Here is a 57,671-nt window from a genome sequence, read left to right on the forward strand (position 1 = left end):
TATTTACCTCTGCAACTACCTTTTAGGCAGGTTGAAAAGCGGCGAAAGCCGCCTTTCAAGCCAACAGAAACGTAAAGGATGTCCCCGGTTTCGTTTGTAAAGGATGTATCCGTTTCTACACCGCGATGGCGAAGTATCAGTCAACATCGTTGGCGACTGATACACCGCCATCGCGGGCAAGCCCGCTCCCACAGGGAATGATGGTGATAGTTGACCCATATCAAGAGTCGATTCCCTGCGTAGCGGCACAATAATGGCACCTTGCCAAAACTGTTTCCGCTATCAGAGAAGACCTCCATGGGTGCCTGGCTTAGCAACATCTCGCTGAAATACAAATTCTGGGCGGTCAACGCCGTCGCCTTCGTCACCACCCTGATGCTCGTGCTGTACGCCGTGCAGCTTGAACAACAGGCTCGCAGCCACGCCTCCCAGGTGTCGGCCCAGGCCCAGGCGCGCTTGCTCGGCGCCTGGCCTGCCGGGCAACCGCTGCCGAAGGCCGATAACCTGCTGACGTTCAGTCACGGACAGGCACCGTTGCTCAACGGCCAACCGGTGCTTGAACTGACCGATAGCAACGGTTGGGTCGAGATCAATGCCATGCCGCTGTTCGGTGACAACCTGTTGATGGGGGCCGAAGTATTCACTCGCACCGACGGCCAGCAGGTTGCTGTGGTTGCGTACAACCCGAGCCTGGCCCAAGTGTTCGGCGAGCGATTCGGCAATTATGCCGTGGCGGTGGCGATCCTCATGCTGGCGGTGCTGGGTGCTTCGCAACTGTTGATCCGCTTCCTGCTCCGCCCGCTCAATACTTTGAAAGACGTGATGCTTCACGTCGAGAAAACCGGCGACCTCTCGGCCCGTGTCCCGCTGGCCTGCTCCGATGAAGTCGGGCAGATGGCCACCGCCTTCAACGCGATGCAGACCGGTTATCAACGGGTGGTGAACACCGTGGCCAGCACCGCCCGGCAACTGGATGTCGGCGCGGCGCGGCTGGCGTCGAGCATGAACGAGGTGCGCCACGGCATGCTCGGCCAGCAAAGCGAAACCGATCAGGCGGCCACAGCGATCAATGAGATGACCGCCACCGTCTACCACATCGCCCAACACGCTGGCGCCACCCGCGATCTTTCGCAAACCGCCGACACCCTGGCCGGCAGCGGGCAGGAAGTGGTCAGTCGGGTGCAAAAGTCGATTGCCGGGTTGTCCTCCGGCGTGCAGCAGACCGCCGAGATGATTCAGCGCCTGGCCGAAGACAGTCAGAAGATCAACGGCGTGGTCAGCGTGATTCACAGCATCGCCGAGCAGACCAATCTGCTGGCACTGAACGCAGCGATTGAAGCGGCCCGCGCGGGTGAAATGGGTCGTGGGTTTGCGGTGGTCGCCGATGAGGTGCGCAACCTGGCCAAGCGTGTACAAACGTCTACCGATGAGATCACGATCATGGTGTCCGCGTTGCAGGCCGGGACTCGGGATGCCGTGGACTTTATGCAAGAGAGCTCGATCAAGGCTGACGATTGCGTGCAGCAGGCGCAAGAGGCCGGCGCAGCGCTGGCGGAAATCACCAGCGCAGTGGCGCAGATGCGCGAAAGCAATACGCAGATCGCGGTGGCGGCCGAGCAGCAGAGCCATGTCGCGGAAGAGATGAATCGGGCGGTGGTGAGCATTCGCGACGTCACCGAGAATACCGTGCAGCAGACCGTGGATTCGGCGACCACCAGCAATGAGTTGGCGGCGTTGGCTGGGGAATTGAGCAAGGCCATCGGGCAGCTCAAGCTGTGACGGCCCCTTCGCGGGCAAGCCCGCTCCCACAGGATTAGCGCTGTTTCAAAATTTGCGCATTACCTGTGGGAGCGGGCTTGCCCGCGAAGGCGTCAGCCCGGTCGACATCAATATTGACCATGACCCCTATCGCGCCAATAGCCAACCTTGATTCGCCCCCCGCATTGTCCGCGCCTATTCTTCAATCATGTGTTCAACATGGATCGAGGATTAGCATCATGGGCAAACGTCACCCCAACCTTCCCGCCTGGCAATGGCGTGCCTACCCGAACAATCACCAGCACCCGACCAACCTGGTGTTGCACCTGATTGCCGTGCCGCTGTTCATCGTGGCGTTTCTGCTGATTGTTTCCGGGGTGTTTGGCCTGAGCTTTGCGAATATCGCCATCGGCGTCATCGGCCTGCTCGCGGCGCTGGGCCTGCAGCGCCACGGTCACAGCCTGGAGGCGCAAGCCTCCGAGCCGTTCAGTGATCGCAAAGATGCCGTGTCGCGCCTGCTGGTCGAGCAGTTCCTGACCTTCCCACGGTTTTTCCTGAGTGGTGGTTGGTGGCGCGCCTGGCGTGAGCGCCACCGTCGGCACTGATCAGGCGAAAATCGTCACCGTCTGCCGGCTCATGGCAATCAATCGACCGTCCGCGTCCCACAACTTCGCGGCCGCATGACCATAGCCGTCGGCAGCATGGTCGATGTCGACGAGGTATTTACACCAGTCCAGCGTACTCAGTTGCAGTAACGGCTGGACGAATTCGATGGTCCAGGTCAGCGTGCTGCCCATTGCCGGTTTGTTCAGGTGTGGCAACAGGGCCGGCGGCCACGCGTCCACCAGCGCCAGAATGTGCGATTCGCTGACGGCCTCCTCCTTCACATCCCCACGCAAGCGCACCCAACCGCCCATCTCTCGGGATTTGTTGCCAGTAAACGGCAGGCCGCCGACACTCCAGCGCATCGCCAGGTGGCGCATGAATTCCGGGGTTACGCCTTTGATGTAAGGCAGTTCCTGGCAGTCATCCCAGTGCTTCATCTCGGGGGCTGGCTCGGCGGTGACCGCCACTTCGGACGGACGCGAAGCACCGAAGCTGCCCTGGATCAATGTCACCACTTGGCCCTTCTGCACCGCCCGGCCCAGTACCTGGCTGACGGCCTTGCCTTCACGCAACACATCGACTTCAAAGCTGACCGGGACTTCGGGCTCGACCGGCCCGACAAAGGTGATCGCCAGCGAACGCACCGGCCGATCCGCCGGAACCTTCGCGCGCATGGCTTCGTATTGCAACGCGGCCACCAGGCCACCAAAACTGGCCCGCCCCTGCGCCCATTCGGCCGGGATAGACAGCTCCAGCGGCTGGCTGCGGACGGCGTCGAGCAGATCGGAAAAGCGCATGGGAACCTCAAAAGCAGGAAAAGAATGAAGGGATCTTAACCAGCCTGTAATGACAGCACAGTGCCTATTTCGGCCAAATTGACTGACAGAAGGGCCGCGTTCGGTTCGAACACTCATTCTCTATCCAACACAAAACCAATGTGGGAGCGGGCTTGCCCGCGAAGAGGCCTGTACATTCAACATTGATGTCGACTGTCAGACCGCTATCGCGGGCAAGCCCGCTCCCACAGGGATATGCGGTGTTCTCAGGATTTGAAGCAAGTGTCGCTGAGTTTGTCGAGGACGCGATCGGCGCGGGCTTCGGCCTTGGCCATGGTGGTTTTCCAGACCGCGACACAGGGCTGCAAATCCGCTTCCTCTTCGGCCCTGGCCAGCCATTGCCAGCTGTCATGCCAATCGCCCAAAGCGCCCTGGGCCGATTTGAGTCTGGGCAGCGCCGGCTTGGGTAAACGATCGAGTTCAGGGTAGGCCTCGATGCCATAACGCACTCGCTTGATTAACAAGCGCAAGCGATGACGATCATGGGCAGGGTCGTGCAAGGCCTCATCGAGTTTCTTCCATTGTTTGCCCAGGCGCTTTTCGATGCGTTTACGCAGTCCTTTGAGTAAACCCTGACGCTGGGAGGCGCGCAGAAAACGCGGAAAGGCGTCGAGGATCATCAGCAACTGCGCCAGCTCCGGACTCGCCGCTACCGCCGGGTACGCCTCAGCCATCTGCACCATGCGCCGGTGCGCCGCCTCGGGTTGACCGTGCTGGAGCAAGTACGCCGCCAGCACTTCACGATCGCGCAGCGGCGTGGTCAGGTCGCCGACCCGGGACGCCGCCACTTCCAGCTGTTCGACGCCCGGCAAGCCGCGCAAGGGCCGCAACAGACTGCGCATACGGCGAACCGTCGTACGCAAATCATGCAAGGCTTCAGGGTCGGTGCGGGCACTCAAGCGTGCCTGACAGGCCAGCAGACGAACTTCCAGGCCCAGGACATGAGCCACCAACCGATCAACCAAGGCAGTCATTGCTTGCTCCCTGAATCGAGTTTCCCCTATTCCCTACATCATGCCTCAACGGCCGGCGCGCGACTCACGAATATAGAAGCGTGCCTTCTCGGCTTTCTTGGTGCAGCCTTCGAAGCCTTCGAATTGCTGCTGGGTCTTGGCCGCAGTCAACAGCGACAGGGCCTTGGAGTAGCTGACGGTCCCGGCGAAACCCTCGGCCTTGGCCAGGTCCAGCTCATGCCACGCGGCATCGAGCCCGCTACCGCAGCTGTCACGATAAGCGGTTTTGCCGGCACAACCGGCAAGTGCCAGGGCAATCAATGGCACACAGATCCAGGCTTTCATCACTCACACCTCAAAAATAGGACAACAGTCGTGCAGGTAAGACGGTCCGCCACGTGAAAAGTGCCTTGGCCCCGACTCGGAAACTATAGCGCTCGCGAGAATACCCATCTGCCGCCATGGAGTGTCGAAAAAACGACGCCCTCCCCCCACCGAGCGACCTTAGCGATTGAAGCGCGCCCCTTGATGGGTGCATTGTTGAACCTTGTCAGACGAGGGCGATTCATGAAAAAGCGTGTCGCACTGGTACTGGGCTCTGGCGGGGCCCGGGGCTATGCCCATATCGGGGTCATTGAAGAGATCGAGCGGCGTGGCTACGACATTGCCTGCATTGCCGGTTGTTCCATGGGCGCGGTGGTCGGCGGGATCTACGCCGCCGGTAAACTCGATGATTATCGCGACTGGATCGAGAGCCTGGACTACCTCGACGTCCTGCGCCTGGTGGACGTCAGTTTTCGTCTGGGCGCGATTCGCGGGGAGAAGGTCTTCGGGCAGATCCGCAAGATCGTCGGCGAGATCAATATCGAAGACCTGCGCATCCCCTACACGGCGGTGGCCACCGACCTGACCAACCAGCAGGAAATCTGGTTCCAGGAAGGCTGCCTGCACCAGGCCATGCGCGCCTCGGCGGCGATCCCCAGCCTGTTTACCCCGGTGATGCAGGGCAATCGCATGCTGGTCGACGGCGGCATCCTCAACCCTTTACCGATCGTGCCCGTGGTGTCGAGTCACTGCGACCTGATCATCGCAGTCAACCTCAACTCCACCAACCAGCGTCACTATCAATTGCCAGTGATCCAGCGCCCGGCGGCGTTCAAGAGCCGCTTTGACAGCCTGATCAATTCGCTGGGTTCGAAATTGCCGTTCCGCCGTAAACAGGCGGAACAATTGCTACTGCTGGAAAAGGAAGCGTTGATGGCCGAGGCAGCCGACATCAACCCCTGGGTCGAATCCGCCGAACCCGAAGCCCAGCAACCGGCAGCCGCGCCTGAACGCGACGGCGCGCCGAAGTCCGCCACGGGTTCGTTCATCATCGACAACGTCGGGCCGGCATCTTTACTGGACTTGATCAACCAGAGTTTCGAGGTGATGCAGACGTCGTTGGCGCAGTACAAGATTGCCGGGTATCCGCCGGATATCCTGATCAACGTGCCGAAGCGGGTGTGCCGGTTTTTCGAGTTCTACAAGGCGCCGGAGCTGATCGCGCTGGGGCGGGAGATTGCGCGGGATACCTTGGATCGCTATGAAAATGAACGGGATTCCTGAAGGTCTCGGGTGAATTCGAGGGCCCCATCGCGGGCAAGCCTCGCTCCCACAGGATTAGTGTCGTTCATAAATGTTGTGATCACCTCAAAACCTGTGGGAGCCGGGCTTGCCCGCGATGGGGCCCGATCACTCACCACAAAACCTAAAGACCACCCTCACTCAACAACCGATACCCAACCCCCGCTTCAGTCACGATAAACCGCGGCTGGGTCGGATCATCCACCAGTTTCTGGCGCAAATGCCCAACCACAATCCGCAGATAATGACTGTCTTCGGTATGAGTCGGCCCCCAGATGTCCTTGAGCAGTTGCTGCTGGGTAATGACCCTTCCCGGATGCCGCGCCAGTTGCGCCAGCACCGCGTACTCCTTGCGGGTCAACGCGACTTCAGCGCCATCGAGCAGCACCCGGCGATAGGCCAGGTCCACCGTCAATGGCCCGAACGTCAGCGCCGCTTGCTGGGCTTCACCGGCCGGGGCCTGACGCAGCAACGCTCGTACCCGGGCGAGAAATTCCTGAATGCCGAACGGCTTGGTCACGTAGTCGTTGGCGCCGCCGTCCAGTGCTTCGACTTTCTGTCCTTCACTGGCACGCACCGAAAGCACCAGCACCGGCACCGTCGACCATTCGCGAAACTCGCGCAGCACTTGTTGGCCGTCCATGTCCGGCAGGCCAAGATCGAGCACCAGCAGGTCCGGTTTGTTCAGCGCGGCCTGCGCCAGGCCTTCGGTGCCGGTGCCGGCCTCCAGCACTTTGTAGCCCTGGGAAACGAGGCTGATGCGCAGGAACTTGCGGATCTGCGGTTCGTCGTCGATGACCAAAATGGTCGCGGTCTGGCTCATGAATTCACATCAACAAAATGAGTGGCAAGAGAGTAGCGCAAGTGCGTTCAGGCTTCACTTTCGGCTTTTAATTTTCAAAGGCCGGTTGTTCCTGCAACGGCAAGTGCAACGTGATGCAGGTGCCGCGCCCTTCGATGCCATCGGCAACGCTGATCCGCCCGCCATGGGCGCCGACCATGCCCTGACAAATCGCCAACCCCAACCCCGTGCCCTGCCCGCCACGATCACCGCGCGCGGCGGTGTAGAACATATCAAAAATCTTCGCCCGCTCCTCCTCCGGAATCCCCGGCCCTTCATCGCTCACCGAGAAAAACAGCTCAGTGTCATCAGCCCCGGCACGCAATTGCAGACGACCGTGAGTCGGTGAAAATCGCGCCGCGTTCTCCAGCACGTTGACCAGCGCCTGCTCAATCAGAGCGGCATGGACGTAAAGCAGCGGCAACTCGGGCGGCACTTCGGTGCTCACCTGCAACGGCGCCAGCACGGCGCGCAGGCGATTGAGCGAACTGCCGACAATGTCGGCCGGCGACACCCAGTCCCGCGCCAGCTTCAGGGCACCGTGACCGAGGCGGGTCATGTCCAGCAGGGTCTGAATGTAGCGATCGAGGCGCTCGGCTTCATCGCGCGTGCCCTCGAGCAGCTCACGACGATCCTCCCGCGGAATGGCTTCGCCGCGGGCCAACAGGCTGTCGATGCTGGCGCGCATGGACGTCAGCGGCGCGCGCAAATCGTGGGACACCGAAGCCAGCAAGGCGCTGCGCAGTTGCTCGGTTTCGCCGTGCAGCCGCGCTGCTTCAAGGTCTTCGGCCAATTGCGCGCGGGCCAGCGCCTGGGCCAGCGGCTGGCTCAACGCGGTCAGCAAACGGCGGCGCTGGCCGCTCAAGGTCTGACCCTCTTTGGCCCACCCGCCGCGCAACGCCAGCGGCCCGTCTTCCACCGACAACGGCCACCACCACCAGCGCCCGAACGGCAACGTGCCGGTGCCCGCGCCCGCCGGTTGATCGTGTTGCCAAGCCCAATCGGCGGCGGCGCGTTCGGCTTCGGAGAACTCCAGCGGGCCACCGGTTTCGACTTTCCAGCCGCCCTGATTATCGCGATTGAGCAGGCACAGTTGCAGATCGCTCCAGCCGTTGAGGTGCTGGGCGGCGGCGCTGACCACGGCCTGACGGTCAGTGGCGGCGGTGAGTTTGCGCGACAGGTCGAGCAGTTCGGGGGTTTCTTCCTGGGTGTCGCGCAACGCCTGCAATTGCCGCCGTTGCCGCGCCGCGAGGTTGCCGGTGAGGGCTGCCATCAGCAGGAAGAACAGCAAGGTCAGCACGTCTTCTTCACGCTGGATGCTGAAGGAGAAATTCGGCGGAATGAACAGAAAGTCATAGGTCAAAAACGACAGCGCCGCACAGGCCAGCGCCGGGCCGAGGCTGCTGCGCACCGCCACCAGCAACACGGCGGCGAGGAACACCAGCGAGATGTTCGGCAACGGCAAGACACTCGCCACCGCCCAGGCCAGCGCACTGGCGAGCACCGTCGCGACCAGCGCCAGTGCGTAGTCGAACCAGACCAACGAATGCGCCGCGCGTTGCCGTGGCGGTTGCTGTTCGTGGTCGCTGTCGATGACGTTGATTTCCAGCCCGCGCGCATTACGCAGCAAGCGTGACGCCAGTCCGCCACCAAACAATCGCCGACGCAAACGCTGCCGTGACTGACCGACCAACACCAGGCTGGCACGGCGTTCGGCGGCGTGCTGGATCAGGGTTTTCGCCACTTCGCCGGCCCGCAGCAACACCACTTCGCCGCCCAGACGCTCGGCCAGTTGCTGGGCACTTTGCAGGCGCAGGCGCGATTGCTCGTCGCGCACGCTGCCGTTGTCGACATGCACCAGGCTCCACGGCAGATGCCGACGCTGGGCGACGCGGCTGGCATGCCGCACCAGCCGCTCGGCCTGCGCATCGCCGTCGACACCGACCAGCAAGCGACCGCGCACGGCCGGCGCATCCTGGCCGAGCTGGCGATAACCCTGGGCCAAATCGTTATCGACCTGGGCTGCGGCGGTTTGCATCGCCAGTTCGCGCAGCGCGGTGAGGTTGGTCTGGGTGAAGAACGCGTCGATGGCCGCCCGCGCCTGCTCCGGCACGTAGACCTTGCCGTCACGCAGACGCTCAAGCAGTTCACGCGGTGGCAGGTCGACCAGCAGCAGTTCATAGGCCTCTTGCAGCACCCAGTCCGGCAGGGTTTCACGGACCTGCACGCCGGTGATGCCGCGCACTTGGTCGTTGAGGCTTTCCAGGTGCTGGACGTTGACCGTGGTGAAAACGTCGATGCCGGCGGAGAGCAGTTCCTGAATGTCTTGCCAGCGTTTGGCGTGACGGCTGCCGGGGGCGTTAGTGTGGGCCAGTTCGTCTACCAGCACCAGTTTCGGCTTGGCCGCGAGCAGGCCGTCGAGGTCCATTTCTTCGAGCATCACGCCACGGTATTCCGAGCGCACCAACGGTTGCTGCGGCAAGCCGCCGAGCAGCGCTTCGGTTTCGGCGCGGCCGTGGGTCTCGACCACACCGGCAATGATTTTCACGCCCTGGCGCAGTTGGGTGTGGGCCGCTTGCAGCATGGCGTAGGTCTTGCCGACACCGGGCGCCGCGCCGAGGAAAACCTTGAGCCGGCCACGGCCATCGCGGGGCAGGTCTGCTAACAGCGCGTCGGCGCGGCCGGAGTCACTCATGCTTGAAGCTCTCTTTTATTCAGGTCGTGATGAGGTGTCTGTTCTGCCGTCATCGCGGGCAAGCCCGCTCCCACAGTAGGCGGTGTCGGACACACAATGGTTGACCACCCTGGAACGCTGTGGGAGCGGGCTTGCCCGCGATTGGCGGCGCCACCGATCTACAGGTTTTCCAGCGCGATGTTCAGCGCCAGCACGTTCACCACCGGTGGCCCCACCAGCGGTTGCTCGATGTGCGCGTCCAGCAACTGCTGAAGCGTAGACACCGGCAGATTGCGCGCCGCCGCAACTCGCGCCAGTTGATAGGCAATCGCGGCCGGTGGCAAGTGTGGATCGAGGCCGCTGCCGGAGGTGGTCAGCATTGCCAACGGCACGGCCCCCTGACCTGGCACCAACAGTTTGTTGGCATCGTCGATCACCCGAGTGGCCAAGGCCGGGTTGCTGGGCGAGAGGTTGCTGGCGCTGCTCGACACGGTGGCGAAAGCGCCGGCCGATGGCCGTGGGTGGAACCAGGCGTCACCGACGAAATCCTGGGCAATCAGCGACGAGCCACGGACCTTGCCGTCAGCGTCGTGTACGAGGCTGCCATTGGCCTGGTCCGGGAAGGCGACTTGGGCCACACCGGTGACCACCAAGGGGTAGGCGACGCCGGTGATGAGGGTCATCAGCACTAACAGGCTCAGGGCCGGACGTATCATTGTGGACATTTCAAACTCCTCGAATTCGGATAAAGACCTGTAGGAGCGAGCTTGCTCGCGATGGACTTGAAAGCGCCGCGTTGTGTCAGAGAGGGCGCGTTATCGTTAACCACCATCGCGAGCAAGCTCGCTCCTACAGGGGGATTGGCTTACACCAGGTGCAACGCCGTCAGCAGCATGTCGATCGCCTTGATCCCCACGAACGGCACCACAATCCCGCCCAGCCCATCGATCAGCAGATTGCGTCGCAGCACCGCCGCCGCGCTCGCCGCTTGCACCCGAACGCCACGCAATGCCAACGGAATCAGCACCACAATGATCAACGCGTTGAACACGATCGCCGAGAGAATCGCGCTCTGCGGACTGTTCAGGTGCATAACGTTGAGCACGCCCAGTTGCGGGTAGATCGAGGCGAATAGCGCCGGCAGAATCGCGAAGTATTTGGCCACGTCGTTGGCGATGGAAAACGTCGTCAGCGCACCGCGAGTCACCAGCAATTCCTTGCCGATCTGCACCACGTCCAGCAGCTTGGTCGGGTCGCTGTCGAGGTCGACCATGTTCGCCGCCTCGCGCGCCGCTTGCGTGCCGTCGTTCATCGCCATGCCGACGTCGGCCTGGGCCAGAGCCGGGGCGTCGTTGGCGCCGTCGCCGCACATGGCGACCAGGCGACCGTCGTTCTGCTCGTGACGAATGCGCGCCAGTTTTTTCTCCGGCGTGGCTTCGGCCAGCACGTCATCAACGCCCGCCTCGGCAGCAATCGCCGCAGCGGTCAGCGGGTTGTCGCCGGTGACCATGACCGTGCGAATCCCCAGTTTGCGCAGCTCGGCGAAACGCTCGCGGATGCCAGGCTTGACCACGTCCTTGAGGTGGATCGCGCCGAGCAATTTACCGTCGACGCAGACCAGCAACGGTGTGCCGCCGCTCTGGGCAATCTTGTCGATTTCACGGGACAGAGAAGCGGCCAGATCAGCGCGTTTCAGGCCGACGAAACCCAGCAACGAATCCACCGCGCCCTTGCGATACACACGGCCCTGATAGTCGACACCGGACAAACGAGTCTCGGCGCTGAACGGCACGGCAGTCAGCAGCTCGGTGGCTGGCTCAGGTTGTGGGTGAATCCCGCGCAGGTATTCAACAAGGGACTTGCCTTCAGCCGTGTCATCCGCCAGCGAGGCGAACAATGCGCCCTCGGCCAGTTCCTTGGCAGTGACGCCAGGTGCCGCATGAACTGCGGTGCAACGACGGTTACCGAAGGTGATGGTGCCGGTCTTGTCCAGCAGCAGGACGTGTACGTCGCCTGCGGCTTCCACGGCGCGGCCGGATTTGGCGATCACATTCAGGCGCACCAGACGGGCCATCCCGGCGATACCGATGGCCGACAACAAGCCGCAGATGGTGGGCGGAATCAACGTGACCAATAACGCCACCAGGAACACCAGCGGCAGGCTGCCGTTGGCGAAGTGGGCGAACGGTTGCAGGGTGACGACCACCAGCAGGAAGATCAGCGTCAGACCGATCAGCAAGATGTCGAGCGCCACTTCGTTCGGGGTTTTCTGGCGTTTGGCGCCTTCAACCAGGGCGATCATACGGTCCAGTGTCGATTCGCCAGGGTTGGCGGTAATGCGCACCAGCAACCAGTCGGACACCAGGCGGGTGTTGCCGGTGACGGCCGAACGATCGCCGCCGGACTCACGAATCACCGGCGCGGATTCACCGGTAATCGCCGCTTCGTTGACCGCCGCGATGCCTTCGATCACTTCGCCGTCACCGGGGATCATTTCCCCGGCTTCAACGCGCACCACGTCACCCTTGCGCAGGCTGGTGGCGGGCACCACTTGAAAGACGCCGTTGCTGGTTTTGCGTCGGGCGCTCAAGCCTTCGCTGCCGGCCTTGAGGCTGTCGGCGCGGGCCTTGCCGCGACCTTCAGCCAGCGCTTCGGCGAAGTTGGCGAACAACACGGTGAACCACAGCCACAGGGCGATTTGCGCCGCGACGAAGGTCGGCACTGCGGTGTCGGGAATGAAGCACAGCACGGTGGTCAGGATCGCGGTCAGTTCGACCACCAGCATCACCGGCGCACGCTGCAATTGCCGTGGGTCGAGCTTGACGAAGGCTTGCACCAGCGCCGGCCGCCACAGGGCCGAGATCGCGGTTTTCGGTTGCTCCGGCGCCTTGACGGCGGCGGTTTTAGTAACGGGCATATTCATCATTGACTCCTTAGAAGCCCATGCTCAGGTGTTCAGCGATTGGGCCCAAAGCCAGGGTCGGCAGGAAGGTCAAACCACCCACCAGCAAAATGGTCACGGTCAGCAAGGTCACGAACAGCGGACCGTGGGTCGGGAAGCTGTTCTGGCCAATCGGTGCGGTCTTCTTCATCGCCAGGCTGCCGGCCAATGCCAGTACCGGGAGGATGTAACCAAAGCGCCCGATCAACATGCCCAAGCCCAGCATCAGGTTATGGAACGCGGTGTTGGCACCGAAGCCGCCGAACGCCGAGCCGTTGTTGGCACTGGCCGAGGTGTAGGCAGAGGGCAACTGGCTGAAACCGGGGGCGCCGGGGTTGCTCACCGCCGCTACCGGGCCGGGCAGGCTCGCGGCAATTGCGCCGAGCACCAGTACGCCGACCGGCATCACCAGCAAGGTCACCCCCAACAACTGCACTTCCTTGGCCTGCAATTTCTTGCCGAGGTCTTCCGGGGTGCGGCCGCTCATCAGGCCGGCGAGGAACACCGCGATCAACACGTTGAGCAACATGCCGTAGAGCCCGGCACCGACGCCGCCGAAGATCACTTCGCCGACCATCATGTTGACCAGCGCGACCATGCCGGTCAGCGGGTTGAGGCTGTCGTGCATGGCGTTGACCGAACCGTTGGACGCCGCCGTGGTAGTCACCGACCACAGCACAGTGGCGGTGGTGCCGAAACGCGCTTCCTTGCCTTCCAGCGGCGCGGTCTGTTCGACGGCGACGTTGTTCAGGGTCGGGTTCGGTTGGTATTCAGCCCACAGCGAGGTGGCGCCGCCGATCAGGAACAGCGCGAACATGCAGGCGACAATCGCGCGGCTCTGACGCAGGTCTTTCACGTAGTGGCCGAAGGTGAATACCAGCGCGACCGGGATCAGGATGATCGAAGCCATCTCGAACAGGTTGCTCCAGGCGGTCGGGGTCTCGAACGGGTGCGCCGAGTTGACGCCGAAGAAGCCACCACCGTTGGTGCCCAGTTGCTTGATCGCTATCTGGCTGGCGGCCGGGCCGAGCGGGATCACCTGATCGACGCCTTGCATGGTCACGGCATTCACGTACTGCGCGAAGGTTTGCGGCACGCCCTGCCAGACCAGGTACAGCGCCAGCAACAGGCACAGTGGCAGCAAGCCGTAGAGGGTCGCGCGGGTCATGTCGACCCAGAAGTTGCCAAGGGTCTTGGTCGATTTGCGACCGATACCGCGGCACAAAGCAACCAGCACGGCGAGGCCGGTGGCGGCGCTGACGAAGTTCTGCACGGTGAGGCCGACCATCTGACTGAGGTAGCTCAGCGATGCTTCACCGCTATAGGCCTGCCAGTTGGTGTTGGTCATGAAACTGATGGCGGTGTTGAACGCCAGCGTCCACTCCTGACCCGGCAGGTTTTGCGGGTTCAAAGGCAAGTGGTCCTGGAACAACAGGATCGCGAACAACAGCAGGAAGCCTGCGAGGTTGAAGGCGAGCAAGGCCAGGGTGTATTTCTGCCAGCTCTGTTCGACCTGCGGATCAACGCCGGCCACTCGATAACACCCGCGCTCCACCGGTCCGAGGATCGGTGTCAGCCAGGTGCGTTGCCCCTCCATGACCTTGTAGTAGAAACGCCCCAGAAACGGTGCCGGTATCAGCACCACGGCGAAGAAGGCCAGGATCAGCCAATAGTCATAACTGTGCATAGCCGCTCCTAGTTCCGGTCCGCGCGCAACAGCGCAACCAACAGATAAATGAACAGCCCCACTGCCAGCAGCAGTGACACCCCGTCCAGAACGCTCATGGAAGTTCTCCGTATTACGGCGTATTGCCGCGTGTGGAGTCATTGTCGTCAGGGAGGCTGTAAAGGAACGAGACCGAGGGTGTTGGCTGTGCATAAAGAAAGCGTAAAGAGTGGGTTTATGCTGGCGTTACAGCGGTGTCTCCGACAAGCTACAAAGCAGTAGCGCTACTTACAGGAAAAAGGCTGGCCAACATGCGTAACCCCGTTCAGCGGTACTCAAGCAACCTGCAATGGTGCCGTCGTGGCCAGGATGGCCGCGACCCCGGCGCCATCCACTCCCAGGAGCTGCTCGCATGATCAAAGGCATCGTTTTGGCGGGAGGCTCGGGCACACGCCTGCATCCGATCACGCTCGGGGTGTCCAAACAGCTGTTGCCGGTCTACGACAAACCGATGATTTACTATCCGATATCGGTCCTGATGCAGGCCGGCATCAAGGACATTCTGCTGATCTCTACTCCGCAGGATTTGCCTCAGTACCGCAATCTGCTAAGTGATGGCAGCCAGTTCGGGGTGAATTTCAGCTATGCCGAGCAGGCGTCCCCGGATGGCCTGGCCCAGGCTTTTCTGATTGGCGAGACGTTCATTGGCAATGATCCTGTGTGCCTGATTCTCGGCGATAACATCTTCCATGGTCAGCACTTTGACGAACAGTTGCAGAAAGCGGCAAAACGCTCGTCTGGCGCTACGGTGTTCGGCTACTGGGTCAAAGAACCCGAGCGCTTCGGCGTGATTGAATTCGACAGCGATGGCCGCACCCTGTCGATCGAAGAAAAGCCTGAAAAACCGAAATCCAGTTACGTCGTCACCGGCCTGTATTTCTACGACAACGATGTGGTCGAGATCGCCAAGGCGGTAAAGCCTTCGGCCCGTGGCGAACTGGAAATCACCGACGTCAACAACGCGTACCTCAAACGCGGCGATCTGCAGGTCGAGCGCTTCGGCCGCGGTTTCGCCTGGCTCGATACCGGCACCCACGACAGCTTGCTCGAAGCCTCCCAGTACGTGCAGACCATCGAACACCGCCAAGGCTTGAAAGTCGCCTGCCTTGAAGAGATCGCATATGAAAATGACTGGATCAACCGCGAACAACTGTTGGAGCGTGCCCGCTACTTCGGCAAGACCGGTTACGGCCAGTACCTCGCCAAGTTGGCCGGGGAAGAACAATGAACGGGATTGAAACCGGTAAAGCCAAAGTGGCTGACCTGTTCCCATGAGAATTCTCATCAGCGGCCAGCAGGGTCAGGTCTCACGTGAGTTGCAGCGTCGGCTGGGCGTTGTCGGCGAATTAATCGTACTGGGCCGTGATCAGCTTGATCTGATGCAGCCGGATCAGATTCGCCAACACGTACAAGACATCCGTCCCGATTTGATCATCAACGCCGCGGCCTATACCGCGGTCGATCTGGCTGAAAGCGAGCCGCGAACAGCGTTTGCCATTAACGCTGTGGCCCCAGGTATCTTTGCCGAGGAAGCGCTGGCACTCGGCATCCCGCTGATTCATTACTCCACCGATTATGTATTCGACGGTATGAAGGTCGGCCCCTACGACGAAGACGACACGCCAAACCCGCTCGGGGTTTACGGCAAGAGCAAACTGGCGGGTGAACGGGCCATCACTGATGTGCAAGGCAAACATCTTATCCTGCGTACCAGCTGGGTCTATTCGACCCATGGCCGCAATTTTCTGCTGACGATGCAACGCTTGCTGCAAGAGAAACCAGAGTTACGTGTTGTCGCCGATCAGATCGGGGCGCCTACCTGGGCAGGCACCATCGCCAACAGTACCCTGGCCCTGATCGAACGCTGGCATTCGAGTGATACCCTCACCTGGGGGACTTATCACCTGACCACTCAAGGCAAAACCTCCTGGTTTGGCTTCGCCCAGGCCATCGGCGAAGCGTTACGGCTACAGGGAAAGCCTTGCGCGAATCTGCTGCCTATCCCTTCCAGCGACTATCCAACCCCCGCCGCCCGACCACTCAATTCATGCCTGGATTGCAGTCGCCTGCAACGTGATTGGGGTGTCAGCCAACCGGACTGGCAAACCGCGCTTCGCGAGTGTCTCGCCGAACAAACCTGACCATAAACGGCGATTCCTTGTAGGAGCGCGGCTTGCCCGCGAAGACGGCAGAACAGTCACCCACGCCCCCAACTGGCGCACAAAAAGCGCACATCCAGCAGCGATCATCCCCGATACGACAGCTTTCAGCGCTTTACGACGCGCATTCCCAAAATGGCACGCCCGCTGCACACGCCCTCCCCCGAGCTTTCCAAACCGTTCAGGGAGCAAACGCATGAACACACAACTCAAACCCACGCTGGGTACGCTGCACCTGTGGGGCATTGCGGTCGGGCTGGTGATTTCCGGTGAATACTTCGGCTGGAGTTACGGCTGGGGCGTGGCCGGCACGCTCGGTTTTCTGGTGACGTCGTTTATGGTCGCCACGATGTACACCTGCTTCATCTTCAGTTTCACCGAGCTGACCACCGCGATTCCCCATGCCGGCGGTCCCTTTGCCTACAGCCGCCGCGCCTTTGGCGAGAAAGGCGGCTTGATCGCAGGTCTGGCGACCCTGATCGAATTCGTCTTCGCCCCACCAGCGATTGCACTGGCCATCGGTGCCTACCTGAACGTGCAGTTTCCAGCGCTCGACCCCAAACACGCAGCGGTCGGCGCGTACATCGTGTTCATGGGCCTGAACATCCTCGGGGTGAAACTGGCGGCGACCTTCGAACTGGTGGTCTGTGTGCTGGCGGTTGCCGAGTTGTTGGTATTCATGGGGGTGGTCGCCCCGGCGTTCAGCTTCAGCAACTTTGCCCTCAATGGCTGGGCCGGTTCCGACGTGTTCGGCGCGCCGGCGATTGCCGGGATGTTCGCGGCGATCCCGTTTGCCATCTGGTTCTTCCTGGCCATCGAAGGTGCAGCCATGGCGGCCGAAGAAGCCAAGGACCCGAAACGCACGATTCCCAAGGCCTACATCAGCGGCATCCTGACCCTGGTGGTGCTGGCGATGGGCGTGATGTTCTTTGCCGGTGGCGTCGGCGATTGGCGCACCCTGTCGAACATCAACGATCCGCTGCCGCAAGCCATGAAAACCGTGGTCGGCGAAAGCTCCGGCTGGTTGCACATGTTGGTGTGGATCGGTCTGTTCGGCCTGGTTGCGAGTTTCCACGGGATCATCCTCGGCTACTCGCGGCAGTTCTTCGCCCTCGCGCGGGCCGGTTACCTGCCGGCATCCCTGGCCAAACTGTCGCGCTTCCAGACGCCGCACCGGGCAATCATCGCCGGCGGAGTGATCGGCATCGCCGCCATCTACAGCGACGGCTTGATCAATCTGGGCGGGATGACGCTGACCGCGGCGATGATCACCATGGCGGTGTTCGGCGCGATCGTGATGTACATCATGAGCATGCTCAGCCTGTTCAAACTGCGTAAAACCGAACCGAACCTGGAACGCACCTTCCGCGCGCCGTGCTATCCGTTGGTGCCGCTGATTGCGCTGGTGCTGGCGGTGGTCTGCCTGGTAGCCATGGCCTGGTTCAACACGTTGATCGGGGTGATCTTCCTCGGTTTCATGGCCGTCGGTTTCGTGTACTTCATGCTGACCGCGCAATTGCGTGCCGATGCGCCGGCGGATGCGATGTTGACCGGGCTCTGACAATAACCGCGAGAGCACATCCCCTGTAGGAGCTGGCGAAGGCTGCGATCTTTTGATCTTTAACGATGCGACTTACGCCAAAGTCAAAAGATCGCAGCCTTCGGCAGCTCCTACAGGGAATGTGCGAGGCAGGGGGGCGTAACAGGCATAGAATGGAACCACTGCGAAATCCAATCGCTCAAAGTGGTATGCACGATCGATTGGCGAAACCCGCCAATCGGCCTGCCCTCAAGGAGAGCCTTATGCCCTGGTATGCCTGGTTGATTCTGGTCGTTGCAATCGGCTCGATCGTTGGCGGTTTGATGATGTTGCGTGACACCGCCACCAAGGTCGATCTGACCGAAGAGCAACGTAAACGCGTCGCCGAACGCAATGCGGAAATGGATGCCAAGGAAGCTCAGGACCGCTAAAACAACGCCGTTTGAACGGTGCCGAACGTCAATTTGTAGCAGCTGGCGAAGCCTGCGTTCGGCTGCGCAGCAGTCGTAAAGTCAGCGAATGCGGTGAATCAGGTAAACCGCGTTAACTGGATTTACGACTGCTGCGCAGCCGAACGCAGGCTTCGCCAGCTGCTACAGGTTGTGGGTGTTTCGAGGTCTTCTTGTCGTTATTCCCAATCCGCCTTGGCGATGTGCAAGCCATGCAGCCCTTTGTACGCTGCACGCTCAGGCTGGCTCCAGCCTTGGAGCAATGAATCCTCCAACCGATAAATCTCCACCCCGAGCGGTCGACACACGCTCAGCGGATCCTGCGCATCCGGCCCCCACATCGCCAGCGACAGATCGCCACCCGGGCAAGTGGACAGCGCGCACAACAAGTCGATCTCGGCAAAAAACTCCAGGTAGTCACCCTTCTGTGCCGGACAGGCTTTCATGAAGTACATATCGTCGTGGTTCAAGCCGGTGCACTGGAAAATGTTCAACACATCGTGCACGTCGAACTCGGTCAGGCCATGAGGCAACACTGCACGCGTCAGGTTCGAGTGACAGTGATGATGGAAATCTTCGCCGGTGAGCATTTTGTTCACATAGGGATCACAGCGCGTACCCAGCAAATCGTGCAACCGGCCGCCATGTTCGTCGATGCCGTAACCGGCCAGGCTGTCGTCGGTGATGGTCACCAGCGGCCGCAGAAAAGGCAGGTTCGACCACAGCCGGTCATGGGTGCTGACATGCGCGCCCTGTAGCTGCCGGGTCCGCGCCGCCCATAAGCGTTCGCGCGGATCGTTGGCGTTCCAGACGTTGAAATCGCCGACTTGCGGGCCAACAGGCGTCGTGACCCTGAACACATGTCCGGCCGGCACTTTCCAGGCGCGACCGGTGCGGATCGGAACCTCGAAGGATTCGATCAGCGTACGCCCGTCCTTGGTGTCGCGGATCCGCTCATAGAACGCTTTGTCCACCTGCAAGGCCGAGCCTTTGCTGACTTGATAGGCCGCCGGATAGTCTTTGTACATGGCACGAATCCTCGATCAGTGATGGGAAATCGGAGCAAGCAACTGCAACAGGAGTTGTTCGGAATCGTCGAGATACAGGCTCATGGCGTCTTCGGCCGCGGGTTTGTCGCCCTCGGCCAGCAAGTCGTGTATCTGCCGGTCGCGCGCAAGCCAGGGCGCCTGAAAGCTCGATTCGTCGGGCGCGCTGCAAAACACCAGGCGCAATTGCGCGACGACGTTGGTGAAGAACTCGTCGAACAGTGGGCTGCGCAGCAACCCGACGATGTGTTGATGAAATGCCAGGCTGTGGGTGCCGACGGCGCGCCAGTCTTCGCGCTCCCGGGCCAGCTCCGTGGCCTCCAGGGATTCAAGCATTCGGTCGGACTGATAGTCGCGCAGCGGCTGACTCGCGCTGATGGCCTGCAATTCAAGGGTGCGACGAACCTTGAATAGGTCCCGCACATCATCGACGCCCAGCCTGCGCACCATCACGCCTTTGTTGCGCACATAACGTGTCAGTCCTTCCTGCCCCAAACGATGCAGCGCTTCGCGAATAGTGTTGCGGGAGGCGTTGTAGGCAGACACCAGATCGTTTTCCACCAGCGCCATGCCGGGCAGCAAACGGCCGCCGATGATGTCAGCGCGCAACTCCAGTGTGATGTGGTCGGCCAGGGACAGTCCGCTGCTCATGCTTATTGCCTCGTGATTGTTCAACAATCGTTAGTCAACGAGTAATCACTATTCGTGCCACCTTACTGAATCGTTTACGACGGAGTTGGACGCATCTGCATGCTTTTTAGAAGTAGAAGTACAGTCACCATCTTACTTTCATTGGTTAAGATGGCGCATTGTTGCGGAGATTCGACATGCGTTACTCGCAGGACCATAAAGCCCAGACTCACGAACGCATTATCAAGGAAGCTTCAGCGCGTTTTCGCCGCGATGGCATTGGCGCGACGGGCCTGCAACCGCTGATGAAAGCACTGGGCTTGACGCACGGCGGCTTTTACTCGCATTTCAAATCCAAGGACGAACTGGTGGAAAAGGCCTTGCAAGCCGCCGGCGATGAAGTGGACGTGGTGTGTGCCGATCTGTTCGCCCAGGAACGTCCGCTCGAAGCGTTCATCGATACCTATTTGTCCGAATGGCACCAGACTTCACCGCATGAAGGTTGCCCATTGCTGACCATGTCATCGGAACTCGGTATGCGCGGGCAGCCGAGCCCGACCACTGACGTGGTGCTCAACGCACGGCTCGAACAGGTGCGAGGCACCCTTGAAGGCGAGGACGCCGCCGACCGCAGCATCGTCATCATGTCGACGCTGGTCGGGGCGTTGCTGCTATCGCGCAGTGTCGAGAATCCTGAGCTGGCTCAGCGGATTCTCGATGTCACTCGCGAGTATCTCAAACAACCCCGCGATTAACCCTCCCAGCGCTTGAACAGCACGCTGGCGTTCACCCCGCCAAACCCGAAGCCGTTGGATAACGCATACTCGATGGCCATCGGCCGCGCCTGACCGTGAACGATGTCCACGCCTTCGGCGGCAGGGTCCGGGTTATCGAAATTGAGGGTTGCCGGCACGATCTGGTCGCGAATGGCCAACAACGTAAAGATCGCCTCGATCCCGCCTGCTGCACCAAGCAAATGCCCGGTAGCCGACTTGGTCGACGTCACCGCAATCTTGTTATCTGCGCCGAACAACGCCTTGATCGCCGCCAGTTCGCCCAGATCCCCAACCGGGGTCGACGTGGCATGAGCATTAAGATGCTGCACCTGCGCCGGCGAAACACCCGCCTGCGCCAAGGCCTGCGACATCGCCCGCCGCGCCCCGCTGCCATCCTCGGGACCCGCCGTCAGGTGATAGGCATCAGCGCTGGTGCCGTAGCCGACCAGTTCCGCCAAGGGTTGAGCGCCGCGAGCCAAGGCATGCTCCAGGGATTCAATCACCAGAAGCCCGGCGCCTTCGCCCATGACAAAACCACCGCGGCCACTGTCGACCGGCCGTGAAGCCCGTTCCGGAGTTTCGTGGTACCCGCTGGACAAGGCCCGTGCTGCGGCAACCCCGGCGAGGCTGACGCGATCGATCGCCGCTTCTGCGCCGCCGCCCACTGCAATGGCCGCCTCACCACAACGAATCAGTCGCGCCGCGTCGCCAATCGCCTGCACGCCGGCCGCGCACGCCGTGACCGGCGCGCCCAATGGGCCTTTGAAACCGTGCTGGATCGACACATGACCCGCGGCGAGGTTGACCAGAAACGACGGAATAGTGAACGGTGACAAGCGTCGCGGCCCACGGCTGTCCGTGGTGCGCACCGCATCCGCAATCGCGCCGAAACCACCCACGCCAGAACCGATAATGGTTGCCGTGCGCTCTTGGGCATTGGCGTCCTGCGCCTGCCACCCGGCTTGCGCCAGCGCCTGCCGCGCCGCTTCCATGGCGAACATAATGAAACGGTCCATCCTCTTCTGCTCTTTGGGCGGCGGTGCCCGGTCCGGGTCAAAACCCGCCTCGGCATCGTCAGCCAGGGTTGGCACTGCGCCGCCGACTTTCGCCGGCAGATCGGCAACCACCTCGTCCGGCAAATTGCGCAACCCGGAACGTCCGGCCAACAGGCGCTCCCAAACGGCTTCGACACCGCTACCCAGCGGAGACACCAGGCCCATGCCCGTTACAACCACTCGACGATCACTCATACCGCAACTACCTCAAGCCGATTGATGACACCTCACTTGTAACGCGAGGCGGCCTTGCTTTTGGAAAGATTCGGCGCCATCACATGACGCGCCGCAACGAAAGCATCCCAGTCGGCGGCATCCGGCAACGAAGGAATGGTGACCAATTCCCCCTGGTCCAGACCGGCCAACGCCGCATCGACCATCTCCTCCGCTTCCATGACCATATCCGCCGGGATCTGGGTCGCATCGATACCGGAGCGTTCCCAGATTTCGGTGCGTGTTACGCCTGGCAACACCGCTTGGACCTTGACCCCTGTGCCATCCAGCTCAGCGTTCAACGATTGGGTCAGACTTAACACATAAGCCTTGCTCGCGGTGTACGTTGCATTGAAACGCTCAGGAAACAACGCCACCACCGAAGCGATATTGATGATCGTACCCCGACCGGCCTTGGCGAAGCTGGCAGCCGCTGCCGAAGCCAACCGCGTGACCGTAGTGACGTTCAGTTGAATCAAGCGTTCCAGCTGATCCATGTCGGCATTGGCCAGCAAACCATCCGCCGCGACACCGGCGTTGTTCAGCAACAGGCTGATACTCGAATCACTGCGAAGGCGCTGCTCAAGCTTGAGCACATCATCCTTTTGCGTCAGGTCCGCCTTGAGCACTTCCACCTGAACACCATGCTCGGCGCGCAACTTGGTCGCCGCCGCTTCCAGTCGCTGCTCGTCGCGAGCAACCAGCAACACATCAAAACCACGCGCCGCCAACCGCTCAGCATAGATTGCGCCAATACCGGAAGAAGCACCGGTGACGAGGGCTGTACCTTGGGACTGAGTAGACGTCATGACTGTGCTCCTGGAAGTGCTTGAAGGAAAGACAAGCGCCTGAATCTCAGGACGCTTTGGCGGATGCTTGTTTTATTATAGGCATAATCAAAGGCTCATATGATAGTCGTAATTTTTCTAGTGGCGACGGAAGGCACAACCTCGCAGCGTGCTCCAGAATGAAAAAAGGCCGGTCAATGACCGGCCCCTTGGCGTTGATCTACAAGCTTAGTTCACCTCTAGCTTCTCGCGATTCTTATCCAGAATGGCTTTACCGATCCCTTTCACTTCGAGCAGTTCGTCGAGGGACGCAAACGGCCCATTACTCTCACGATAGGCAACAATCGCCTTGGCTTTGGCCTCTCCCACACCCGACAACTCGCGCTGCAGGGTTGGCGCGTCGGCCTGATTCAGATCGACCTTGCCGGACTCTGTCTTGGGGGAAACTTCTTGCACGAGAGGGGCATTGCCAGTATCAGGCTTCGCTGCCGGTGCGGCGATTGCGCCGATAGAGGCGCTGGTGAGCAGGGCAAAAACCAGAGAGTAGAAATAGCCAGTACGCATAAATGACGCTCCATGAGATCAATTGAGAAAGCAGCTTTTCCGAAGCTGCCTCCCAAACTTAGGCGATGTATGGAGCCTGTCAAAAATGTGTCCGTTACAGGATGTGAAACAATCAGGGCTCTAGGCGACGTTGCTGGTAAATCCAGTCAACGATATCGCCGTCGGGGGTGTAGCCGCTGACGGTTTCGCGCAGCAGTTGACGGACGCGTGTGTAGTCATCCTGTTCAACAGCACTGAGCAGTTCTGTCAGCTTCACCTTGAGCATATCCCAAGGCAAGTGATCCTCATTGGCACTCATTATCATCGGGTGCTGGGTGGCGGCTACGTTGTCACCGATCAACAGTTCTTCGTAGAGCTTTTCACCAGGACGCAGACCCGTGAACTCAATGGAGATATCGCCTTGCTTGTTTTTTTCCGACCGAACACTCAAGCCGGACAGATGAATCATCTTTTCGGCAAGCTCGACAATTTTTACGGGTTCTCCCATGTCCAGCACAAATACATCACCGCCTTGCCCCATCGAACCTGCCTGAATCACCAACTGCGCCGCTTCAGGAATTGTCATGAAGTAACGAGTGATCTTTGGATGTGTGACAGTCAATGGTCCGCCGGATTTGATCTGCTTATGAAACAACGGAATGACCGAGCCGGACGAACCCAGGACATTACCGAAACGAACCATAGTGAAGCGTGTCTTGTTGACGCGGGAGACGTTGGTCGTGTCGCCAAACAACACCGGCGCCAACTCTCGACTGAGCGCCTGCAGCGTCAATTCGGCGAGTCTTTTAGTGCTGCCCATTACGTTTGTAGGCCGAACCGCCTTGTCTGTGGAGATCAACACAAAGTTGGCAACACCCGCTTTCAGCGCTGCCTGAGCGGTATTAAGAGTGCCAATAACATTATTGAGCACGCCTTCCGCTATATTGTGTTCAACCATTGGCACATGCTTATAGGCCGCGGCGTGATACACCGTGTCCACATGCCAGGTTTTCATGACATCCAGCAGTTTTTCCGGATTACGTACTGAACCCAGAATCGGCAAAATACGAACCGATAAGGACTCTCGGGCGATCCGCTGCTCAAGCTCGGAGAAGATACTGTAAAGATTGAACTCGCCATGTTCAAACAACAAAAGCGTGGTGGGATGCAACGCTAGAATCTGACGGCACAGTTCGGAGCCGATAGAACCACCAGCCCCCGTGACCAGCACTGACTTACCCTTGATGCAATGTTCAAGTAAATCACCCTGGGCCGGAACAGCATCACGCCCAAGCAGGTCAGCAATATCCACTTCCTGAATATCGTCGACTTTAACCCGGCCACTGGCCAGATCCATGAAGCCAGGGACGCTTCGAACATGGAGCGGAAAATCTTCCAGGAAACCTAGAATTTCCCGGCGACGGCCGCGAGTGGCAGAAGGGATTGCCAGCAAAATTTCCTGCGCGCCTGTCTCATCGATCATCTGTTGGATATGTTTGGGCTTGTAAACCTGCAGCCCGGAAATGACCCGATTGGCGATACTGCTGTCATCGTCTATAAAAGCAACTGGGCGCATGATCCGCCCCATGCGCAACGCAGCAACCAATTGGTTTCCTGCTGCACCAGCACCAAAAATTGCAACTTTTGGCAACCCGTCATCCCGGTTGGTGAAAGGCACATGCTGCGCCGCAGCAAACCAGTCACCCAGGAAGTACTGACGCATGGCCAGGCGCAGCCCACCTACCATGATCAAGCTTAACCACCAGTAATTGAAAATGATTGAACGGGGGACGACAAACTGGTGGTTGCTATACCAATACACTGCGACACCAAGAATCAGTGCCGACAAACTAACGGCTTTAATGATTGCGATCAGCGCGTCATTACCAAAGTAGCGCATCACCGCCCGGTACAGTCCAAAGCGCACAAATAAAGGAATGGCAATGGCCGGTGCTGTCAGGAATAACCAAAAATGCTGAGTGAGAGGATTGATCATTTCGTCCAGGCCTAGACGGACGACAAAGGACATCCACAACGCTACCCAGACCAGTACAATATCAGCGATTACTTGCAGGACGCGCTTGCGATGCCGAGGAAGGCTCAGCAAATATGTTCTTATCTTATCCATAACCCTCAATCACCTTTTGCAACATTTAAACAGCACGCGCTTGAATGTAATAGTTGTACTCGCTAATTTTTTTCCTGTTCCGTTGCCTGGAAATCTGAAAGCAAGAATCAGTAGTGGAATATAGGCCAGGATCACACGATTCATGCCCTAGAGACCGAGCCCCTCCCACAAAAATACCCGGGGCGGCCTAGGCTGCCTGAAGCGAAAATACGCCGGATATCATACCTAGAAAACCGCTTCCTGCGCCTCCCAAAACATGCCTATTCAACCAAGATCAAAGTGAATGCGAAATAGTTTGAGGGCGGTGACACGATGAGAAAGCTGAGCACAATGTGATCTTCGTGCGAGGGGAATATTCATCGGGCTGCGAGCATGAGGCTCGCGACAAGGGTCATCAGAAAGCACCCAGGGAAACGCACGCAAGCTGCAGGGGTGAGCAAATAACACCCCCGCGATTTGCAGATGGCCGAGAGCAAACGACCTTATGCTTTAAGTGCCTGGCGCATAACGCTTCCGATCACTTCACAGGTCTTGTCAATTTCAGCCTCGGTCAGCGTCGGGTGTACAAGGAACATCAGGCTCGTCTCACCCAATTCCTTCGCGACAGGCATTCGAGCCTCAGGTCGCCAGCCTGTATCGTCAAAAGCCTTCTCGAGGTACACCTCAGAGCAAGAACCAGAGAAACATGGAACACCAAGCGCTGCGATTTCGTTGAGGATGCGATCGCGACTCCAGTCAGTCTTCAACAACTGCGGCTCGACAAACACATAGCACTTATAAGCGGCGTGAGTGCAATGGGTAGGAACGACAGGAACACGCAGCCCCTTGAGCTCACGAGCGCATGACCAAATGCGTTCTGCAAAAGAGATACGTCGTGCTTGCCACTCGGGCATGCGACGCAACTGGATCCGGCCTATAACTGCCTGCATCTCAAGCATGCGCCAGTTCGTCCCGAAACTTTCATGCAACCAACGGAAACCTGGTGGGTGCTCACGCTCATAGATCGCCTCCCAACTCTTGCCATGGTCCTTGAACGACCACATTTTCAGCCAAAGGCTTCGATCATTGGTTGTGACCATGCCACCTTCGCCACCTGTAGTCATGATCTTGTCCTGGCAGAACGACCATGCCCCTATATGACCGATAGAGCCTACTGGACGGCCTTTGTATTTCGCTCCGTGCGCCTGGGCGCAATCCTCGATCACCTTGAAGCCATGCGAGGCAGCCAGCTCCATGATTGGGTCCATGTCACATGGCCATCCTGCGAGATGTACACAGATCACAGCACGAGTGCGAGGCGTTAGCACCGACTGGATGGTTTGTGCGGTGAAATTCTGAGTATCGCGGTCCACCTCGGCAAATACCGGAGTAGCCCCCGCATTGACAATACTGGAAACCGAGGCGAGGAAAGTGCGAGGTGTGACGACAACTTCGTCTCCCGGTCCGATTCCCAAGGCAACTAGCGCTAGATCGAGTGCAACCGTGCCATTTGCCACCGCAACGGCATATTCAGTGCCTGTCCATGCAGCGAACTCTTTCTCAAACTCACGACATTCCTGTCCCGTCCAATAGTTGACTTTATTGGAAAGCACTACATCGCGAACAGCATTGGCCTCTTCCTCAGTGAACGAAGGCCAAGGAGAAAACGGGGTATTCAGCACGGTTTTTACCTGTCATCCAAAATTAAAAAGAAGCGCCGATTATTCAACTAAACATCCGGCCACCTAATCCCTACCGTTAGAAACTCAGGATCTGTCAATCACTCGAGCAGGCACCCCAGTCACCGTCATATTATCAGAGATATCGCAGACCACTGCGGCACCTGCCCCAACGATCACGTTGGAACCAATCTTAAGCACCTGCCGAATACTGGCGCCGATACCAATCCAACTTTCGTCGCCTACGCTAATGGCTCCTGCCAGCCTGGCCCCTGGACTGATATGCACACAAGCGCCAACTATGCAGTCGTGATCGACACTACAGCCAGTGTTCAAGATTGATCCTTCGCCAACCGAGGCGTACGCATTAACCACTGCAGACCCAAAAATCACCGTTCCGGGTCCAATCGTAGCGTACCGGCTCACGATCGAAGCCGGATGTACGAGGACAGGCAGTTGGGCACCAACAGCTTTCAGCTGATCAATTTTGGTTCGACGGACACTATTGTTGCCAATAGCAACCAGGACACCATCGAATTCCCGCGCACGCTTGAGCAAATCGTTAGTGGTGCCCACCACCGGCCATACTCCGTTGGATGCCACTTGAGGCCAGGCATCATCAAAAAACTCGATTGTCTGCCAGCCGCAACACTCAGCTGTATCCGCCACTACCTTGCCATGACCGCTGGCACCGAGAATCGCGAGCCTCTTCATTTTTTCGTCCCGGTGAACTTACTCATCGTTACTTCACCTTCGGCACTGATACCGTCCCTGATCAAAACCTTTTTGATAGTGAGGAAGATGATCTTCAGGTCGAGCCACAGAGATTGGTGGTCTACATACCAGACATCGAGCTTGAATTTTTCTTCCCAGGACAACGCGTTCCGACCATTGATCTGGGCCCACCCCGTGACACCGGGTCGCGCCTGGTGCCGGCGCATCTGCGTTTCATCATACAAAGGCAGATATTCCATCAACAGGGGACGAGGCCCCACCAAGCTCATATCACCTTTGATTACGTTCCACAATTCAGGTAACTCATCCAGGCTGCTGGAGCGAAGGAAATGGCCAAATGGTGTCATTCGCTCGGAGTCGGGTAACGGGCTACCATTGGCGTCCAATGCATCACGCATAGTACGAAACTTGATCATCTCGAAGGGTTTGCCATCCAGACCCGGCCTGGTCTGACGGAACAAAACCGGTGATCCCAAGCGCTTGCGTATCAGGAAGGCGACTACCGCGATCACAGGAGACAAGACGATCAATCCTGCTGCGGCGGCAACAATATCGAAAAGGCGTTTTGACATCAGACGTCCTTGAAAAGTTAGATTATCGTCGAGACATAAAACAGAGCATCGAAGATTATTTGGACAACCGCTTAAAATGCTCGCCAAATCGCGCGGCACCAACAGACAGGGAGAGCTTTTGGCGATAGTAGGCCTGCCCACTGTCCGCCATTCGATTACGCTCCTCCACCGGGATCTGCATTAATGCCAAGATGGCATCCGCAAGCGCCCGCGGATTGTCTGACTCACTGACGACACCGCAACCTGCGTCGCGCACAAGGTCTGCGGCATCGCCGTCTACCGCCATCAAGATCGGCTTTCCCGCGGCCATGTAAGCCTGAGTTTTAGAGGGGATCGTGATGGTGAACAACGGATCTTTTTTCAAATGCACCAGTAGGGCGTCGGCGCTCGATAGGTAAACACCTACTTCCCCCATAGGAACGGCAGGAAGAAAAAACACATTGTCCAACTGGGTACTTTTTGCCAATGCCTGCAGCCTTGAAACCTCCACTCCCCCACCGAGGAAAATCAACGCTACCTGATTTGTTTGTTCCTGAAGCAACTGCGCAGCCTCAATGACGGTCTCCAGCGACTGCGCCTTGCCCATGTTTCCGGCAAACAAAATTCGAAACTTCGATGCGTCTGGAAAATGTGCAGGCAGGTGGGTAGACGTGGCACGAACCATATCTTCGGCGCACCAGTTGTATATCACATCGATTTTATTCGACGGCACCCCACGCTCAATCAATAGGCGCTTGAACCCAGGCGACAGCACCACCAACTGATCAACATGACGGTATACCCAATTGCAGACACTTGAGACAACTTTCAAGAGTTTCTGGTTGGAAAACATCCCTGTCGCCTGAAGTGTGTCAGGCCACATATCCTGGATGTCGTAAACAACCGGAACTCGCCGAAAAAAACGTATAAACGCGGCGGCGATGCCCACAGTCAAAGGCGGATGATAGGCATAAATCACATCCGGTTTTTTTGCACCGAAAAGACCATAAAACAAAGTACTGGCCGCGAAGCTGGCGTAGTTGATCAATCGTCCAACACCACTCTGTCCATGACTTGGATAGAGTGGGAGACGCGTAATCTTCACACCGTCGATGACCTCACGCTGCAAAGGCCTGATTTTATAGCCCGCATACACCTTCCCGCCCGGGTAATTGGGAAACCCTGTAACGACCTCGACCTCAAACCCTTGCGCAACCAACTCTCGCGCAAAAACCAGGCCTTTAAAAGTAGGTTCGGGATCAAACCACTGTGTCAGCAATAGCACACGTATAGCCATTCGTGTCAGTACCTTCTCCAGACGGTACGCATGACATAATCACGATAGCTATGGATGATCCTGACAACTTTTTCAGAAACGTTAGGCATGCTGTAGTCCGCTACAAGACGCAGGCTGCGAACATCATCTCGCCCTTGGCTCTCAAGCAATTGAAGCGCTTGCAAGACCCGTTCAACTTCCAAGCCAACCATCATGACAGCTGCCTCCTCCATACCTTCCGGACGCTCATGAGCTTCTCGCAAGTTCAAAGCAGGGAAGTTAAGGATTGAAGACTCTTCATTGATAGTGCCGCTATCGGACAACGCTGCCTTCGAAGACAGCTGCAACTTGTTATAGTCCTTAAAGCCCAGCGGTTTGAGCAACCGAACATTGGGGTGGAAAATGATACCTAATGCATCTACTCGCTTTTGGGTGCGCGGGTGAGTAGAAACAATCACCGGGAGGTCATAGTTTTTTGCTACAGCGTTGAGCACATCTACTAATTTTAGAAAGTTGTCATCCGAATCAATGTTTTCTTCCCGATGCGCACTTACAATGAAAAATTGACCAACTTGTAAACCCAAACGATCTAATACATCCGAAGCATCAATGCCTTCACGATAGTAGTTAAGCACTTCAAACATCGGGCTACCCGTCTTAACAACCATGTCCGGTGCGAGCCCTTCACGCAGCAGATAGTCGCGGGCTATAGTGCTGTAGGTCAAATTGATATCCGCTGTATGGTCTACAATACGACGGTTTATTTCCTCGGGCACCCGCATATCAAAGCATCGGTTACCGGCTTCCATGTGAAATGTTGGTATCTTGCGTCGCTTCGCGGGAATAACCGCCATGCAGCTGTTCGTATCACCCAAGACCAGCAACGCTTCCGGTGCCACTTCAGCAAGCACCCGATCAACCGAAATTATGACGTTACCGATGGTTTCCGCTCCCGATGCACCGGCAGCGTTCAAGAAATGATCAGGCTTACGAATGCCTAGATCCTGAAAAAAGATCTCATTCAGTTCATAATCGTAATTCTGCCCCGTATGCACCAGGATATGGTCGCAATGCTTGTCCAGCGCGGCCATCACGCGTGATAAACGTATGATTTCCGGACGGGTTCCTACTACGGTTACGACTTTCAGTTTTTTCATTTTTAAACGTCACATTTTAATAAGTGATAAAAACGATCGACAATTCTAATCTGCAACCGCCCCCAACGCTATCGATCAGCAGACTCAGGGTCAGATCCAAGTCATCAGTCGACGAGTGGCCTCTGTAGCTACACCACGACCACGTTGGGCTGCCAGGTTGCTGGCCGCTAGGCACATGACCCTGTCCAGGGTCCTGATTTCACCCAATTTGCCTGGTCGCGCCCTCATCCCAACGTACTAAAAATACAAATCTACCCCCAAAGCAGCGAAACTATCCACGTGCTCGGGGAGCCGCCGATTACTTGAATAAAAATAGTAGCCAAATGCTGGTAAAGCACTAAACCACATTCCATATCAACAACTAGAATGATATGGAGTTTAGATTTTGGACAGCGGATACAAACATAACGAAGCTCTGCCCCACTAGAAAGTTGAGCAGAGCATTCGATTTTTACGCTTCTGTACCCACCGGTCGCGCATAGGTATCAGGGGCTTCACGATCAAAAATCTCATTAGCCCAAAGCATAACGATCATTTCTTCCGTGCCAGTATTTGTGATGTCGTGAGTCCAACCTGGGACAGTTTCGACAATCTCTGGTTTTTCTCCAGACGTAAATAACTCGTAAAATTCTCCTGAAACAATATGACGGAATCTAAAGCATGCAACTCCTTTGATCACAAGGAATTTTTCCGTCTTCGAGTGGTGATAATGCCCCCCTCGAGTAATACCAGGGTGAGCCGTGAAATATGAGAACTGACCGGAATCCCGGGTCTTCAGCATCTCCACGAAAACACCACGCGGATCACCATACTTCGGAACATCATAAGTGAAACTTTCAGGCGGCAGATAACTCAGGTAGGTGGAATACAGAGCCCTGACCAAACCCGTACCCACCGGCTCGGTGATCATAGTCTTGCGGCTTTCACGGAAAGCGCAAAGCTGGTCAGCGAGTTCGCCCACCGCGATGCTGTACTGAGGCTCGACGCTGACAAACGGCTCGCCCGAAATTTTCCCATCCATAACAGCGATGAAGTGAGCAACCACATCGTCGATGTAAACGAGATTAATACGCGCCTGCGGATCGTTGATCTGGATCGGAAGATCCCGGGCAATGTTGTTGCAAAAGGTCGCCACCGCCGAGTTGTAGTTCGGCCGTGCCCACTTACCGAAAACATTGGGTAAGCGGAACAAGTGAACGGCAGATCCATTAGCGGACTTTAGATCAAGCAACAGTTGTTCGGCGCCACGCTTGCTGCTGCCGTAAGGATTTTCCAACTCGGCCTGAGTAGAGGACGTATACAACACGGGCACTTGCCGTCCGCTCTCGCTGATTGCTTCGCACAGCGCGCGGGTCAGGTCGGTATTACCGGTATGGAATTCCTGTGGATCCTGAGGGCGATTGACGCCCGCCAAATGGAAAATGAAATCCACCTGCGCAACCAGCCCAGACAAGCTCTTCAGCGAATGCTCTCGGGTAAACCGCAACACTTCGACATCGGCTCTCTCGTCCAAATGTGCGATGAGATTCTGGCCGACAAAGCCATTGGCACCTGTAATCAGAACCTTCATGTTTTATTCCTCGGGCGTTGCGTGCTCGCCACGCTGGATAGCGCGCATGAAGTCCAGCTTCAACAGCAATCGCTGCATACCCTCGACATCAAGACGTTCAGTATTGTGCGAGTTGTAGTCTTCAGTACGCGAGATTTTAGTTTCGCCCTGCTCGACAAACTTGGCGTAATTGAGGTCACGCAGATCCGGTGGAATGCGGAAGTAATCACCCATATCTTCGGCGCACGCCATTTCTTCCCGGCTGAGCAGCGCTTCATAAAGTTTCTCGCCATGACGAGTACCGATCACCTGGATCGGGTGCTCGGGTTTGCCGACCATATCAGTCAACGCCCGCGCCAAGACTTCCACTGTTGCCGCCGGAGCTTTCTGCACGAACAGATCTCCGTTATTGCCATGCTTGAAGGCATACAACACCAAGTCTACTGCATCGGCCAGCGTCATCATGAAGCGCGTCATGTTCGGATCAGTCAGGGTCAATTCCTTGCCCGCGCGGATCTGCTCGATGAAGAGCGGGATCACCGATCCACGTGACGCCATAACGTTGCCATAACGAGTACCGCAAATGACAGTCTTGGTGTCATCTACGTTGCGCGACTTGGCCACCATGACTTTTTCCATCATCGCCTTGGAAATCCCCATGGCGTTGATCGGGTAAACCGCTTTATCGGTGCTCAGACAAACGACACGCTTCACCTCGTTCTGAATGGCTGCCTCAAGGAGGTTCTCGGTACCAAGCACGTTAGTCTTGACCGCCTCCATAGGGTGGAACTCGCACGAAGGCACTTGCTTCAAGGCGGCAGCGTGGAAGATGTAATCCACACCACGGGTCGCGTTCAGTACGCTTTGGTAGTCCCTAACATCGCCGATGTAAAATTTCAGCTTGGAACTGGCATAGCGCTTACGCATGTCATCCTGCTTCTTCTCATCGCGGCTGAAGATACGGACTTCGGCGATATCGGTGTCGAGGAAGCGCTTAAGAACGGCATTGCCAAAAGAACCAGTACCACCAGTAATCAATAACTTCTTGCCTTTAAACATGATCTTTTCCTTTAATAGCGTCCAACAGCTTACCGACCTGCATATCAGGCATTTTATTTTCGACAATGAATTGTTTAGCAGACTTACCCTTACTAATAAATTCACTATCAGCGAGCTTGGAAAGCTCCAACAACTTCATCTTCAATCCATCCCCACCTGGGGGTATCAGGTAACAAAAATCATAATACTCCTCCGGTATACCATCAAGCTTGTACATCAGCACCGGCACACCAGAAGACATATATTCAATTATTTTTGAGGGAAACGAATACTTTGTATACACCGAGTCATTATCCCTGGGGTTTATTAGCAATGCGGCATCGCGCTGCAACCCAAGAACCGAATCCCTGTCCAACTGCCCAAAATACTTGACATTGGGATTAGAAGCAGAGACCCCCTCTACATACTTACGGTCATCTCCGTCACCGCAAATGTACAGTTCGTAACTATCAATGCCGGAACTTACATAAGAGTCAACTAAATTTCTTATTCCGTAGCGACGATCCAGTGTCCCGGTATACAAGTAATAATTTTTTCTTTGCCCCACTTCGGCAATGGAAATATAACGTTTGTCAGCAATCCCTTCTATAACAACTTTCTGGATATCTGCGTCAAATTTCTCCAGCATTTCCCGAGTGATCGCGACAATACTGTCAGATTTGCTTACGATAAAATAGGAAACACGGGAAAGCATATGGAAAAAGAATTTAGCAACACCTTTCCTCACCGCCATGTACTCCGGCAGGTCGGGAACGATAACACAAAGGTGTGTTTCCTTCCTCAAAAGCTTGACAAAATAACAAGCCACTAAAAAAGGAAAGTGCATGGAGTAGCAAACTAAGACTTGACGCTGATCTGGATGAGACTTCATCTCCGACAAAATCGTCTTAATAGCCAGGATGACCTTATGGATATTCTTCACAATGGTTAAATTGAAGAACCCGATGTTCAGAATAGTTGCCTGGTTCAGCGATTCACGCTCCGTGACCGGCCGGTAAAAAAGCTGGCGGTATCGGTTCGGGTAAGCACCAATGAAAGGCAAGTTTATTACAGAGACAGCTTGCACAGATTTGCTTTGAGAAAAACCATTGATATAGTTTTTTTGGAGAGTATCCGCTGCATATTGCACCCCGCCCTTAGAATTCCGAATGATATCGCTTTTGTCACGATCACTGAAAATCCCACCTAAGAACAAAACCTTCATGAGAATCTCACCTGAATCACAGCGAAAAGAGGGAGCCATGCGTGACACCACCTACGAAAATAGCCCACAGCATACCTTATTCGCCGCGTCAATTCAAAAGCAGATTATTGTTTAGAAGCGGAACAATAGAAAACCCCGCAACTGGAATGATGAAAAAAAACACCAGGTATCCAGAAAAAATCAGAATATAAAGAATTAGAAATGAGTAGGTTTTCCGCTGCAAGAACAAAGAGTTCACGCAATGCAACAAATTAAAGAACAAGATAGACCTGAACAGCCTGATAAATATCTCTGCCTCGAAATACAGCACGACAAAAAACAACGAGAACAAATTCACGTTCAATATGAATGCGAGTTCTTTATTCCTGCCTGACGAACAGTAAATCTTACGCAAGCTTTTCTTTTCCGCGATCACAACCAAGGCCATGAGTATAACTGAGACCATGTGAACAAATACGTTGGCGAACGAGCTTTTCATCGACGTATTATAATAACTAAAGTGAGTTGCTATACTTTCAGGCAAAGGCACAACAAACCGCAATACTACATATGAAAAAACAAACGACAAAAACACCAGGAAGAATCTGCCGAACGGAACCACTCTGTCCAGTGGCATAAACATGAATACAAGAAAGAGCAGCGATGACTTGTGAAATGTAGCGGCCAACAAAATCAGCGCCACATACTTAACCTTGCAATAGGGTTTAGCCTCGAACAGAACCAGCATAGCTTGTAAAAAAATAGCGAAAGAAAGAAAGTTTCGCATCAAAACAAAGTCGAGAGAAAAAAAACAAATCAAATACAAGAGCAAAGAAACAAACGGTGACACCGCTCTTTTCGCGACATACCTAAACACCAAAAAAAGCGTTACAAGAGAAACCAGAATCTGAAAACCTTGAAAAGACAAGCCAGACTCATTTGACAGTATATTAATATAGCCATAGCCGACCTCCCCTCCCCAACTGGCAAGTGTGTCGCGGGTATAATAATACAACTCATATCCGTCTCTGTCGCCGTTCCAGTAGTTCCAACCATACAGAACCCACATCACTAGAAAAACCAGCAACGCAGCCAACATAGACAGATATCTTCTTTTATACATATCTACTTCCCTTTGGAAAACTTATTCTTAAGGAAACCAGCTATGCTTTCAGTCTTTTTAACACCAAGAAAACTTCTGATCATTCGAGAGGCAATAGATCGTGGAGAAAAAAACTTGGGGTGCAATATAATCTTCGCTACAGCCACTTCAAAAGGCCTATCAATAAGCAGGGCGTCAGGGTGCTTCAGCGGAAAGTCCATCATCTTTGTTTCTATACCGCAAAATCTTTCTACCATGATATCTTGCATCGAATGCCCACCATGAGTGGAGTCACTATCAACGCCGATATTCTTGATTTGGTTATACTTGGGAACGATTGCGTACACATTATGCGCACGCATACTGAAGCTCATTTGATAATCCCAAGAGTAGAACCGGCCCAGGTTCTCTTTGGCATCCAGTTCATATTCAAGATTGTATTTATCCTGATAATATAAATTTTTATACTGATACTCGTCCTTTATTCTTTCCTTTATGTAACTGTTCCGCCAAAGGGTCAACTCACCATCATAAAACCTGGTGAACTTATTCGCCCAAGACGCCCAACCACATGGCATCATGTTTTTGGTAAACACGTAACTCGAGCCATCCTCGGGAGCATATTCTTTCAGATAGTTAGTTCCACACACCCAAAGAACGCGACTATCATCCCGATATTTTGCCAGCACTTCTTCACAAAATTTGAAGAATGAAGTCTCTGGGAGATTGTCATCCTCAAGAAAAATAGCGCACTCCTCGCGCTCAAATACCCATTTCGCCCCTTCGGCTATGTTTGAATAAACCCCAATATTGTTTTCTTCATACTTCCGAATAACTTCACAATCCCACGTGATCGCCTCTTCAATGGCTTGCCTGCACTTCTCTACGAGCGCTTTCTCCTCTTTATTTCTACCGCCATCCGATAATAAGTACAGCCGTGCAGGTGCCACTTTTGAGATTTGTTTAAGCACTTCCAACGGTTTATCTATGCGCTTGAACAAAAAAAGAACAACCGGGATATTGAAGTTTTCCATTGTATTTTACACACCCTACATAATCTATAAGATCAGCCTATCAAGCCCATCGCACTTTCAACCTTCAATTCAGCCATCTACTTACCAAAGAGACGAACATCAAAAAGAAAGCCTGGACCAAATAAACTAATAGCCCTTCACCTTATTAACCAAAGAGTAACTGTAAAGTATCTCCAACAATGCAGAACTCACCAAAGCCAGGACCACCGAATAAACACTCCAGCTTATTGACAGGTACGCTATACAAAAAACATAAAATGAAACAACGGAGACGACCTGATTCCTCAACACGAAATCATAACGCTGGTGAGGAACGAATATAAAATAAATATGGCTCCCCACAATCAGGAAAGTCATAATATTGATACTTAGCAGAACGGATAGGTAATAGGCTTCTTGCATGTCATGTACTGACACTAACTTGACAACCCAATATCCGCCCACCACTACTGACAGCATGCAAAGTAGCCCTATAAAAACTTCAATTTTAATTATTTTATTGATAGTGTTTTTATGTGCTTTCTTTACCATCACAGGAAACAGTGCTGCATTTATATTTGAGGCTAACAAGCTTGGCACCGAAAATATTTTGTTCGCCAAGTCGTAAATGGCTACTTCTTTCATTCCAAACAACGAACCGATGATAATTTCTATACTTTTTTGCTTAAGTGTATTCGTGGCACTGGACCAAAAAAACGGCTGCACTTCAAACAACAGATCTTTCACCTTCACTATGGAAGGCCACTTAAGTGTCAAGCGAGAAATCTTTATTGCCATTCCGAACGCCAATACCGCCGAAAGCACATTGGTGGCGACGACGATAGCAGTATATATACCGACATCATCAACACTATTAATACAGAAATAAATAACCGGCAGCGACAACAACTTAGAAGAAAGTTGTATTATTGTAAGGATTTTCATTTTCTGCATACCGTGAAAATACCAAACCGGTAGAAAGATACAGGAAAGCGTATTAGCAAAGCACAGAACAAACAGCAGCCAGTTGCTTCTCATGAACGGTATATTCATGATCAGAACGAAAAACACTAGAACTGCGAACAACTCTAAATAAATTTTCGCCACTGTCACCGAAGACAGCAGCGAAGAATGTAGCTTATTATCATCCGGGCTTAACGATATTAATTTTGCAGCATGCATATCAAACCCAAAGTTAATAAACACTATGAAGTATGCAGCTATACTGGTGGCAAAAACATAAAGCCCGTAGTTTTCGACCCCTACCGTATTGATAACAAATGGGTAGATTAAGATATAAAAGAAAGAATTCACCACCTGCAAGATTGTCATGTGGGAATAATTACTTATAACCTTAACATTATCCTTGCAAATCTTTTTGAGCTGAGCCAAATTCAACAAACACCTCACAAAAGCTAAGAACCTATGCGTCACAGGTCCATCCCTGAGACCTTCAGCAATGGCTACAACTTTAAAACGCCCCTCCTAGAGGGAGCGTTGAGGTGCAAACTTCTCAAATAATAGAAAGCGAGCAAATGCCAAGAAAACTCCAATGGCAAAGCCAAATACCAAACCCAGCGCCAAAATCAGCATTTTTCGCGGCTTAATCGGTTGATCAGGCATTGCTACCACCCCATCCTGACGAAAAACAGCCACGCTAGCAGGATCGATATCTAGCGTACGATAAAACGACAAGCTCTCCTGCTTCGCACGCAGTTTTTCGATGAACGGATCATCTGTTTGCCTCTTTTGCAGGTTGTCGAGCTCAGCCTCAAGTGCTTTGCTACCGCGCATGTAAGTCAGGGAGCCGTCCATACCGGAAGAAACTTCAGCTGAAAGCTTGCCCGTTATTATCGGAGGCTTCTCTAACCCGATGGACCTGGCGACTAACAGCGCCTCATTGAGTCGAACCATCTGATCATCTCGGTCTTTACGCGAACTTGCCCGCAACATATCAATCTCGCGCTGCAGGTTGTTGGCTTTGACCGTAGCATCGGCTTTGTCATTATTGATCACCTCTTCCTTAGCCCTTTCACCTGCTTTGTGCGCATACTCGGTCACCCACTCAACTGCAGCTTTTGGATCCGCTACCATCGCGGTAATAGCGAAACGCGTCGGGTCGTCCTTGTTGGGCAGAGAAACAACCAATGACCGACTAAACCAATTAAATAAAGAGTTCTGCGGCCCTTTGCGCTGTTCCTCAGTCAAGGTTGGCAGAAACACAGTTTGAAAGAGTTCTAAGCGCAACGATTCAGATTGCAAATGTTTGCGGTAGACATCATAGACATCTTTAACGGTGAGTTCTGGCAGTTTGCTATCGCCTCCTCGCCCATAGTTAAAATTGGCAACATCATTCTGCGTGGGGGGCTGTACCAGGAATGTCGCTTCATAGATAGGTGTCGCTTTCCAAGCGTAGACGGCCGCTGCGAGGAAAACGATGGATGTGCAAAGCAAAATGAATAGCTTCTGCTTCCACACCCCTTTGAACAATTCAGTCAGATCAATCTCATCGCTCTCGATAAGATGTTCGCGCTCGTTAACCATTTATACCTTATTCCTTGAATCCAGCTTATTTTGCTCGTGACACTAACTCGACTACAGAGAATCAGGTATGGGTCCGCGCAAAAAAATGGACGAAACATTTTTGCCTGAGACCAAAAATCGCCAGAATACCAATGAATGCGCTAGTGCAGATCACCTCCCTGCACAGACGATATCGCGAGCTGTTAATGCCTAGAATATCTGATACTTACGTGCTGGCAAACCAGCTTTTATGATCTCTCGTCGACATTTGGGATCACTGGCAATCCATTGCACCTGTCGCGCACTTGATAAAAGCGCCAATGAGAATCAACCTCGAACAGGACACCGTGGAGGGATGAGTGGATACAGGTACGCTCGCGCACACCTGAAAATAGAGCAATACGCAAAAAAAAAATCTTTTGCATGCTATTTGGTGGTGTCGTTCAATCTCAACCGGAGCTTGTGACGGCTACGCGAAACGACCAATAACCCCATAGCTGGCCCGATAAGAAGACCGAGCAATAGTGCCCCTACCATCAACGCCGAAACCGGTAGTGCCGGGAAGGCAAACCCCAAGAACACCAAGCCAACGACCTGCTGATTCTCCAGGAAAAACACCAGAATGGCCGCCACCAGCAGTAGCAGCACAAGTATCAGCAACAGGCGATTGAACCTACGCACGCTCTTCCCCATGATGCTCGTTACCAAACTCGTCCTCATCCTCATTCACCCGATCTCGAAGTTCTTTACCCGGCTTGAAATGCGGTACGAACTTCCCGTCGAGGCTCACGGACTGACCGGTTTTAGGATTGCGGCCCACGCGCGGTGCGCGATAGTGCAGTGAGAAGCTGCCAAAACCACGGATCTCGATGCGATCACCGGTGGCCAGGCATTGGGACATTTGCTCGAGCATGGTCTTGATGGCCAGCTCCACATCCTTGGATGAGAGCAGCCCTTGATGGGTGACAATTCGTTCGATCAACTCCGACTTCGTCATATTTTTCCCTTCTTTTTCAAGCAGCTAGATCAGCGCTTCAAAGGTTTTAGCACGCCCGGATGAATTTGAACAGCCCGAGTTTCGACATATCTTTACCAGCCATGAGGCGCCCAATTCCAGCGCACGACAACACCGAACCTGCCCTTCGCACTCATCTACAGATAACCAACATGGTGCGTGTAAAATAGCCCGCAGGATTGAAGCCAAAGGGGAATTCATCCTCTTCTTTGGCATCATCGGACCTTGCCACGACCTTGTAACCTGCCGCCTTACACTCTTTTGCCGCTCGCTTGATACACCTGTCCCACCCCGATCCCAACCCCGAACAATCGACCTCTATGCCGCTGACACCACGCACCGCGTGAGTCTTCGCATTAGTGGTACACCCCGCCAGTGTCAGAATTGCTATTGCGACAATGAGCTTGTTCATTCACTTCCTTGGGTCGTGCGACCCGCTCGACGATCGTTCGTTTCAGACTAAAGACTAGCTGCAATTAAACGATTGATACGATTAAAGAAAGAGACAGCTCGCGGCGCCTATTGTTTCACCGGCATCCGTCGTAGCACTGGGCGATCGATAGAATCACCAAATCCCAGGCACAAAAAAGGGCGACCGAAGTCGCCCTTTTTCTATGGTCTGACAGAACTTAGTTCTGTTTTTCCATTTGTGCACGCAACAGGTCGCCCAGAGTGGTAGGACCAGCAGCTGGTTCCGAAGTCGCTGGCTTGTCGCGCAGGCTTTGGATTGCTTCTTTCTCGTCTTCAACGTCTTTCGACTTGATCGAGAGCTGGATTACGCGGCTCTTACGGTCAACGCTGATGATCTTGGCTTCTACTTCTTCGCCTTCTTTCAGAACGTTGCGCGCGTCTTCAACGCGGTCACGGCTGATTTCGGAGGCTTTCAGAGTCGCTTCGATATCGTCGGCCAGAGTGATGATGGCGCCTTTAGCGTCAACTTCTTTCACGATGCCTTTAACGATTGCGCCTTTGTCGTTCTCTTGAACGTACTCGGAGAACGGATCGCTTTCCAGTTGCTTGATACCCAGGGAGATACGCTCGCGCTCTGGGTCAACCGACAGGATAACGGTGTCCAGCTCGTCGCCCTTCTTGAAGCGGCGAACGGCTTCTTCGCCCACTTCGTTCCAGGAGATGTCGGACAGGTGAACCAGACCGTCGATGCCGCCGTCCAGACCAATGAAGATACCGAAATCGGTGATCGACTTGATGGTGCCGGAGATTTTATCGCCCTTGTTGAACTGGCCAGAGAAATCTTCCCATGGGTTAGATTTGCACTGCTTGATGCCGAGGGAGATACGACGACGCTCTTCGTCGATGTCCAGAACCATAACTTCCACTTCGTCGCCGACTTGTACGACTTTCGAAGGGTGGATGTTCTTGTTGGTCCAGTCCATTTCGGAAACGTGTACCAGGCCTTCAACGCCTTCTTCCAGCTCAGCGAAGCAGCCGTAGTCGGTCAGGTTGGTTACACGAGCGGTAACGCGAGTGCTTTCTGGGTAACGGGCTTTGATAGCAACCCATGGATCTTCGCCCAGTTGCTTGAGGCCCAGGGAAACACGATTGCGTTCGCGATCGTACTTCAGAACCTTGACATCGATCTCGTCGCCAACGTTGACGATTTCGGAAGGATGCTTGATACGCTTCCAAGCCATGTCGGTAATGTGCAGCAGGCCATCGACGCCACCCAGATCGACGAATGCGCCGTAATCGGTGAGGTTCTTGACGATACCTTTGACTTGTTGGCCTTCCTGCAGGGATTCCAGCAGAGCTTCACGCTCGGCGGAGTTCTCGGCTTCGAGGACGCTGCGACGGGAAACGACAACGTTGTTGCGTTTCTGGTCGAGTTTGATGACCTTGAATTCCAGCTCTTTGCCTTCCAGGTGCGTGGTGTCGCGCACTGGACGAACGTCAACCAGAGAACCTGGCAGGAACGCACGGATGCCGTTAACGTCGACTGTGAAGCCGCCTTTAACCTTACCGTTGATAACGCCCTTGACCACTTCTTCGGCTGCGAAGGCTGCTTCCAGAACAATCCAGCATTCAGCGCGCTTGGCTTTTTCACGGGACAGCTTGGTTTCACCAAAGCCGTCTTCAACCGAGTCCAGAGCAACGTGAACTTCGTCACCGACGTTGATAGTCAGTTCGCCAGCATCGTTGTAGAACTGCTCAAGCGGGATGAGTGCTTCAGACTTCAGGCCAGCGTGAACGGTTACCCAGCGAGCTTGGTAATCGATATCAACGATAACACCGGTGATGATGGAGCCTGCCTGAAGGTTCAGGGTTTTTAGGCTTTCTTCAAAGAGTTCCGCAAAGCTTTCGCTCATTTTAATTCCTGTTGAATAAGGGCGAAGGATACGCCCATCTCCACGTCCCAGACGACGTGGGTTATGTTCATTAGAAGAAGCACCGCAAGACTATGACTGGTCCCCTACGGTGTTTCTTGGTCACCCGGCGATATCGCGAATGGCGATCTCGCTCATGATGCGTTCCAGCACCTGGTCGATGGATAATTCCGTGGAATCCAGCTGTATGGCGTCAGCCGCCGGCTTGAGCGGGGCTACCGCTCGCTGGGTGTCACGCTCATCGCGTGCACGTATCTCATCTAGCAGACTCGACAGACTAACACCATCGACTTTGCCCTTCAACTGCAAGTATCGACGGCGCGCACGCTCCTCGGCACTGGCAGTGAGGAATATCTTCAGCGGCGCGTCCGGAAAAACCACCGTGCCCATGTCGCGACCATCGGCCACCAGGCCCGGCGGCTCCTGGAACGCCCGCTGGCGCTGCAGCAGCGCGTCGCGCACCGCCGGCAACGCGGCCACCTGGGAAGCCCAGGCACCCACTTGTTCGTTACGCAGATCGTCGGTGACATCGTCACCTTCGAGGATGATTCGCTGCGGATGACCTTCTGTCGCGCCGACGAACTGCACGTCCAGATGAGCGGCCAGCAGTTTCAACGATTCTTCATTGGTCAGATCGACGCCATGGTTACGCGCCGCGAACGCCAGCAGACGGTACAACGCACCGGAATCCAGCAGGCACCAACCGAGACGCTTGGCCAGAATCCCGGCAATAGTGCCCTTGCCCGACCCGCTTGGGCCGTCGATGGTAATGACCGGTGGCTTGATAATCACGACTGAGCCTCTTGGGCAACACGGATACCGACCTGCGCGCACAACGCGAGGAAGTTCGGGAACGACGTCGCGACGTTGGCGCAATCATGGATGCGGATTGGTGCAGTAGCGCGCAACGAGGCCACGCTGAAGGCCAGGGCAATCCGGTGATCGCCGTGACCGTGCACTTCGCCGCCGCCGATCTGGCCGCCGTCGATGATGATGCCGTCCGGGGTCGGTTCGCATTTGACGCCCAGTGCCAGCAAGCCATCGGCCATGACCTGGATACGGTCCGATTCCTTCCCGCGCAGTTCTTCGGCGCCGCGCAGGATGGTGCGCCCTTCGGCACACGCTGCGGCCACGAACAGCACCGGGAATTCGTCGATAGCCAGTGGAACCAGCGCTTCCGGAATCTCGATACCCTTGAGTTTAGCTGCACGTACGCGCAGGTCCGCTACCGGTTCGCCGCCGACTTCACGCTGGTTTTCCAGGGTAATGTCAGCGCCCATCAGGCGCAGGATGTCGATCACGCCGGTACGGGTCGGGTTGATGCCGACGTGTTCGAGCACCAGCTCCGAGCCTTCGGCGATCGAGGCGGCCACCAGGAAGAAGGCCGAAGACGAGATATCGCCCGGCACTTCAATGTGGGTCGCGGTCAGCTTGTGCCCGGACTCGACCGACGCGGTCGCGCCGTTGACAGTGACCGGGTAGCCGAAGCCTCGCAGCATGCGCTCGGTATGGTCACGGGTCGGAGCAGGCTCGGTGACGGTGGTCTTGCCTTCGGCGTACAGACCCGCCAGCAGCAGGCAGGACTTAACCTGTGCACTGGCCATCGGCATGGTGTAGGTCAGGCCTTTGAGTTTGTTGCCGCCACGAATGGTCATCGGTGGACGACCTTCGGCGGCGGTCTCGATCACAGCGCCCATTTCACGCAGCGGATTGGCCACGCGATTCATCGGACGCTTGGACAACGAAGCGTCGCCCGTCAGGGTGCTGTCGAAGTTCTGCGCAGCCAACAGGCCAGACAGCAGACGCATCGAAGTGCCGGAGTTGCCCAGGTAGATCGGGCCCGGCGCTGGCTTCAGGCCATGCAGGCCGACACCGTGAATGGTCACGCGACCATGGTGCGGGCCTTCGATCACGACGCCCATGTCACGGAACGCTTGCAGCGTCGCCAGGGCGTCTTCGCCCTCGAGGAAACCTTCGACTTCGGTGACGCCTTCGGCCAAAGAGCCAAGCATGATCGAACGGTGGGAAATCGATTTATCGCCCGGTACACGAATCCGCCCAGTCAGGCGGCCACCAGGTTGTGCCAGGAAAATCAGGTCGTTGGAGTTCATAGCGTCCACATAAGCCCGGCGGGCCAGGATTTTACTGAAATGTTCGCGGGCAACCCGGGCGCGAGTGAATACGCCCAACAATTGGTGCCCATCCCCTGCATCGACCGCGTCGCGCAAGGCGTCGAGGTCGCTGCGAAATGTATCGAGAGTGCGCAGGACAGCTTCGCGGGTGGCGAGGAAGATGTCGTGCCACATCACCGGGTCGCTTCCGGCGATTCTTGTGAAATCGCGGAAACCGCCCGCAGCGTAACGGAAGATCTCAAGATTTTCATTGCGCTTGGCCAACGAATCGACCAAACCGAATGCCAGCAAGTGCGGTAAATGGCTGGTCGCCGCCAGCACTTCGTCGTGACGCTCGACCTGCATGTGTTCGACATCGGCGCCCAATTCGCGCCACAACCGATCGACCACTGCCAAGGCTGCCGGATCGGTTTGATCCAGCGGCGTCAGAATCACTTTATGGCGACGGAACAGCTCGGCGTTGGAAGCTTCCACGCCGCTCTGCTCGGAACCGGCAATCGGATGCCCCGGCACGAAACGCGACGGCATACCGCCAAACGCTTCGGTCGCCGCACGCACCACATTGCCCTTGGCGCTGCCGACATCAGTCAGGATCGCTTGCCCCAGATTCATCCCGGCCAAGCGACCGAGCATTTTCTCCATGGCAAGGATCGGCACGGCCAGTTGAATCACGTCGGCGCCCTGGCAAGCAACGGCCAGGTCTTCTTCGCAGCGATCCACCACACCCAGCTCAACCGCCAGCTTGCGCGACTGCGGATCAAGATCGACCCCGACCACTTCGCGGCACAGGCCGCTCTCACGCAACCCCTTGGCAAACGAACCGCCGATCAACCCCAGACCGACCACCACCAGGCGACCGATCATAGGTGCAGCAGATTGCAGTGCAGTGACATCAACCACGAGCCAGGACCTTGGTCAGCGCCTCGAGGAAGCGGCTGTTTTCCGCTGGCAGACCGATGGTGATGCGCAGGTGATTCGGCAGACCGTAGTTGGCCACCGGACGCACGATCACGCCTTCGCGCAGCAAGCCCTGGAAGACCGGTGCCGCAACGCGACCCAGATCGACGCAGATGAAGTTGCCTTTGGACGGAATCCAGCTCAGCCCCAGCTCACGGAAACCCGCTTCCAGTTGCTGCATGCCGGATTCGTTCAGGCGACGGCCTTCTGCCAGGTACTCGGTATCCTGCAGTGCAGCGCAAGCAGCGGCTAGGGCCAGGCTGTTGACGTTGAACGGCTGGCGCACGCGGTTCAGCACATCGGCGCCCACGGCGGTGGACAAGCCGTAACCGACCCGCAACGCCGCCAGGCCATAGGCCTTGGAGAAGGGGCGCGAAACCAGCAGGTTCGGGTACGCCGCGAGATAGTCGAGACCATCCGGCAAGTCGCTGCCTTCGGCGTATTCGATGTAGGCCTCGTCCAGCACCACCAACACGTGCTCCGGGACGTCCTGGAGAAATTCGTCCAGGGCCTCGGCGTCGAACCAGGTGCCGGTCGGGTTGTTCGGGTTGGCAATAAACACCACACGGGTGTCGGCGTCGATCGCGGCCAGCATGGCAGGCAGATCGTGACCGTAGTCTTTGGCCGGGATCACTTTCGCCTGGGCGCCAACAGCCTGGGTCACGATCGGGTAGACCGCGAACGCATGCTCGCTGAACACCGCGTTAAGGCCCGGCGCCAGGTAGGCACGGGCTACCAGCTCCAGAATGTCGTTGGAACCGTTGCCCAACGTCACCTGATTCAGTTCGACGCGGCACCGCTCGGCCAGCAGGCTCTTGAGCGCAAAACCGTTGCCGTCCGGATAACGGGTCAGCTCGGCCAATGCATCACGAATGGCTGCCAGTGCCTTGGGGCTGGCGCCCAACGGGTTTTCGTTGCTCGCCAGCTTGATGATCTTGGCTGGATCGATACCCAGCTCGCGCGCCAGTTCGTCCACGGGTTTGCCCGGGACATAAGGCGAAAGTTGTTGCACGCCCGGCTGTGCCAGAGCGAGGAAGTCACCACTCATTTGCTACCCCTTAGAGAACTGCTTTCGGGTAGGAACCCAGCACTTTGAGTGCTACTGCTTCCTGACTGATCTTTTCCAGCACACCTTTTACCAGCGGATCGCGGTGGTGGCCGACGAAGTCGATGAAGAACACGTAGGTCCATTTGCCGCTGCGCGACGGACGGGTCTCGATCCGTGTCAGATCGATGCCGTTGTCGTGGAACGGCACCAGCAACTCGTGAAGCGCGCCAGGCTTGTTGCTCATGGAGACGATGATCGAAGTCTTGTCGTCGCCGGTCGGCGGCACTTCCTGGCTGCCGATCATCAGGAATCGCGTGGAGTTATCCGGGCGATCCTCGATTTTCTCGGCCAGACGGGTCAGCCCGTACAGGCCTGCAGCCATGTCGCCGGCAATCGCCGCCGAGTTCCACTCACCCTTGACCCGCTTCGCTGCTTCGGCGTTGCTGGACACCGCCACGCGCTCGACATTCGGGTAATGGGCATCCAGCCATTTACGGCACTGGGCCAGGGACTGGGCGTGGGAATAGATGCGGCTGATGCTGTCGGTCTTGGTGTTTTCACCGACCAACAGGTGGTGGTGAATCCGCAGCTCGACTTCGCCACAGATGACCATGTCGTGTTCGAGGAAGCTGTCGAGGGTGTGGTTGACCGCGCCCTCGGTGGAGTTTTCCACCGGGACCACGCCAAAGTTCACCGCACCGGCCGCCACTTCGCGGAACACTTCGTCGATCGCCGCCATCGGCTTGCTGATCACGGCATGGCCGAAGTGTTTCATGGCTGCTGCTTGAGTGAAGGTGCCTTCAGGGCCGAGGTAAGCCACTTTCAGCGGCTGCTCGAGGGCCAGGCACGAGGACATGATTTCGCGGAACAGCCGCGCCATCTCTTCGTTGCCCAGCGGCCCCTGGTTACGCTCCATCACGCGCTTGAGCACCTGAGCTTCACGCTCAGGACGATAGAACACCGGCACTTCGCCTTCGGCCAGCGAGGCCATCTTTACTCGCGCAACTTCCTGGGCGCAGCGTGCGCGCTCACTGATCAGCTCCAGGACTTTCTCGTCCAGGGCATCAATGCGCAGGCGCAGTGCCTTGAGTTCTTGCTCAGACATTAGCCGTGTTCCTTCTCGAACTCTGCCATGTACGAAACCAGTGCGTTGACCGCAACGATATCGACGGCGTTATAGATGGAGGCACGCATGCCGCCCACGGAACGGTGACCCTTGAGGTTCAACAGGCCACGTTCCTCGGCACCGGCCAGGAATGGTTTGTCGAGACGGTCGTCCGCCAGACGGAATGGCACGTTCATCCACGAGCGGTCCGACTTGTTGATCGGATTGGTGTACAGGCTACTGGCATCGATGAATTCGTACAGCGTGCGCTGTTTCACATCGTTGAGCTTGCCGATCGCTTCAACACCACCCTGCTCCTTCATCCACTCGAATACCAGACCCGAGAGATACCAGGCCAGGGTTGGCGGGGTGTTGTACATCGAGCCGTTATCGGCCGCGACCTTGTAGTTGAGCATGGTCGGGCACAGGGAACGGGCGTGGCCCAGCAGGTCTTCGCGAACGATGTTGACGACGATGCCGCTCGGGCCGATGTTTTTCTGGGCACCGGCGTAAATCATGCCGAAACGCGAAACATCCATCGGACGCGAGAGGATGTCCGAGGACATGTCGGCCACCAGCGGAACGTCACCGGTTTCCGGGACCCACTGAAATTCCAGACCGCCAATGGTTTCGTTCGGTGCGTAGTGAACGTAGGCCGCGTCTTTTGACAGGCTCCATTCGTTCTGACCGGGAATAGCGAAATAGTCGTAAGGCTTGGCGGTAGCGGCCACATTGACGTTGCCGTAGCGCGAAGCTTCTTCGATGGCTTTCTGCGACCAGATACCGGTGTCGATATAGTCGGCGGTGCCGCCTTCCGGCAACAGGTTCAGAGGGATCTGAGCAAATTGCTGGCTGGCGCCACCTTGCAGAAACAGCACTTTATAATTCGAGGGGATATCCAGCAGATCACGCAGATCCTGCTCGGCCTTGGTGGCGATGGACACGAACTCATCACTGCGATGGCTCATTTCCATGACCGACAGGCCCTTGCCGTGCCAGTCGAGGAGTTCACCCTGAGCGCGCTTCAGGACAGCTTCGGGAAGCGCCGCAGGACCGGCACAGAAGTTATAGGCTCTCTTGCTCACATCCAATCTCGCTCTGATTTGGTGGATCACGCTATCAATCTGTAGGAGCGAGCTTGCTCGCGAAAAACCCGAGGGCGCAAGGGTGCACCAGACGCCCCGCGTTATCGTTGACGACCATCGCGAGCAAGCTCGCTCCTACAGGGGTGTCATTATTTCCATAGGGACAAACAACAAGGGGGCGAATTTTCATCCGCCCCCTGCTTGCCCGCTTACTCCTGTGGCTCTTCGTCGGCGGCGGCGTCGAGTTGCTGGTCGTCGGCAACGTCGTCGATCACGACTTCACCGTCGAACACTGCACCCTCTTCACCTTCGAGCTCTTCACCTTCCAGCTCTTCGCTCTCGACTTCCGACGGCTCCTGAACCCGCTCCAGACCGACCAGTGTTTCATCGCTGGCGAGCTTGATCAGGGTCACGCCCTGGGTGTTACGACCCAGGCTGGAGACTTCGTCGACCCGTGTACGAACCAGAGTGCCCTGGTCGGAAATCAGCATGATCTCCTCGCCGTCGAGCACCTGGACCGCGCCGACCAGACGGCCGTTACGGTCGTTGCTGACCATGGCGATAACGCCCTGGCCGCCACGCTTGTACTCAGGGAATTCAGTGATCGCCGTCCGCTTGCCGAAACCACGAGCCGAAGCGGTGAGGATCTGGCTGCCTTCTTCCGGGATCAGCATGGAAATCAGCTTCTGGCCTTCCGGCAGACGCATGCCGCGAACACCACGAGCGGTACGGCCCATGGCGCGAACGTCGGTCTCCTTGAAGCGAGTCACCTTGCCACCGTCGGAGAACAGCATGACTTCGCGGCTGCCATCGGTAATGGAAGCAGAAATCAGCACATCGCCTTCATCCAGCTCCAGCGCGATCAGGCCGACGCTGCGTTGACGGCTGAAGGATTCCAGCGGGGTCTTCTTCACGGTGCCTTTGGCAGTCGCCATGAAGATGAAGTGACCTTCGGTGTACTCGTCGACCGGCAGCATGGTGGTGATGTATTCATCACTGTCCAGCGGCAGCAGGTTGACCAGCGGACGACCACGGGCAGCGCGGGACGCTTCCGGGATTTCGTAGGTTTTCAGCCAGTACACTTTGCCTTTGCTGGAGAACAGCAGCAGCGTGGTGTGGCTGTTGGCGACCAGCAGGTGAGCGATGTAGTCCTCATCCTTGACGCCGGTCGCCGATTTGCCTTTACCGCCACGACGCTGAGCCTGGTACGCAGCCAATGGCTGGGTCTTGGCATAGCCACCGTGGGAGATGGTCACGACGCGCTCTTCTTCCGGGATCATGTCACCCAGGGTCAGGTCGAGACGGGCATCGAGAATTTCGGTGCGGCGCACGTCGCCGTATTCGGCGCGGATCACTTCCAGTTCTTCGCGGATCACTTCCATCAGGCGCGTGGCGCTGCTGAGGATGCGGATCAGTTCGCCGATCTGGTTGAGGATCTCTTGATACTCGGCCAGCAGCTTCTCGTGTTCCAGACCGGTCAGGCGGTGCAGGCGCAGTTCCAGAATGGCTTGCGCCTGTTCTGGCGACAGGAAGTACTTGCCTTCGCGCAGGCCGTATTGCGGGTCCAGGGTCTCTGGACGGCACGAGTCGGCACCGGCGCGCTCAACCATCGCTACTACGGCGCTGGATTCCCATGCGGTCTTGATCAGCGCTTCCTTGGCTTCCGACGGGGTCGGCGAAGCCTTGATCAGGGCGATGACCGGGTCGATGTTCGACAGGGCAACCGCTTGACCTTCGAGGATGTGGCCACGCTCGCGCGCTTTACGCAGTTCGAACACGGTACGGCGGGTCACGACTTCGCGACGGTGACGAACGAAGGCTTCCAGCAGGTCCTTGAGGTTCAGGATCCGCGGACGGCCGTCGATCAGCGCAACGATGTTGATACCGAATACCGCTTGCAGCTGGGTCTGGGCGTAGAGGTTGTTGAGGATGACCTCAGGCACTTCGCCGCGACGCAGCTCGATCACGACGCGCATACCGTCCTTGTCGGACTCGTCGCGCAGTTCGGTGATGCCTTCGAGCTTCTTCTCTTTAACCAGCTCGGCGATCTTCTCGATCAGACGGGCCTTGTTCAGCTGGTAAGGGAGTTCGGTGATGACGATCTGCTGGCGGCCACCGACTTTGTCGATGTCCTCGATCATCGAGCGGGCGCGCATGTAAATGCGTCCGCGACCGGTGCGGTAGGCTTCGATGATGCCGGCGCGACCGTTGATGATCGCGGCGGTCGGGAAGTCCGGACCGGGGATGTATTGCATCAGCTCATCGATGGTCAACTCAGGGTTGTCGATGAGGGCCAGGCAACCGTCGATGACTTCACCGAGGGTGTGCGGCGGAATGTTGGTCGCCATGCCCACGGCAATACCGCTTGAGCCGTTGACCAGCAGGTTGGGAATACGGGTCGGCATGACCGCGGGGATCATTTCGGTGCCGTCGTAGTTCGGCACCCAGTCCACGGTTTCTTTGTGCAGGTCGGCCAGCAGCTCGTGCGCCAGCTTGGTCATGCGCACTTCGGTGTATCGCATGGCCGCGGCGTTGTCGCCGTCCACCGAACCGAAGTTGCCCTGACCGTCTACCAGCAGGTAGCGCAGCGAGAATGGCTGCGCCATCCGAACGATGGTGTCGTACACCGCGGTATCACCGTGAGGGTGATACTTACCGATCACGTCACCGACAACACGGGCAGATTTCTTGTACGGCTTGTTGAAGTCGTTGCCCAGCTCGCTCATCGCGAACAGCACACGCCGGTGCACGGGCTTCAAGCCATCGCGCGCATCCGGCAGTGCCCGCCCGACAATTACGCTCATCGCGTAGTCGAGGTAGGACTGCTTCAGCTCGTCTTCGATATTGACCGGGAGGATTTCTTTGGCCAGTTCGCCCATGAGAAGCCTGATTCCTTTTTCTGGTGAAACTTCGTCACATCCATATGGGACGAACGAAGCTCGCCGACGCAGGCTGACTGCCATGCACCGACTTACGACAAATCAACGAGTTATGCCATGGATCTGCGCAGTAAAGACAACCCCGCGGGACTGCCTCGGAAAACGCCGGATGTTATCACAAGAGCCGCCACGCACCTATCCCCCTGATGCGCATGGAGCATAGTTAGTTGACCGGTGACAGGCTGAAAGGGGACGAGAGAGGCTTAGAGCCGTGTTGATGCGGAATTCCGAGCCCATTCTGGCTGATTTGTTGAGCTTGGAGGCCTCATCGCGGGCAAGCCCGCTCCCACAGGGTTCTGTTGCGCTCACAAAAACTGTGGGAGCGGGCTTGCCCGCGATGGCTATTTGGCAGACACGAGAGATTTTTAATGCAGGCGCTTGCGGCACATCAACTGCGCCATTTTCGCGGTATCCGGGCGCTCGACGATGCCTTTCTCGGTGACGATCGCATCGATCAAGTCAGCCGGGGTCACGTCGAACACCGGGTTGAACGCATCAACATCTGCCCCGACCCGCTTGCCGCCGACTTCCAGCAACTCGCGACCATCACGCTCTTCAAGGGGAATGTCGTCGCCACTGGCCAGGTTCATGTCGATGGTCGAGCTCGGCGCCACCACCATGAAGCGCACGCCGTGATGCATGGCGTTCACCGCCAGCTGATAAGTACCGATCTTGTTGGCCACGTCACCATTCGCAGTGATCCGGTCGGCACCCACGATTACCCAGGTCACGCCTTTGGTTTTCATGATGTGCGCCGCGGCGGAGTCGGCATTGACGGTCACGGGAATGCCCTCGTTGGCCAGTTCCCAAGCAGTCAGCCGCGAGCCTTGCAGCCAAGGACGGGTTTCATCGGCGTAGACGCGCTCGACCATGCCCTCGATGAACGCCCCGCGAATCACCCCCAGCGCCGTACCAAAGCCGCCGGTGGCCAGTGCGCCAGTGTTGCAGTGAGTCAGGATCGCCTGGGCATTGCCCTGGTGCTTGCGGATCAGGTCGACGCCCAGCTGCGCCATGGTCAGATTGGCTTCGCGATCACTTTCATGAATGGCGATGGCCTCGGCTTCCAGCACGGCCAGCGGATCGGCGTGATGCTTGAGGCGCTCGAGACGGTCGCGCATGCGACCCAGGGCCCAGAACAGATTGACTGCAGTCGGTCGGGAGTCGGCCAGCAGGGCAAAATCCTCTTCCAGCGCCGCTTGCCAGTCACCGCCCTGGGCAAAGCGGGCGCGGGCAGCCAGCACCACGCCATACGCGGCACTGATGCCAATGGCCGGCGCGCCGCGCACGACCATCGAACGAATGGCTTCGGCCACGCCAGCGGCGCTGGTGTAGGCGATCCAGGTTTCCTCGAATGGCAAAATACGCTGATCCAGCAGGTACAGGGCGCCATCACGCCAATCGATGGCCTTCACTTTCTCCGCAGCCAACAGTCGATCGCGCATCCCTCACCCCGCACTCATGAACAAAAGCCGCCGATTATAGCGATCCCCCCGCGAAGACGCTCGGGTATACTTCGCCATCCTTTACAAAAGCACTGGAACCGACCTTCGATGCCGAACACTGCCGCTGCGCTCGACCTGTTATTGCTGCCGACCTGGCTAGTACCCGTCGAACCTGCTGGCGTTGTCCTCAAGGAGCACGCCCTCGGCATCCGTGACGGGCGCATCGTCTTTATCGGTCCGCGCGCGGCTGCGCTGAAGCTTAACGCAACTGAAGTCCGTGAATTGCCGGACATGCTGCTCAGCCCCGGCCTGATCAATGCCCACGGGCATGCGGCGATGACGCTGTTCCGCGGCTTGGCCGACGATTTGCCGCTGATGACCTGGCTGGAAAACCACATCTGGCCGGCCGAAGCCAAGTGGGTCGACGAAGCGTTTGTACGCGATGGCACCGATCTGGCGATCGCCGAACAGATCAAAGGTGGCATCACCTGCTTCTCTGACATGTATTTCTTCCCGAAGGTTGCCAGCGAGTGCGTGCATAACAGCGGCATTCGCGCGCAAATCGCCATTCCGATCCTCGACTTCCCGATCCCGGGCGCCAGCACGGCGGACGACGCCATTCGTCAGGGCGTCGAATTGTTCGGCGATCTCAAGCACCACGAGCGCATCAAAATCACCTTCGGCCCTCATGCACCCTACACCGTGGGCGACGAAAACCTCGAGAAAATCCGGGTCATCGCCGAGGAACTGGATGCCTCGATTCACATGCACGTGCATGAAACCGCTTTCGAAGTGCAGCAATCGGTCGAACAGCGTGGCGAGCGCCCATTGGCGCGCCTCGGCCGCCTGGGCTTGCTGGGGCCACGCTTTCAGGCCGTGCACATGACGCAGATCAGCGATGAAGACCTGGCACTGCTGGTAGAAAGTAACACCAACGTGATTCATTGCCCGGAGTCGAACCTGAAGCTGGCCAGCGGTTTCTGCCCGGTGGAGCGTCTGTGGCAGGCGGGCGTCAATGTGGCCGTCGGCACCGATGGCGCGGCCAGCAACAATGACCTCGACCTGCTCGGCGAAACCCGCACCGCCGCCCTGCTGGCCAAAGCCGTCGCCGGCTCGGCCACCGCACTGAACGCCCATAGCGCCCTGCGCATGGCCACGCTCAACGGCGCTCGCGCGCTGGGGATCGAGGCGGAAGTTGGTTCGCTGGAAGTCGGCAAAGCCGCAGACATCGTGGCGTTCGACCTTTCTGGCCTGGCGCAGCAACCGATCTACGACCCGGTTTCGCAGCTTATATACGCCACAGGCCGGGACTGCGTAAAACACCTTTGGGTCGCCGGCAAGCAACTGCTCGACGACCGTAGACTGACCCGCCTGGATGAAGAACAACTCTGCGCCACCGCCAAGGCCTGGGGCCAGCGCATCAGCGGCCACACCGAATCGTAAGCACCCTGGATTCAACACCGGGGCAACAGGATTTTTCAAGTTTTAGAGGACTTAAACCATGAGCAACGTCGACTACGCCGAAATCGCCAAATTCGAAGCCCTGGCCCATCGCTGGTGGGACCGCGAAAGCGAATTCAAACCGCTGCACGACATCAACCCGCTGCGGGTCAACTGGCTTGACGAACGGGTCAGTCTGGCCGGCAAGAAAGTCCTAGACGTCGGCTGCGGCGGCGGCATCCCCAGCGAAGCCATGGCCCAGCGCGGCGCGACCGTGATGGGCATCGACATGGGCGAAGCGCCGCTGGCGGTCGCGCAGTTGCATCAGCTGGAATCGGGCGTGAGCGTCGAATACCGGCAGATCACCGCCGAAGCCCTGGCCGAGGAAATGCCTGAGCAGTTCGACGTGGTCACGTGCCTGGAAATGCTCGAACACGTGCCGGACCCGTCCTCGGTGATCCGCGCCTGCTTCCGCATGGTCAAGCCCGGTGGCCAGGTGTTTTTCTCCACTATCAACCGCAATCCGAAGGCGTACCTGTTCGCCATCGTCGGCGCCGAATACATCATGAAGTTGCTGCCGCGCGGCACCCACGACTTCAAGAAATTCATCCGCCCTTCCGAGCTGGGCGCCTGGAGCCGCATGGCCGGCCTGACCGTCAAGGACATCATCGGGCTGACCTACAACCCGCTGACCAAGCACTACAAACTGGCGTCCGATGTCGACGTCAACTACATGATCCAGACCCTGCGCGAGGAGTAAGCCGATGCGTATCAGAGCAGTTCTTTTCGACATGGACGGCACTCTGCTCGACACCGCGCCGGACTTCATTGCGATCTGTCAGGCCATGCGCGCCGACCGTGGCTTGCCGCCGATGAACGACAAGCACATTCGCGACGAGATCTCCGGCGGCGCCAAGGCGATGGTCGCCGTGACGTTTTCCATGGACCCGCAATCCCCGGGCTTCGAGGAGCTGCGCCTGGAGTTCCTGGAGCGCTACCTGGTCGGTTGTGCGGTTCACAGCAAGCTGTTCGACGGCATGGGCGAGTTGTTGGCCGACATCGAGAAAGCCAACCTGATCTGGGGCGTGGTCACCAACAAGCCGCTGCGTTTCGCCGAGCCGATCATGCAGCAACTGGGCCTGGCCGAGCGCTCGGCGCTGTTGATCTGCCCGGATCATGTGAAGAACAGCAAACCGGATCCGGAACCGTTGATTCTGGCGTGCAAGATGCTCGACCTCGATCCGGCCAGCGTGTTGTTCGTGGGCGACGACCTGCGTGATATCGAGTCGGGGCGCGATGCCGGCACCAAGACGGCTGCCGTGACTTACGGGTACATTCACCCGGACGACAATCCTCGGCACTGGGGTGCGGACGTAGTGGTGGATCATCCGCTGGAGTTGCGCAAGGTGCTCGATAGCGCCCTTTGCAGCTGCTGAGTGCCGATTGCGGATTCTGGGAATGTGGCGTGAATGCTGACGCCATCGCGGACAAGCCCGCTCCCACAGGGATCAAAGGTGTTCACATGTTTTGTATCCACCAACAGAACCTGTGGGAGCGGGCTTGCCCGCGATGGCCGCGCCGCGATGTGTCTTCTGTTTTGTGAGGTTTTTTATGTTTGATTATTCCGCCCGCCCTGAATTGCTCAAGGACCGGGTCATCCTGGTCACCGGCGCCGGCCGTGGCATCGGCGCTGCCGCCGCGAAAACCTACGCCGCCCACGGTGCCACGGTTTTGTTGCTGGGCAAGACTGAAGCCAACCTGACTCAGGTCTACGACGAAATCGAAGCCGCCGGCCATCCACAACCGGCGGTGATTCCGTTCAACCTGGAAACTGCCCTGCCCCATCAATACGATGAGCTGGCGGCGATGATCGAAACCGAATTCGGCCACCTCGATGGCTTGCTGCACAACGCATCGATCATTGGGCCGCGCACGCCGATCGAGCAGTTGTCCGGTGAGAATTTCATGCGCGTCATGCACGTCAACGTCAACGCCATGTTCATGCTCACCAGTACCTTGCTGCCGCTGCTCAAGCTGTCTCAGGACGCCTCGGTGGTGTTCACTTCCAGCAGCGTCGGTCGCAAGGGCCGTGCGTATTGGGGCGCTTACGGTGTCTCCAAGTTCGCCACCGAAGGCTTGATGCAAACCCTCGCCGACGAAGTCGACACCGTTGCCCCCGTGCGCTCCAACAGCATCAACCCAGGCGCCACTCGCACCAGCATGCGTGCCCAGGCGTACCCGGGTGAAAACCCGCTGAACAACCCGACGCCCGAAGAGATCATGCCGGTCTACCTCTACCTGATGGGGCCGGACAGCACTGGCATCAACGGCCAGGCTTTCAACGCGCAGTAACGCCCGCGCGTCGCTTTTGTGCCGTGACGAATTCCCGTCGCGGCATGCAAAAAACGTTGTAACTACTGCAGTTCAAGTCAAACAAATGACATCGAATTTTCTGCCATTTCGTCTCAACATATCCACAAGGTTGATTTAGAACGGTTTTTTATCCAATTGAACCGATGGCACGACTTTCGCTCTACATCTGCTCAGACACGCCGTGTGAAAGCAGATGGTGCAGCGCCTGAGTCGATTGGTTACTAATCTTCCGAAAAGCGGATTAGACTTGTACGAAATGTCCTACGGGACTGACGGACCAGTATGACGCGCAGCCCAAAGCCGCTCTCACCCAGCTTGTAAGACAGCCTTACTGCTTAGGGGCGCATGCCATATGAAATCACCTTCCCAGACCAACGCAATTGACTTTGATAGTGCCAAATTGCAACGCCTGGGCTTTGGTCAGCAGCCCGCCCCTCTGGAGAGGCCCATCAGTCTTGCGCAATTGCGTCAGCAACTGAGCCTGCAGCTGCAAACCAGTCTTGAGCCACAACGCATCCTCGGGCTGTTCTTCCGTGAAATTCAGAAACTTGTACCGCTAGACGCCTTGAGCTACCAGCACACGTCCAGTGACTTGCGCCTTGAGCTCGGCCTGCGCGGCCGTCATTCGATCAGCTACAGCCTCAGCCACGAAGGCGAGCATCTGGGTGAGTTGGTGTTCCGCCGCAATCAGCGTTTCAG

Annotated in this window: 51 protein-coding genes (1 of these 51 running past the window's edge); 13 read left to right on the plus strand and 38 right to left on the minus strand. The window is 56.9% G+C overall.

The genetic code is table 11. The annotated features are described in order from the left end of the window. Window positions 1–297 precede the first annotated feature (297 nt). Together AEQ67_RS26690 and AEQ67_RS26695 are read left to right on the plus strand one after the other, a co-directional pair. A complete protein-coding gene (locus AEQ67_RS26690) occupies window positions 298–1,779 on the plus strand; it encodes a methyl-accepting chemotaxis protein (RefSeq protein WP_059406766.1) in 1,482 nt (493 codons plus the stop codon). Between the two features lie 218 nt (window positions 1,780–1,997). Continuing rightward, the gene (locus AEQ67_RS26695) at window positions 1,998–2,363 is read left to right on the plus strand and encodes an Mpo1-like protein (RefSeq protein WP_059406767.1); all 366 of its coding nucleotides are present in this window, start codon (window positions 1,998–2,000) and stop codon (window positions 2,361–2,363) included. On the opposite strand, the gene AEQ67_RS26700 is transcribed toward AEQ67_RS26695, so the two are convergent. The 3 genes from AEQ67_RS26700 to AEQ67_RS26710 all read right to left on the minus strand — a co-directional run bounded on the left by AEQ67_RS26700 (window position 2,364) and on the right by AEQ67_RS26710 (window position 4,498). Next, on the minus strand, window positions 2,364–3,161 hold the full coding sequence (locus tag AEQ67_RS26700; protein WP_059406768.1) for an acyl-CoA thioesterase: 798 nt from the start codon (window positions 3,159–3,161) through the stop codon (window positions 2,364–2,366). A 245-nt stretch (window positions 3,162–3,406) separates the two neighbouring features. After that, window positions 3,407–4,174: a CHAD domain-containing protein gene (locus AEQ67_RS26705; protein WP_059406769.1), complete on the minus strand. Its 768-nt coding sequence runs from the start codon at window positions 4,172–4,174 to the stop codon at window positions 3,407–3,409. 45 nt (window positions 4,175–4,219) lie between these two features. Continuing rightward, window positions 4,220–4,498, minus strand: a complete 279-nt coding sequence (locus tag AEQ67_RS26710) for a hypothetical protein (protein WP_010461623.1) — start codon at window positions 4,496–4,498, stop codon at window positions 4,220–4,222. A gap of 222 nt (window positions 4,499–4,720) precedes the next feature. Here AEQ67_RS26710 and AEQ67_RS26715 point away from each other — a divergent pair, with 222 nt between their 5' ends. Further along, on the plus strand, window positions 4,721–5,761 hold the full coding sequence (locus AEQ67_RS26715) for a patatin-like phospholipase family protein (protein ID WP_059406770.1): 1,041 nt from the start codon (window positions 4,721–4,723) through the stop codon (window positions 5,759–5,761). A 142-nt stretch (window positions 5,762–5,903) separates the two neighbouring features. On the opposite strand, the gene AEQ67_RS26720 is transcribed toward AEQ67_RS26715, so the two are convergent. The 6 genes from AEQ67_RS26720 to kdpF all read right to left on the minus strand — a co-directional run bounded on the left by AEQ67_RS26720 (window position 5,904) and on the right by kdpF (window position 14,020). Further along, window positions 5,904–6,602 carry a response regulator gene (locus tag AEQ67_RS26720; protein ID WP_059406771.1) on the minus strand — a complete coding sequence of 233 codons (699 nt, stop codon included), beginning with the start codon at window positions 6,600–6,602 and terminating at the stop codon, window positions 5,904–5,906. Window positions 6,603–6,669: 67 nt separating this feature from the next. Continuing rightward, window positions 6,670–9,315: a sensor histidine kinase gene (locus AEQ67_RS26725; protein WP_059406772.1), complete on the minus strand. Its 2,646-nt coding sequence runs from the start codon at window positions 9,313–9,315 to the stop codon at window positions 6,670–6,672. A gap of 158 nt (window positions 9,316–9,473) precedes the next feature. Further along, complete coding sequence (gene kdpC / locus AEQ67_RS26730; RefSeq protein ID WP_059406773.1) at window positions 9,474–10,019, minus strand: potassium-transporting ATPase subunit KdpC; 546 nt, start codon at window positions 10,017–10,019, stop codon at window positions 9,474–9,476. A 140-nt stretch (window positions 10,020–10,159) separates the two neighbouring features. Beyond that, on the minus strand, window positions 10,160–12,217 hold the full coding sequence (kdpB, locus tag AEQ67_RS26735; protein WP_059406774.1) for a potassium-transporting ATPase subunit KdpB: 2,058 nt from the start codon (window positions 12,215–12,217) through the stop codon (window positions 10,160–10,162). Between the two features lie 10 nt (window positions 12,218–12,227). Continuing rightward, on the minus strand, window positions 12,228–13,922 hold the full coding sequence (kdpA, locus tag AEQ67_RS26740) for a potassium-transporting ATPase subunit KdpA (RefSeq protein ID WP_059406775.1): 1,695 nt from the start codon (window positions 13,920–13,922) through the stop codon (window positions 12,228–12,230). A gap of 8 nt (window positions 13,923–13,930) precedes the next feature. After that, window positions 13,931–14,020, minus strand: coding sequence for a K(+)-transporting ATPase subunit F (gene kdpF / locus AEQ67_RS26745; protein ID WP_007899818.1), 90 nt, complete (start codon window positions 14,018–14,020; stop codon window positions 13,931–13,933). 293 nt (window positions 14,021–14,313) lie between these two features. On the opposite strand from kdpF, the gene rfbA reads away from it, so the two are divergent. The 4 genes from rfbA (at window position 14,314) to AEQ67_RS34330 (ending at window position 18,091) form a co-directional block, all read left to right on the plus strand. Further along, complete coding sequence (gene rfbA, locus AEQ67_RS26750) at window positions 14,314–15,189, plus strand: glucose-1-phosphate thymidylyltransferase RfbA (protein WP_059406776.1); 876 nt, start codon at window positions 14,314–14,316, stop codon at window positions 15,187–15,189. A 43-nt stretch (window positions 15,190–15,232) separates the two neighbouring features. Next, window positions 15,233–16,102 carry a dTDP-4-dehydrorhamnose reductase gene (rfbD, locus tag AEQ67_RS26755; RefSeq protein WP_059406777.1) on the plus strand — a complete coding sequence of 290 codons (870 nt, stop codon included), beginning with the start codon at window positions 15,233–15,235 and terminating at the stop codon, window positions 16,100–16,102. 214 nt (window positions 16,103–16,316) lie between these two features. Further along, window positions 16,317–17,681 (plus strand): ethanolamine permease, encoded by a 1,365-nt coding sequence (eat, locus tag AEQ67_RS26760; RefSeq protein ID WP_059406778.1) that lies wholly within the window; start codon window positions 16,317–16,319, stop codon window positions 17,679–17,681. 242 nt (window positions 17,682–17,923) lie between these two features. Beyond that, window positions 17,924–18,091 carry a DUF2897 family protein gene (locus AEQ67_RS34330; protein ID WP_081744012.1) on the plus strand — a complete coding sequence of 56 codons (168 nt, stop codon included), beginning with the start codon at window positions 17,924–17,926 and terminating at the stop codon, window positions 18,089–18,091. A gap of 197 nt (window positions 18,092–18,288) precedes the next feature. On the opposite strand, the gene AEQ67_RS26765 is transcribed toward AEQ67_RS34330, so the two are convergent. Together AEQ67_RS26765 and AEQ67_RS26770 are read right to left on the minus strand one after the other, a co-directional pair. Then, window positions 18,289–19,137: an urea carboxylase-associated family protein gene (locus AEQ67_RS26765; RefSeq protein WP_059406779.1), complete on the minus strand. Its 849-nt coding sequence runs from the start codon at window positions 19,135–19,137 to the stop codon at window positions 18,289–18,291. A gap of 15 nt (window positions 19,138–19,152) precedes the next feature. After that, window positions 19,153–19,806, minus strand: coding sequence for a GntR family transcriptional regulator (locus AEQ67_RS26770; protein ID WP_059406780.1), 654 nt, complete (start codon window positions 19,804–19,806; stop codon window positions 19,153–19,155). Between the two features lie 176 nt (window positions 19,807–19,982). On the opposite strand from AEQ67_RS26770, the gene AEQ67_RS26775 reads away from it, so the two are divergent. Further along, window positions 19,983–20,540 carry a TetR/AcrR family transcriptional regulator gene (locus AEQ67_RS26775; RefSeq protein ID WP_059406781.1) on the plus strand — a complete coding sequence of 186 codons (558 nt, stop codon included), beginning with the start codon at window positions 19,983–19,985 and terminating at the stop codon, window positions 20,538–20,540. On the opposite strand, the gene fabF is transcribed toward AEQ67_RS26775, so the two are convergent. From fabF to mtnA, 27 genes are all read right to left on the minus strand, one after another. Further along, a complete protein-coding gene (gene fabF, locus AEQ67_RS26780; RefSeq protein WP_059406782.1) occupies window positions 20,537–21,811 on the minus strand; it encodes a beta-ketoacyl-ACP synthase II in 1,275 nt (424 codons plus the stop codon). The two genes, AEQ67_RS26775 and fabF, sit on opposite strands and share 4 nt — an antisense overlap. Before the next feature lie 32 nt (window positions 21,812–21,843). Then, window positions 21,844–22,638, minus strand: a complete 795-nt coding sequence (locus tag AEQ67_RS26785; RefSeq protein WP_059406783.1) for an SDR family NAD(P)-dependent oxidoreductase — start codon at window positions 22,636–22,638, stop codon at window positions 21,844–21,846. Window positions 22,639–22,845: 207 nt separating this feature from the next. Next, window positions 22,846–23,181 (minus strand): ComEA family DNA-binding protein, encoded by a 336-nt coding sequence (locus tag AEQ67_RS26790; protein ID WP_059406784.1) that lies wholly within the window; start codon window positions 23,179–23,181, stop codon window positions 22,846–22,848. A 112-nt stretch (window positions 23,182–23,293) separates the two neighbouring features. Further along, window positions 23,294–25,288 (minus strand): polysaccharide biosynthesis protein, encoded by a 1,995-nt coding sequence (locus AEQ67_RS26795; RefSeq protein ID WP_059406785.1) that lies wholly within the window; start codon window positions 25,286–25,288, stop codon window positions 23,294–23,296. A gap of 482 nt (window positions 25,289–25,770) precedes the next feature. Further along, window positions 25,771–26,949, minus strand: a complete 1,179-nt coding sequence (locus AEQ67_RS26800) for a DegT/DnrJ/EryC1/StrS family aminotransferase (RefSeq protein ID WP_059406786.1) — start codon at window positions 26,947–26,949, stop codon at window positions 25,771–25,773. Window positions 26,950–27,033: 84 nt separating this feature from the next. Continuing rightward, a complete protein-coding gene (locus tag AEQ67_RS26805; RefSeq protein WP_059406787.1) occupies window positions 27,034–27,660 on the minus strand; it encodes an acetyltransferase in 627 nt (208 codons plus the stop codon). Further along, window positions 27,657–28,253 carry a sugar transferase gene (locus AEQ67_RS26810; RefSeq protein WP_059406788.1) on the minus strand — a complete coding sequence of 199 codons (597 nt, stop codon included), beginning with the start codon at window positions 28,251–28,253 and terminating at the stop codon, window positions 27,657–27,659. Before AEQ67_RS26810 ends, AEQ67_RS26805 begins: the two co-directional genes overlap by 4 nt. A 55-nt stretch (window positions 28,254–28,308) precedes the next feature. Further along, window positions 28,309–29,529 carry a glycosyltransferase family 4 protein gene (locus AEQ67_RS26815; RefSeq protein WP_059406789.1) on the minus strand — a complete coding sequence of 407 codons (1,221 nt, stop codon included), beginning with the start codon at window positions 29,527–29,529 and terminating at the stop codon, window positions 28,309–28,311. Between the two features lie 5 nt (window positions 29,530–29,534). Beyond that, window positions 29,535–30,665 carry a non-hydrolyzing UDP-N-acetylglucosamine 2-epimerase gene (gene wecB, locus AEQ67_RS26820; protein WP_059406790.1) on the minus strand — a complete coding sequence of 377 codons (1,131 nt, stop codon included), beginning with the start codon at window positions 30,663–30,665 and terminating at the stop codon, window positions 29,535–29,537. Window positions 30,666–31,116: 451 nt separating this feature from the next. Then, window positions 31,117–32,235, minus strand: coding sequence for a UDP-2-acetamido-2,6-beta-L-arabino-hexul-4-ose reductase (gene wbjC, locus AEQ67_RS26825; RefSeq protein WP_059406791.1), 1,119 nt, complete (start codon window positions 32,233–32,235; stop codon window positions 31,117–31,119). A gap of 3 nt (window positions 32,236–32,238) precedes the next feature. Further along, on the minus strand, window positions 32,239–33,273 hold the full coding sequence (locus AEQ67_RS26830; protein WP_059406792.1) for a polysaccharide biosynthesis protein: 1,035 nt from the start codon (window positions 33,271–33,273) through the stop codon (window positions 32,239–32,241). Continuing rightward, window positions 33,266–34,477 carry a glycosyltransferase gene (locus tag AEQ67_RS26835; RefSeq protein WP_059406793.1) on the minus strand — a complete coding sequence of 404 codons (1,212 nt, stop codon included), beginning with the start codon at window positions 34,475–34,477 and terminating at the stop codon, window positions 33,266–33,268. Before AEQ67_RS26835 ends, AEQ67_RS26830 begins: the two co-directional genes overlap by 8 nt. Before the next feature lie 88 nt (window positions 34,478–34,565). After that, a complete protein-coding gene (locus AEQ67_RS26840; RefSeq protein ID WP_161807486.1) occupies window positions 34,566–35,555 on the minus strand; it encodes an EpsG family protein in 990 nt (329 codons plus the stop codon). A 26-nt stretch (window positions 35,556–35,581) separates the two neighbouring features. Next, window positions 35,582–36,592: a hypothetical protein gene (locus AEQ67_RS26845; RefSeq protein ID WP_059406795.1), complete on the minus strand. Its 1,011-nt coding sequence runs from the start codon at window positions 36,590–36,592 to the stop codon at window positions 35,582–35,584. Window positions 36,593–36,718: 126 nt separating this feature from the next. After that, complete coding sequence (locus AEQ67_RS26850; RefSeq protein WP_059406796.1) at window positions 36,719–37,903, minus strand: oligosaccharide flippase family protein; 1,185 nt, start codon at window positions 37,901–37,903, stop codon at window positions 36,719–36,721. A gap of 153 nt (window positions 37,904–38,056) precedes the next feature. Then, complete coding sequence (locus tag AEQ67_RS26855; protein WP_059406797.1) at window positions 38,057–39,115, minus strand: LPS O-antigen chain length determinant protein WzzB; 1,059 nt, start codon at window positions 39,113–39,115, stop codon at window positions 38,057–38,059. Between the two features lie 405 nt (window positions 39,116–39,520). Next, the gene (locus tag AEQ67_RS26860) at window positions 39,521–39,775 is read right to left on the minus strand and encodes a lipopolysaccharide assembly protein LapA domain-containing protein (protein ID WP_059406943.1); all 255 of its coding nucleotides are present in this window, start codon (window positions 39,773–39,775) and stop codon (window positions 39,521–39,523) included. Beyond that, the gene (gene ihfB, locus AEQ67_RS26865; RefSeq protein ID WP_059406798.1) at window positions 39,768–40,091 is read right to left on the minus strand and encodes an integration host factor subunit beta; all 324 of its coding nucleotides are present in this window, start codon (window positions 40,089–40,091) and stop codon (window positions 39,768–39,770) included. The genes AEQ67_RS26860 and ihfB overlap by 8 nt, the downstream gene beginning before the upstream one ends. A gap of 151 nt (window positions 40,092–40,242) precedes the next feature. Next, window positions 40,243–40,521: a hypothetical protein gene (locus AEQ67_RS26870; protein ID WP_059406799.1), complete on the minus strand. Its 279-nt coding sequence runs from the start codon at window positions 40,519–40,521 to the stop codon at window positions 40,243–40,245. A gap of 217 nt (window positions 40,522–40,738) precedes the next feature. After that, a complete protein-coding gene (gene rpsA / locus AEQ67_RS26875; RefSeq protein ID WP_059406800.1) occupies window positions 40,739–42,433 on the minus strand; it encodes a 30S ribosomal protein S1 in 1,695 nt (564 codons plus the stop codon). 120 nt (window positions 42,434–42,553) lie between these two features. Next, window positions 42,554–43,243, minus strand: a complete 690-nt coding sequence (gene cmk, locus AEQ67_RS26880) for a (d)CMP kinase (RefSeq protein ID WP_059406801.1) — start codon at window positions 43,241–43,243, stop codon at window positions 42,554–42,556. Then, the gene (locus AEQ67_RS26885; protein WP_059406802.1) at window positions 43,240–45,447 is read right to left on the minus strand and encodes a bifunctional prephenate dehydrogenase/3-phosphoshikimate 1-carboxyvinyltransferase; all 2,208 of its coding nucleotides are present in this window, start codon (window positions 45,445–45,447) and stop codon (window positions 43,240–43,242) included. The genes cmk and AEQ67_RS26885 overlap by 4 nt, the downstream gene beginning before the upstream one ends. A gap of 28 nt (window positions 45,448–45,475) precedes the next feature. Next, the gene (gene hisC, locus AEQ67_RS26890; protein ID WP_059406803.1) at window positions 45,476–46,588 is read right to left on the minus strand and encodes a histidinol-phosphate transaminase; all 1,113 of its coding nucleotides are present in this window, start codon (window positions 46,586–46,588) and stop codon (window positions 45,476–45,478) included. Between the two features lie 10 nt (window positions 46,589–46,598). Next, window positions 46,599–47,693: a prephenate dehydratase gene (pheA, locus tag AEQ67_RS26895; RefSeq protein WP_007899727.1), complete on the minus strand. Its 1,095-nt coding sequence runs from the start codon at window positions 47,691–47,693 to the stop codon at window positions 46,599–46,601. Next, window positions 47,693–48,778: a 3-phosphoserine/phosphohydroxythreonine transaminase gene (gene serC / locus AEQ67_RS26900; RefSeq protein WP_059406804.1), complete on the minus strand. Its 1,086-nt coding sequence runs from the start codon at window positions 48,776–48,778 to the stop codon at window positions 47,693–47,695. The genes pheA and serC overlap by 1 nt, the downstream gene beginning before the upstream one ends. A gap of 209 nt (window positions 48,779–48,987) precedes the next feature. Continuing rightward, window positions 48,988–51,657 carry a DNA gyrase subunit A gene (gene gyrA / locus AEQ67_RS26905; RefSeq protein WP_059406805.1) on the minus strand — a complete coding sequence of 890 codons (2,670 nt, stop codon included), beginning with the start codon at window positions 51,655–51,657 and terminating at the stop codon, window positions 48,988–48,990. 425 nt (window positions 51,658–52,082) lie between these two features. Then, on the minus strand, window positions 52,083–53,159 hold the full coding sequence (mtnA, locus tag AEQ67_RS26910; RefSeq protein ID WP_059406806.1) for an S-methyl-5-thioribose-1-phosphate isomerase: 1,077 nt from the start codon (window positions 53,157–53,159) through the stop codon (window positions 52,083–52,085). A 108-nt stretch (window positions 53,160–53,267) separates the two neighbouring features. Between mtnA and AEQ67_RS26915 the strand changes: the two genes are divergently transcribed. The 5 genes from AEQ67_RS26915 to AEQ67_RS26935 form a co-directional block, all read left to right on the plus strand. Beyond that, a complete protein-coding gene (locus tag AEQ67_RS26915; protein WP_059406807.1) occupies window positions 53,268–54,602 on the plus strand; it encodes a TRZ/ATZ family hydrolase in 1,335 nt (444 codons plus the stop codon). Window positions 54,603–54,660: 58 nt separating this feature from the next. Then, entirely contained in the window at window positions 54,661–55,359 is a 699-nt protein-coding gene (ubiG, locus tag AEQ67_RS26920; RefSeq protein WP_059406808.1) for a bifunctional 2-polyprenyl-6-hydroxyphenol methylase/3-demethylubiquinol 3-O-methyltransferase UbiG, read from the plus strand. A gap of 4 nt (window positions 55,360–55,363) precedes the next feature. Further along, window positions 55,364–56,035: an N-acetylmuramic acid 6-phosphate phosphatase MupP gene (mupP, locus tag AEQ67_RS26925; protein WP_059406809.1), complete on the plus strand. Its 672-nt coding sequence runs from the start codon at window positions 55,364–55,366 to the stop codon at window positions 56,033–56,035. A 175-nt stretch (window positions 56,036–56,210) separates the two neighbouring features. Further along, the gene (locus AEQ67_RS26930; protein WP_007899713.1) at window positions 56,211–56,951 is read left to right on the plus strand and encodes a YciK family oxidoreductase; all 741 of its coding nucleotides are present in this window, start codon (window positions 56,211–56,213) and stop codon (window positions 56,949–56,951) included. Window positions 56,952–57,324: 373 nt separating this feature from the next. Further along, window positions 57,325–57,671: the 5' portion of a GGDEF domain-containing protein gene (locus AEQ67_RS26935; RefSeq protein WP_059406810.1), read on the plus strand. The gene runs 580 nt beyond the window's last position; the window shows 347 of its 927 coding nt (coding positions 1–347); its start codon is at window positions 57,325–57,327; its stop codon lies beyond the right edge, outside the window.

Source organism: Pseudomonas sp. RIT-PI-q (assembly GCF_001297125.1).
GTDB lineage: Bacteria > Pseudomonadota > Gammaproteobacteria > Pseudomonadales > Pseudomonadaceae > Aquipseudomonas.

Excerpts from the sequence above, each read along its gene's own strand:
- AEQ67_RS26690 (WP_059406766.1), top strand. The coding sequence starts at position 298 with ATGGGTGCCTGGCTTAGCAACATCTCGCTGAAATACAAATTCTGGGCG.
- AEQ67_RS26695 (WP_059406767.1), top strand. The coding sequence starts at position 1,998 with ATGGGCAAACGTCACCCCAACCTTCCCGCCTGGCAATGGCGTGCCTAC.
- AEQ67_RS26700 (WP_059406768.1), bottom strand. The coding sequence starts at position 3,161 with ATGCGCTTTTCCGATCTGCTCGACGCCGTCCGCAGCCAGCCGCTGGAG.
- AEQ67_RS26705 (WP_059406769.1), bottom strand. The coding sequence starts at position 4,174 with ATGACTGCCTTGGTTGATCGGTTGGTGGCTCATGTCCTGGGCCTGGAA.
- AEQ67_RS26710 (WP_010461623.1), bottom strand. The coding sequence starts at position 4,498 with ATGAAAGCCTGGATCTGTGTGCCATTGATTGCCCTGGCACTTGCCGGT.
- AEQ67_RS26715 (WP_059406770.1), top strand. The coding sequence starts at position 4,721 with ATGAAAAAGCGTGTCGCACTGGTACTGGGCTCTGGCGGGGCCCGGGGC.
- AEQ67_RS26720 (WP_059406771.1), bottom strand. The coding sequence starts at position 6,602 with ATGAGCCAGACCGCGACCATTTTGGTCATCGACGACGAACCGCAGATC.
- AEQ67_RS26725 (WP_059406772.1), bottom strand. The coding sequence starts at position 9,315 with ATGAGTGACTCCGGCCGCGCCGACGCGCTGTTAGCAGACCTGCCCCGC.
- kdpC (WP_059406773.1), bottom strand. The coding sequence starts at position 10,019 with ATGTCCACAATGATACGTCCGGCCCTGAGCCTGTTAGTGCTGATGACC.
- kdpB (WP_059406774.1), bottom strand. The coding sequence starts at position 12,217 with ATGAATATGCCCGTTACTAAAACCGCCGCCGTCAAGGCGCCGGAGCAA.
- kdpA (WP_059406775.1), bottom strand. The coding sequence starts at position 13,922 with ATGCACAGTTATGACTATTGGCTGATCCTGGCCTTCTTCGCCGTGGTG.
- kdpF (WP_007899818.1), bottom strand. The coding sequence starts at position 14,020 with ATGAGCGTTCTGGACGGGGTGTCACTGCTGCTGGCAGTGGGGCTGTTC.
- rfbA (WP_059406776.1), top strand. The coding sequence starts at position 14,314 with ATGATCAAAGGCATCGTTTTGGCGGGAGGCTCGGGCACACGCCTGCAT.
- rfbD (WP_059406777.1), top strand. The coding sequence starts at position 15,233 with ATGAGAATTCTCATCAGCGGCCAGCAGGGTCAGGTCTCACGTGAGTTG.
- eat (WP_059406778.1), top strand. The coding sequence starts at position 16,317 with ATGAACACACAACTCAAACCCACGCTGGGTACGCTGCACCTGTGGGGC.
- AEQ67_RS34330 (WP_081744012.1), top strand. The coding sequence starts at position 17,924 with ATGCCCTGGTATGCCTGGTTGATTCTGGTCGTTGCAATCGGCTCGATC.
- AEQ67_RS26765 (WP_059406779.1), bottom strand. The coding sequence starts at position 19,137 with ATGTACAAAGACTATCCGGCGGCCTATCAAGTCAGCAAAGGCTCGGCC.
- AEQ67_RS26770 (WP_059406780.1), bottom strand. The coding sequence starts at position 19,806 with ATGAGCAGCGGACTGTCCCTGGCCGACCACATCACACTGGAGTTGCGC.
- AEQ67_RS26775 (WP_059406781.1), top strand. The coding sequence starts at position 19,983 with ATGCGTTACTCGCAGGACCATAAAGCCCAGACTCACGAACGCATTATC.
- fabF (WP_059406782.1), bottom strand. The coding sequence starts at position 21,811 with ATGAGTGATCGTCGAGTGGTTGTAACGGGCATGGGCCTGGTGTCTCCG.
- AEQ67_RS26785 (WP_059406783.1), bottom strand. The coding sequence starts at position 22,638 with ATGACGTCTACTCAGTCCCAAGGTACAGCCCTCGTCACCGGTGCTTCT.
- AEQ67_RS26790 (WP_059406784.1), bottom strand. The coding sequence starts at position 23,181 with ATGCGTACTGGCTATTTCTACTCTCTGGTTTTTGCCCTGCTCACCAGC.
- AEQ67_RS26795 (WP_059406785.1), bottom strand. The coding sequence starts at position 25,288 with ATGGATAAGATAAGAACATATTTGCTGAGCCTTCCTCGGCATCGCAAG.
- AEQ67_RS26805 (WP_059406787.1), bottom strand. The coding sequence starts at position 27,660 with ATGAAGAGGCTCGCGATTCTCGGTGCCAGCGGTCATGGCAAGGTAGTG.
- AEQ67_RS26810 (WP_059406788.1), bottom strand. The coding sequence starts at position 28,253 with ATGTCAAAACGCCTTTTCGATATTGTTGCCGCCGCAGCAGGATTGATC.
- AEQ67_RS26815 (WP_059406789.1), bottom strand. The coding sequence starts at position 29,529 with ATGGCTATACGTGTGCTATTGCTGACACAGTGGTTTGATCCCGAACCT.
- wecB (WP_059406790.1), bottom strand. The coding sequence starts at position 30,665 with ATGAAAAAACTGAAAGTCGTAACCGTAGTAGGAACCCGTCCGGAAATC.
- wbjC (WP_059406791.1), bottom strand. The coding sequence starts at position 32,235 with ATGAAGGTTCTGATTACAGGTGCCAATGGCTTTGTCGGCCAGAATCTC.
- AEQ67_RS26830 (WP_059406792.1), bottom strand. The coding sequence starts at position 33,273 with ATGTTTAAAGGCAAGAAGTTATTGATTACTGGTGGTACTGGTTCTTTT.
- AEQ67_RS26835 (WP_059406793.1), bottom strand. The coding sequence starts at position 34,477 with ATGAAGGTTTTGTTCTTAGGTGGGATTTTCAGTGATCGTGACAAAAGC.
- AEQ67_RS26840 (WP_161807486.1), bottom strand. The coding sequence starts at position 35,555 with ATGTTGGCTGCGTTGCTGGTTTTTCTAGTGATGTGGGTTCTGTATGGT.
- AEQ67_RS26845 (WP_059406795.1), bottom strand. The coding sequence starts at position 36,592 with ATGGAAAACTTCAATATCCCGGTTGTTCTTTTTTTGTTCAAGCGCATA.
- AEQ67_RS26850 (WP_059406796.1), bottom strand. The coding sequence starts at position 37,903 with ATGACAATCTTGCAGGTGGTGAATTCTTTCTTTTATATCTTAATCTAC.
- AEQ67_RS26855 (WP_059406797.1), bottom strand. The coding sequence starts at position 39,115 with ATGGTTAACGAGCGCGAACATCTTATCGAGAGCGATGAGATTGATCTG.
- ihfB (WP_059406798.1), bottom strand. The coding sequence starts at position 40,091 with ATGACGAAGTCGGAGTTGATCGAACGAATTGTCACCCATCAAGGGCTG.
- AEQ67_RS26870 (WP_059406799.1), bottom strand. The coding sequence starts at position 40,521 with ATGAACAAGCTCATTGTCGCAATAGCAATTCTGACACTGGCGGGGTGT.
- rpsA (WP_059406800.1), bottom strand. The coding sequence starts at position 42,433 with ATGAGCGAAAGCTTTGCGGAACTCTTTGAAGAAAGCCTAAAAACCCTG.
- AEQ67_RS26885 (WP_059406802.1), bottom strand. The coding sequence starts at position 45,447 with ATGATCGGTCGCCTGGTGGTGGTCGGTCTGGGGTTGATCGGCGGTTCG.
- hisC (WP_059406803.1), bottom strand. The coding sequence starts at position 46,588 with ATGAGTGGTGACTTCCTCGCTCTGGCACAGCCGGGCGTGCAACAACTT.
- pheA (WP_007899727.1), bottom strand. The coding sequence starts at position 47,693 with ATGTCTGAGCAAGAACTCAAGGCACTGCGCCTGCGCATTGATGCCCTG.
- gyrA (WP_059406805.1), bottom strand. The coding sequence starts at position 51,657 with ATGGGCGAACTGGCCAAAGAAATCCTCCCGGTCAATATCGAAGACGAG.
- mtnA (WP_059406806.1), bottom strand. The coding sequence starts at position 53,159 with ATGCGCGATCGACTGTTGGCTGCGGAGAAAGTGAAGGCCATCGATTGG.
- AEQ67_RS26915 (WP_059406807.1), top strand. The coding sequence starts at position 53,268 with ATGCCGAACACTGCCGCTGCGCTCGACCTGTTATTGCTGCCGACCTGG.
- ubiG (WP_059406808.1), top strand. The coding sequence starts at position 54,661 with ATGAGCAACGTCGACTACGCCGAAATCGCCAAATTCGAAGCCCTGGCC.
- mupP (WP_059406809.1), top strand. The coding sequence starts at position 55,364 with ATGCGTATCAGAGCAGTTCTTTTCGACATGGACGGCACTCTGCTCGAC.
- AEQ67_RS26930 (WP_007899713.1), top strand. The coding sequence starts at position 56,211 with ATGTTTGATTATTCCGCCCGCCCTGAATTGCTCAAGGACCGGGTCATC.